Origin of the sequence: Microcoleus sp. PH2017_08_TRC_O_A, assembly GCF_020738665.1 — a bacterium.
Classification (GTDB): domain Bacteria; phylum Cyanobacteriota; class Cyanobacteriia; order Cyanobacteriales; family Microcoleaceae; genus Microcoleus.
Genome location: NZ_JAEQCE010000037.1, coordinates 1 through 54,728 on the forward strand (window position 1 = coordinate 1; position 54,728 = coordinate 54,728).

A 54,728-nucleotide genomic window follows, 5' to 3' on the forward strand; every position below is an offset into this window, starting at 1 on the left:
CACTACAAACAAATACCAAAGGTTCGTAGTGAGGACTTTAGTCCTTTAATTTCTGCGGACTGAAGTCCTCACTACAAACAAATACCAAAGGTTCGTAGTAAGGACTTTAGTCCTTGGATTGATGCGGACTGAAGTCCTCACTACTAACCAATCTGTGCGATCGCCCTACCGTTTCACCATATTGTGTTCCCACTTCCAAACACAGCTAGAAATCAAATTCGTGCAGACATGAGCTGTAATTGGTACTAACAAATTGCCAGTAGCTAAAACACTGTAACCCAGCAGGAAACCCACAGCCGTCGCCCAAACAGCATAAGGCCACTGATCCATTCCTCCCAAGTGCAGAATGCCGAAACAAAAACTCGATAAAACTAAACCGGTCACATTCAATCCCAAACCAGACAGCATCACGCCTCGAAATAGCAATTCTTCGCTAAGTCCGGGTAGCAGTCCCAGCCAAATTAAATCCGGCCAAAACAAAGGTTTGAGCACTACTTCCAAGTAAATGTCTGCACTCCGGCGATAACCGGGCCAGAGTTGATATACGATCGCACTACCGCCTGTAATTGCCAGTCCGATCGCCAATCCTTTGAACAAATCCATGACGATCAATTTGACGGGCAAAAGCGATACCGATCCAAATATCAACCACAATTTAGCTACCGCCAGCAACATAATTGCTGTCACGCCCATTGCTACTAAAACCTGAGTGCGCGTCAACGGTTCAATTTCGGGATTTTCGGGAAGTTTTTCTGGCACTTAATCAATTTTAGATTTTAGGTTTTAGATTTTAGATTTGTTGAGTTGAGTCAGACAAACACCGCAGGGAGGAGATGTCTGCACCCAAAGAAGCTGGACTAATGCCGGCTCGTAAAGCGACCAATACGCCGATCGCCTCTAAATATGAGTTTACCTGCAAAGCTTTGATTCCGAGTTTTTCTGGGGAAGCTTGCATCTGGGTTTTGTTGTCACCCACAGCAATAATTTGTACTGTCGATCGCCCGCTCAAACTCAGAATAGCACTACCGCCGCACGCTGTGGCCGGTATTACCACCGCATCGACTCGATCCGCCCACAAATCCTGGGATACCGAATCGAAATTTCGCCTGTTTGCATGGAAGTTCTCTCTTGTGGGGCGGGCATCTTGTCCGCCCAATACCTGTGGTAAGCAAGATGCCTGTCCCACACCAGGAGTGACAAATTGCGGTGCTTTGCTAAGCCCTGCAAGCACGCAAGGTAAGAAAGTATAACCGATTTCCTCCGCAGCCGATCGTGGCGAAAGATGTGGATCGAGGGGAAGTGGCGACAGGGCGGGGGCGTGGGCGCAGGGAATTTTAAATGTTCTGACAATGAGGTGACTGATGACTGCTTCCGCGCCTGCGAGGGGATCGACTCCTTTCCCGCGGCGGTAGTTTTCGAGGGCGACGCTACCTTCATCGTCGGGAAATCTGGCCACAACTGCGATCGCCTGGACTTTTGCTTGTGCGATCAATTTGTCGGCGGCGCGCAGTAAACTGTCGGGATTGCCGATCGTCCCCCAGGATGCCCCTGATTCTGAAATGCGTAATTCTACTTGCAGGGGGCGATCGGTCAAAATACAATCAGTTATGTTTAAACCCAATGTAGCTCTAGCAGCATCAACGGCTTGCAAGTGGCGCAATTGTAACTCAGGTTCGATCGCGCAGTCCATGATTAAGCCGATGCGATTTTGATGTACCGGTTGCAGGCCCCAGCATCCGGCTGCAAATTTGTCAAGGGCGTAACCTTCGACGTAAAGTGCATTAGGTATCGGCCAATAAAGTTGAGCACCGTTGAGGACGTTGGGGTGAGTAATTAGCGTATCAGAAATTTGGGCGATCGCCCTAGCAACGGGCAGCGCATCGCCTGCAAAGCCCCCAATCGAGGCTCCAACGCCTGTGGGGACTATCAAAACCACTGTTAAAGGGCGGGGCTTCACGCTGCTACGGGGGATGCTTCCACGAGCACGTAGCCTTCTACCAGAGCCTTTTGGCGATCGACATCCACGTCTGTAACGGCCCAGCGCAGGGGTTCGCCGTGTTTTTGCAGTTCAATTTCAATAGCTGAGTGCAGTTCTTCGGCCGTATCGCGGAGGTCTACTTCTGCGGAAATGAAATGGGTGGTCATGGGGCGATCCATAGTGGTTTTACCGCGATCGGTACTTGGGTACTTACGTAAATTTTAGCTTAGTCCTAGGATTTACCGAACTGGCGATCGTAAACAATGTCTTCTTTTTCAGTTTCTATCTTCAAGTGCGATCGGGGAAAAGAAACGCAAAGTAACACATAACCTTCAGCCTGAAGTTCCGGACTAACACCCATGCAATCAACCTGCTTAAGTTGACCCTCAACCACCTTAGCAGCGCAAGTAGTACAAACCCCCGAATTGCAAGAGTTGGGCAAATCAATCCCCGCGGCGATCGCAGTTTGCAGAATTGGTTGATCTTCCGGCACTTCTACGGTATAAGTGCTGCCTTGGTGGAGTAATTCAACAGTGTAAGTTTGAGACATATTTCAATTATTGGTTTTAATTCCCAATTGGAATCTACGGTAGATTTGCAAACAAAGCAGAAAACATTGTACCGCTGTTGGTGATTTGGTGCAAGTTGACAAAATTTATAGGAGTTACGCACGGGGGCCTAGAAACCGGGTTTTTTACAAAAATACTTGATTGCAGCCCTTAAATTCTGTAAAAACCCGGTTTCTTTGTAATGACACGCAATATATGTTCACTCACTTAATAACTAATTTCTGCCTTCAACCCAACAACTCATCAACCGCAACACTAAAACCCAGCAGCACTAACTGAGTGCTGATTACGTCACCGGAATTAAACGCTAACTTTTGAGTTTGAGTCATTATCAATATCCAGCAACTTTCTGGAAAAACAATCCAAACTTCCAGACAACCAGAATCCAAATACTCTTGTGCTTTCAAAAAAATCTCTTCCGCAATATCAGTAGGAGAAACAATTTCAGCAATTAACAGCGGACTTTGAGGAAAAGTAGGAACATCGCCATATTCAGCAACAAGTTCAGCAGTCAGATAAGCAACATCAGGGCGACGCACTCGCCTGTCAGTACGACAAGGAACTTCAGTATAAACTTCGCCCCCTTGTCCGCTAGATATCTTGTAACTTCTCCAAGAAAAATCTAGTCTAGATTGGATTCTACTGTGTTTTACTGTCATTCCATTTTTCTCCGATATTTGCCCGTCCACCCATTCCATATCGTCGGGGGGACTAGCGATGAAGTCTTCTAGAGAAACATTTTCTGATAAAACGGCTGTCATTACCATAGCCATTGACTCCCTTTTGCAGAATTCAATAATATTATAGCAATCTTTGGAAATGGGTAATGGGTAATGGGTAATTGGTAATGGGTAATTGGTAATTGGTAATTGGTAATTGGTAATTGGTAATTGGTAATTGAAACTCACCCAATGCCCAATGCCCCATGCCCAATGCCCCATGCCCAATTTAATCAATATTAATTTGATTAGGAGGTTTTGGTTGATTCCGATTATCATCCTTCAAAGTTTTGCGCCCCGACGACGCATAATCCTTGTACAAATCCACAAACATCTTAGTCAACTGCTGCAAAGAAAGTTGTTCCCCATTGATTTGAGATTTCATATAAGCTTTCAGCACTTCGATGTAAGCCAAACCAAGAGCCAGCGTCAGAGTAGCCGCCGTTGCACCGGAGATAGCACCACCGACAATTGTACCCGCACCCGGAATCATTTTAATCAAATTAGTCACAATACTTCTACCAACAGCAGTCACCCCACCAGCACCGCTAATAGCAGACAGCATCGCCGAGATAAATCCCTTATCAAAGGGCATTCCAAAAATCACAGTAATATTAGCAATCATTGCCGTTTGCATCGTCATCAAAATTGGCGCATCAGCAAACGGCACAGGAGTTGCACCGATAATCGCAGAACCGGCAACATAGGCACTTAAATACTTAAATGCCATATCAGATTTGAGTCCAATATTGGCAATTTGTTCTTTGACAAAGGCTTTTTTTGCTACTTCCGGCAGCAGTTGAAAAGTTGCATCAACCAACTTATCTAAACCGTGAGACTTTACTGTATAATCCTCATCAATCTCTTCTGGTTCAGCCATGACTGGGATAATTTGACTGACTGGCAAATTCATGTGTTCCAGTTGCTTGAAAAACTCGCTCGGTTTTTTCGATGTAGTTTGAGTGAGCACTAAAATAACTGGTACATCCATGATTTCCATTTCTCTTAGCCAGCCTTCTTCCACGGATTCTATGCGATTTGCGCCGTGATTGATGCAGTACCAAATGACGTGAATGTGTTCTTTGGGGTGCAGAAGTCTTTGGTCTTCAATGAGTTTAGCAACGTTTAATTGAATAATTTTAATTTGTTCGGCGTTGAGTTCAAGTCCAGGAGTGTCGTAAACTGCGATCGGGCAATTCGGTTTAGTATATTGGCGGATACCGTGAGTGACGGGGCGGCCGACTCCGGTTTCTGCTAAGCGCTGGCGAAAAACTGCATTAATCAGGGTACTTTTGCCGACTCCGGTTTTGCCGATGACTAAAACATTGCACTGTCCCACTTGGTTTTCTGCGTCTTTGAAGGCATCGTAACTGTTGATTAAAAGCTCGTCTAAGGAAAAGTCGTTTGACATGGCGTTTTCTAGAATGGTGGGATATCGAATCTGGATTAAATAAACACCACCGAATAGAATTCGGGGCTATACAAACGAAGTCCGCCTACGCGGACTGAGGAGTCTCAAATATATTGTAGCAATTTAGTTTGATGTTTAAGCTAGCAGGCGATCGACCTCAATGCTAAAACCGATCAGAATTTGTTGAGTGCTAGCGGTATCACCCGCTCGAAATGTTAATATTTGATTTTGAGTCATCACAAATATTAAATGACTTTCTGGAAAAACTAACCAGACTTCCTGACAGCTAGATTCTAAATATTCCTGTGCTTTGAGAAAGACATCCTCAGCGATATCGGTGGGTGAAACTATTTCGGCAATTAAAGGAAAACTTTGGGGTAAAGTGGCAAGATTACCAAATTGTGCGACTAATTCGGGTGTGAGATAAGCGACATCGGGACGGCGAATGTTTTGGTTAGTGTGGCAAGGTGGTGAAATATAAAAATCACCATTTTCTTTGCTTAAATTTCTGTAATTTGACCAAGAACAACCCAGCGTTGATTGAATTTTACCATGCTTGAGCGTGGCTCCATTTTTCTCTACGATTTTACCATCCACCCATTCCATGTGATCGAGGGGATTAGCCATGAACTCTTCTAGAGTAAAATGCTTTTGTGCGACAGTAGCAGCGACCATAGTTATTTCCTCGCTTTTGCATATTCACTGATCCTATTATGACCGATCAGTACAGAGAAGGATATCTGATTCAATTATTCAATATTTTCAGGATTTTCAGACATATCGCACTCAGGCGGTAAAAAATCAGGATTAAGAACTTCTTCTTCAGTAAAGGGAGACTCTGGGGGAAATATTTGAATAGATAAACCTGTTTCATCTGCGGCTAATTCCCTAGCATCTTGATAAGATTCATTAAAAATCTCTTCAAAAAAACGATACAAACTCGGACTGGTTTTGAAGGTATCTCCGATGCGTTTACGATGTTCACGAATGGTGTACACCCAACTATTGGTTCGTTTTTCTGGCTGATATTTATACTTAAGTAAGTGCATTAAAAGTACCCTCAAATTGCTTTTTAAAGCATTCTTGTCGCTTCTCCCCATGCTTTCGAGTTCCTCTAGTAAGTTCTCTAAATCTATTTCAGAAAACTTACCCTCTTTTAATAAGTTGATTGTTGTCTGTAACCACAGATAAAAATCCTGTTCATAAAGGGATGTTATTGCAGTTGTCATTGATTGGATAGTTGTCATTTTGTTTGACTCCCTTTCTCTTCTCTAGACATAAGTCTAACATATTCGATAATTTATCGCTATATGGGGTCAATTTCACTCGCTATATTTTCCTTGGTTTATGTCACATTATCTTACATTAATTGCAATATTCTTGCTTGATAAATCGTATAATTTCCTGTAAATCAATATAAATAAAATATAAAATAGGCGCGTTTCCTAGTCTCAATTCACCGTATTTGATACCCATTTCTTCTTGAAAGTTTGTTAAGTCTTGGTCAAAAGAAACAACATATCTGGGCTTAAAATTTATCGTGCCATCATCATTTCTACTTATTGTATTCATCACTTCTTTGTACACATAGGATTTTACATAGCTTTCTATGGTATTCTTTTTTGAAAACTCAATTTCAGTTTTAATCTTATCAGGATCTAACTCTTCATAAGAATCAATCCCTCCTTTATATTTAAAAAAATCCTCTAAAATTGGATAAATAAACTCTTCATTCACTCTCTGCCGAACTTGCGGATTTAGTGAAACAACTGGATTAAAAATACTAATAACACTACTCGCAGAATTATGTTTAATCATACCAATCGTTGCTTAATATAAAAATCTTGAAGTGTTTTGAAATTAATTTTAACCAGTTTAATCTGGCTTTTGTTAAAGTAAGGATTATTTACTGGATGTCTCTTTTCAAACTCTAACGGATCATTAGAGAAATAAGGTATCCAAAACTCACTTTCAGTTGTTACCTCCCAATTCTGCTGTACCGACCATTCATAGACTAACTGTTTCTGTATATCATCTTTTACTTTGTTCTCACCATTATTATCAATATAGTTTGGTGAGTACCTTTCATAATCCCAAATACGCATATACTTGTAGTCGATAATTTTAATAGAGGAGCCAACAGTTTGCTTTAAAAATTCTTTAAAAAATTCTAAATCTTCATTAAACATATATCTAGGTCGAATATTTACCGTACTTGGTTTATTTGGTTCACTCCGAGAAAGTTTCATATATTTATCGAAGATTTCTGGATAACTTATTTTTACTTGGGAAAGCTTTAGCAGCCTTACTCGAGAGGCTGGCTTGCCTTCTTGCAAATCTATTGAAGTGGTTTCATAAAACTTCTCTATTTGGTTTTCTTTCTCTTTCAATACTAAATCAGGACGCAAGTAACGTACTCTTTTAAACTTATTTAATTTCAATTCAAATGGATTAATGGGGTATTCATTTGGGAATTGTTCAAGATATCCTCCCCTATCTGCAAAGATTGCTCTTTCTTTATATTCAGGTGTATTCATTACATAAGTTTGGCACATATCCTCCCATATATCATAAAAGCTGCTAAAACCCCAGTAAATACCTTCATTATCTTTTTGTCGCTCTCCGTATAAAAATGACTCTACTGTTTCAAAAAAATGCCAATAATCATCATCTTTATAGGCTGTTTTAGTGTCAATATCTTCTAGTGTTTCCCTCAAAATCTCTACGGTTTCGGCAAATGTATCTTCGCCAAATAAACTACTGTTAGGTTGCAAATAGTTTTCTTTAAACTCCTCGGCAAGCTCGGCAGCCCTATCGGAAATATTTTCTAATTCTTCCAACTCTCTTTTGATTTCGGTGTAAATAAAACAAAAAAGTTGTAAAATTGGCGGACTTTCTTTGATTAAGATATTTTTAGCAATATTCATTTCGTCAATATAAATCACATCACCATCAAGATAGATAGCTTGGTGCATATAGCGATGAATCTTTGAGTAGTCAATTTCGGGGCTTCTCATTTGTTTTTTTTCTAAAGACGAAATTCGCAATTCATCATACCCCTCAATTATTTTATCTAACGAATTTAGTTTGCCATAAAAAACTACCTGTTCATTATTTTCATTAATAAAACTAAATCCGTTTTCATTTTCAACAATTCCGTCTCGATCAATGGTTATGTCTTTGCTCTCCATATCATTCTGTTTTCTTTGCAGATACGTTTTGAAGGTTCGGTACATCTTGAAGAAGAAACCTTTGACTAGGTTAAAATCTGTAGGATCAAAATCATCAAATCCTAACGGAAGCCAAAACTCTAAGCGATCAGTTTCCTTATTTCTCTGAATACCGACGAACGAATAGCTACTGTTGCCACGTTCTTGATCGGTTTTAATGATATCTATTTTACTGAGGTCAAACATTTACAAAATCAATTACTTTTTTAACAAATTTTTGAACAACATCTTTTTGGGTAAACTGTCCAAATGTAACTAAATCTCTTTCTCTTCCAGTCATTTCCAAAAGTTCAGTCAAAGGCTTACGATTGTTACTAAAAACACTATCCCAGATAAAGAACATCAATTTATTTTTGATGTGTTCTTCCGTTATAATTTCTTCATTAATAAAGAAGTAACCAATCTGTTTATCCTCAATTTTCCTGACTGTTTTGTAATGAATGCGGATGAATTCATTTAACTTATCAACAAAATCATTCCATGCACAAGTATCATTGTTGTAAAGTTTTACTCTTCGGTTAGATACTACCTTTCTTTGATCGTCATCGTCAATATTTATAAACTCCCAATCCCAACGACGTTTAAAGGCACTATCCATGAAATAAATTGAGTTGTCAGAAGTATTCATGGTAGCCAAGAATGATAGATTTGGGGGCAATTTAATTTTGCACTCTTGATCTCGAAGTGTAACCCTTTCTTCTTCGCTTAAATCGCTGAAAATATAGTCAAGGTATTTATCGTATTCACTTTTATCTTTACAAGAATTTCCATCATACTCAAATGAGTATCCCTTTTCTTTATGAAAATTTTTTTTTAAGCTTATTGCTTGCAACAATCCAGTTTTTTCTAAATCTGAAATTGTTATTGGATATTGTGACCAACCGTTTTTGTTTCTATCAAGGAGTTGAAATACAGTACCAAAAATTGCTGCTGAATTACCTCTATTAAGTTCATCAATTATCAAAACAACATTTTCAGGTTGTTTTATGATCTTAGTGTGCTTTTCTTTCAGAACAGACATTTCTTCGTTAGAGAAATCTTCTTTACGAGTTTTCCCGATTTCTTTCTTGTATTCTTCTGTTACTTCTTTTTTATCCTTTTCATATTTAATACAGCTTATTATTATATTTTTGTATGCTTTAGCTAGTGCTTTTAAAAAATGTCCTGAGTAGTATTTATACTCAATAGTGCCACTATCGTCAGTGAATGGCATCAGTTTACCCATGAAATCACCATAGGTGTATTCTGGGTGAAACACAGTTGGAATAATATTTGATTGGTCAGTTATATTCAACTCATCAGGAATTATTTTATTTTCAACTCTATAACTTTTTCCGGTTCCGGGGCTTCCGAAAAGAATTTTTTGAATTGGTTTATTGGACATAGCATCTAATCGTTTTTTGGGAAAAATACTTGTTTGAATGGGCATAATATCTAATCGTTTTTTGGGAAATTGATAATTATATTGGCGATAACAAGACAGTGAAAACATAACCATCTTAGTGAAAAAACATCTTCTTAAGAGGTTATAGTGGTTTTGGAGTCATAAGTAAAATGCAATTATTGAATTTGCCTTCTGACTTCTGTAATAAGTCCTAGAACAGCCTTCTTGCTATCCTTCACCAACGCGATCGCAAAATTTCTCTGCCAATTCAAAGAATAGCCGAACCTTCGCCTCCTCATTGCCTGCGTTTCTGAGTTGGGCTAAGAATTGGGCTAAGGGAGCGCGATCGCCTGGGATGTTTGAAAGGTTGCTCATGGGCTTAACGGGGATACAGGGGGAAGCGCATGGAGAAATTATAACTGTTGCTGTCGAGCTTGAACCAATTTTTTGAATATTTGTGGCAGATCCCTAGCCGGCGGGCACGGGGGTACCGCCCCTACAGCAGGGGACTGGAGTTTATGGGAGTTACGCACAGCAAAGAAACCGGGTTTTTCACTTAGTTAAAGGCTGGGTGTGCAGTATTTTCGTAAAAAAACCCGGTTTCTAATCACCCGTGTTTTAGTCATATTTTAGAAATGTTCCAGCAGAGATTTCTCTTGGGCGTAAACCTTTCGCAGCGACTCAAGCCCGATCGCCCCCAACATCCATTTAACCACCCCCACTAACTCTCCCCACTCCAACAATTCAACAACAGAAACCGCCTCCCGAAATTTATCCCCATAGAAATCCACCCAAAAATCCGGCGCGTATCTCTCCTTCAGACTCGCCATCCGGCGCTTCCAATAACCAAAATCTAAACCCGACGGCGATTCCACTCCCACCACCGGCGGAAAGTCGGCATAACTCACAAACCGACTCATCCCTTGGGCGTGCACGTAGAGGATGTGCGCCCAGCACTCGAAGCGATATATTTGTTCTACCTTGATTTTCAGCAGCCGCGCGATCGCCTCTTTGGTAACAAACCGGCTCAATCTGTGTCTGGGGGTTGATTTTGGTCGAAAGCTTGCTAACATAGTTGATACATCCCACTTAATGGGAATTGTAAATGGTTGATAAATCCCACTTGATGGGATTTGAACTTTGATAGGCGATCGTCTTTAAGTTTTGCAGACGTTGGGGCGATCGCTTTTTACGATATAATTATAATATACTAAATCTAGTGGTCTGTCAATGGGTTTAATTAGATTGCGGGTTAGAGAATTTGCTGGTGAGAAAGGCTGGACGATCAAAGAGGTTTCTGACCGATCGGGAGTCAACTACAGCACCCTCAGCACCTATTCGCGTTCTCCAGGAATGGCAATGGTTGATTTTACTTGTCTGCTCAAGTTGGCACGTACTTTTGACGTGATGGTGGAAGATTTGGTTGAGGTTGTCAAAGAGTAGGTCGATCGCCTTTTGTAGTATAGTTATGTGACTGATATTAGTCAGGTTTCAATAGCTTATGGGCTTAATTAGATTGCGGGTTAAAGAATTTGCTGCTGAGAAAGGCTGGACGATCAAAGAGGTTTCAGAGCGATCGGGCGTAGTCTACAGTACGCTGAGAACTTATGCCCGATCGCCCGGATTAGCAACAATTGATGTGACAGCCTTGGACAAATTGGCGAGGACTTTTGACGTGATGGTCGAAGATTTGTATGAGATTGTCCAAGATTAGCCGATCGCCTTTTGGAATAAAAATATCTTATGATGGTACACCATCATTTGTCAAGTATGGGTTTAGTCAGACTAAAAGTCAGAGAATTCGCTGCTGAGAAAGGTTGGACACTAAAAGAGGTTTCAGAGCGATCGGGAGTAATTTACAGTACCGTCAGACACTACGCGCGCTGTCCCGGAGTGTCAACTATTGACTTCATTTCCATACACAAATTGGCCCGCACATTTGATGTGATGATTGAAGAGTTGGTGGAAATTGTGCAGGAATAAAAGGCATATTTACATTCAAACAAAGCGTCTGAATTACTCCAGACGCGATCGGACTTTAATCAACTCAATATTGCTCGACAGTTGCCAACATCTGATTCACAGACTCACCTCGTTGCAGGGCTTCCCAATCAGAAGTAATCGGTTGGAAAGAACAGTAGCACAGCACAATTCGCAAGTCACTATCAAAGGAAGAAAACTGGTGAACGCTAGTAACTATCCAATCTCCATCTTTCCCGTGAGTTACTCCATTACCGGAGTCAGATAGATTGTCGTAGTCGCGGGTTCTGTCTCCAGGCTGGGGAAGAATTGGGTTTTCTTCCCAACTCCAGTTTTCCCACAGAATATCAGTTAAACCGCCCCTCGGCATAAGCTGGCGTTCTTCCCAACCGGGATCACTCATGGTTTCGGCTTTATAGACAATCCAGATTTTTTTTGCCATCTTTCCTCGCTTTGCTTTAATCTTGGTAATCTTGCCATGTATCCTGAAACGAGGTTTGTTCCCCATCAAACACGCAGGCCACATCAGGAGGGCTGTTGCGGCTGACTCGGATTTCTTTTAACCGCCAGTTGTATTTTTCGCCCATCTTTTCACAGAGTTCGGGGTTTGTGACATAGTGGACGTTTTCTGGTTTTGGGTTCGGTAGGCGATCGCTCCTCACTTCACAATTCCCTTACAGTTTAAAAACTACAATGTTTTGCCCTGTATGCGATCGCTCCACTTCTGCACGCAGCAGCTATGTGTTCTTTGGGTTTTGACTGGCTGTTATTTTGGGTTGCTCAGCTTGATTGACGTATTCCTCCATAAATTCAAGCAAAACATCCCTCATATTTTTACCTTCCCTAGCGACGGCTGACTTAAATCGGTTCCGCAGATCGGGTGGCATTTCTACTCTAATAGCCACAGTCTTGTTTTCATCCATACAGGCTCAAGGCTTCACAACATATATATTTTGACATTTTATGAAGTTTGTCCAAAAACCAGCGTTTTGCATACAAGCGCATTAAAGCAACTATATGCTATACTGCATACTAATGCAATAGTGCAAACAACCTGAGTTGCTCTGGTGTCGGCGCGAATCTCGCGCGCGCCAGAGGATCGCGCGCGCCATGTACAAACTATCGATCGCCTAAAATAGATTAATTCAGGCAAAGTCAATCATAGTGAGCGAGAAGCCAGGAGCGATCGCAATGACATTAAGTACCGCAAAATGGACAATAGACCACTACCATCGGATGATCGAAACAGGTATTTTGGACGATCGCCAAGTTGAATTACTAAATGGAGTAATAGTCGAAATGGTACCGGAAGGAACGGCGCATACTTATTTTAGCGATCGCTTTGCCAATCAATTGCGAGTCGCATTATCCACCAGAGCACAAATCCGCGAAGCCAGACCAATTACTCTGCCAAATAACTCGGAACCAGAACCAGATATTGCCGTTGTCCAACCCCTAAACGATGTCTACCTACAGCATCACCCCTATCCAGAGAATATTTTTTGGCTAATTGAATATTCTGATTCTAGTTTGACTAAAGACTTAGAGGAAAAAAGCAAGATTTACGCAGCAGCAGGCATTCCAGAATATTGGGTTGTTAACTTGCGCGATCGACTATTAATCGTGTTCCGCTTCCCGGAAGGCGACTTTTACCAGCAGCGAAATACTTTTCAATCGGGAACCATTGAACCCCTGGCTTTTCCCGATCTTACTATCCATGTTTCTCAACTAATGAACAGGTAAATTATTGCCAAATGTCGTAAAATAAGGTTTCACTACGGCAATTTCTCTGGTAACGAAAGCCAAGCTTTGAGTTCTTCATCCAAAACATATTTATCGCTATTCGCGAGTGCAGCGATAACTTTTAACCGATTTTTAAGCTGTCTTAACTCTCGAATTTCTTCAATAGCAAGCGTTTTCCAATTAGCAGCCTTTTGTTCCACATCTTCCCGCGATTCTTTGATGTTATCCCAAAACCATTGTAGAATTAAGTTAACATCCAGAACTGAATCGTTGGGAATTATTCCGTATTTGGCGATCGCCCCAGCCCGCAACATCATTGAAGAAATCTTCACAGACTCCCCACTACCCGGTTTTTTCTGTTCCGCCACTTCCGCTAGTCGATCGTAAATTGCGGTTGCTACTTCGGCCCAAGTGCGATCGAATAAACCCGCATTATTTTCACCTTTTCGAGCCTTCGCAGACGAAACATCGGCTAATAAAAGCCAGTTAAAGTCTTGCGGTGCGGTGGTTTGAGCCGAAAATGTATTTTTGACCCAAGCCAGTGCGGATTCAGGATTTTGTTCGAGGATGCGATCGATCGATATTTTCGGGGGAAATTGAGTCATAATCAAATGGGCGATCGGCATGAACTAGCAGTTTATATTTGCATTCACAATCTGACTGGCAATTTTTTTAGCAGTTCATTAACAATAATTTGAGCGATCGGACTGTTTTGAGAAAGAGTTTGCAAGCGTTTTAAAACATCAAGACTCAGATCTAAATTTTCTTTGGCTGCATCTATCGACCTTAAAGAATCTGCCGCCGTGAGAGTAAGCTCATCATCCGGTATCTCAAGCATTTCTAGCAACAACGGAATTGCTTGTTGAGAGTCAGCATCGGAAATAATTTCGGCACAGCGCAATTGCCATTCTTGGGAACGATTACACCAACAAGATTTCAGTTCTTCCCAATCAGCAGGTGTAAGTTTTTGCACTTGTTCAATAGCATATATAACAGCATGATCTGACCAATTATCCGGCGAAAATTCTTGATTTAAATATTCATCTAGCTGTGCGAAACTCATCTGAGTAATATTGTGGAAGCTGGCATCGGAATCATAATTTTTACCAGTGCAGTGCTGTCCCCGCTCGCGATCGTCGTCGTGACTTCCGGGAGATTATCCCGGTGCGTCGCTATTGAATCGTTGTCAATAGCCAAAATAGTCACAGCGACGCACCCTACTTTAATTATAAAGCATTATATTATAGAGGCTGTGTAAGTCCCGATCGTCCAATTTGTTCCTATATTTACTAAAAAAATAGCGCCTGAGTTCCCCCAGACGCATACCATAAAATCTACAAATTGTCAACCCTAACTTAACCGTTTAAGGCTTCAGCACCGCCGGAAACTTCCAGAATTTCCTGGGTAATTGCCGCTTGCCGCGCCTTGTTATAAGTCAACGTCAAACTACGGATCAAATCGCTAGCATTCTCACTAGCATTATTCATCGCCGTCATCCGTGCAGCCAACTCGCTAGCAGCAGATTCTTGCAAAGCCCGCAGCAATTGGTTGTTCAAATACAAAGGCAAAAGTGCCTCCAGAATTTGCGCCGGATCTTGCTCGAAAATCATGTCGCGTGGCAAACTCTTCATAGGTGTACCAATCTTCTCCCGCGATACTTGAAACTGTCCGCCTTGCGATGTCAAGCGGAAGATTTCATCATCTGGAGTTTCCAAACCTTGAGGATCGAGGGGTAACAAGGTTTGAATTACTGGACGCGAACTAATTAGTGACACAAACTTGGTGTAAATTAGCTCAACTCTGTCCACAGTTCCCGACAGGAACAAAGACAGCAATTCGTCAGCAATTAGCGCTGCTTCCGGTGCTGTTGGGATTTGTTCTAAGTTAGTGTAAGTAGCATCGATCGGCTGTTCGCGACGTTGGAAATACTGAGTAGCTTTGCGTCCTACTAACACGAATTTGTAGTTTAAGCCTTCAGCTTTGATTTCCTTGGCGCGATTTTCGGCGTATCTAATGATGTTACCGTTGTAGCCACCGCACAAACCCCGATCGCCCGAAACAACCAAAATTCCCACTGTTCTGACTTCGCGTTTTTTCAGCAGCGGTAAATCCTGGCTTTCAAACTTCAAGCGTTCTGCCAAACCGTATAATACTTCTGCCAAGCGATCGGCAAAAGGACGAGTAGCAGTCACCTGTTCTTGAGCGCGGCGCACCTTAGCAGCAGCCACCAAGCGCATTGCTTCTGTAATCTTTTTAGTGTTCTTGACCGACTTAATGCGATCGCGAATAGTTTTCAGATTTGCCATAACTTTCTCCTTTTTCCTTAGCTTTTATTTCTGAGTTCTTAGTTCCCAGCCATCAGTTTTTAAGTTTAGCTACGGTAGAGACACGGCATTTTCTATTGGTATCAATTTTCAGACTGAAACCAGATGTCTCTATCGTTTTTCTCAAAGTCTCGATCCCCCTAAATCCCCCTTAAGAAGGGGGACTTTGAACGATCTTGTCCCCCCCTTATTAAGGGGGGCTAGGGGGGATCTCCGGGTTTAAAACACGCCTAAGGGGGATCTGCGACTTAACTAATGACTAATCACTGATGACTAATGACTAATTACGCAGAAACCAAGAAAGTTTGCTTGTATTCTGTGATGCCTTCTTTCAGCAGCTTCTCAGCTTCATCAGTCAAAGCCTTACCGCCTTGAACGATTTCGCCGTACTTCGGCTTGCTAGTCCGCAAATAGTCGCGCAAACCAAGAGTAAACTTGGTTACTTTGTCTACATCGATGTCATCCATGTAGCCGTTAATACCGGCATAGATCACAGCAACTTGTTCGTTCATCGGCAGAGGAGAACTTTGCGCCTGTTTCAACAGTTCGCGCAAGCGTTGACCGCGGGCCAATTGATTTTGAGTAGCCTTATCCAAGTCAGAAGCAAACTGAGAAAATGCTGCCAGTTCTTCAAACTGCGCCAATTCCAATTTCACCTTACCGGCTACTTTTTTCATTGCCTTAGTTTGAGCCGCAGAACCTACCCGCGATACCGAAATACCGGGGTTTACTGCCGGACGCAAACCAGAGTTGAACAAGTCAGAAGAAAGGAAGATTTGACCGTCGGTAATCGAAATTACGTTGGTAGGAATGTAAGCAGAAACGTCGCCTGCTTGGGTTTCAATGATTGGCAAAGCTGTCATGCTGCCTTCGCCCAATTCATCGCTTAATTTAGCAGCGCGTTCTAGCAAGCGAGAGTGCAGATAGAAAACGTCTCCAGGATATGCTTCGCGACCGGGAGGACGGCGTAGCAACAAGGACATTTGGCGGTAGGCCTGTGCTTGCTTGGAAAGGTCATCATAAATGACCAAAGTGTGCTTGCCTTTGTACATGAAATACTCAGCTAAGCTGGCGCCTGTGTAAGGTGCCAAATATTGCAGGGTTGCGGGGTCGCTAGCGTTGGCTGCTACGACGATTGTGTAGGCCATCGCGCCCTTTTCTTGCAGGACGTTGACGATGTTAGCTACGGTAGAAGCTTTTTGACCGATCGCCACATACACGCAAATTACATCTTCCGATTTTTGGTTGATGATTGTGTCGATCGCGATCGCAGTTTTACCTGTTTGGCGGTCTCCAATAATCAATTCCCGCTGTCCTCTTCCCACGGGAATCATCGCATCAATAGCGGTAATCCCTGTTTGCATCGGTTCGTAAACAGAACGGCGAGAAACGATACCAGGTGCCGGAGATTCAATCAAGCGAGACTCAGTAGTTTTGATTTCGCCTTTACCGTCGATTGGACGGGCCAAAGCATCAACTACGCGGCCCAACATTGCTTCACCAACGGGGACTTCAGCAATTCTGCCAGTAGCAGTAACTGCCGAACCTTCTTGAATGCCTAGGCCTTGGCCCATCAACACTGCACCCACGTTATCTTGTTCGAGGTTCAGTGCAATACCCACAGTGCCGTCGGCAAATTCTAGCAATTCGCCGGACATAGCTTTATCCAAGCCATAAATCCGGGCAATGCCGTCGCCTACTTGCAAAACAGTACCGACGTTAGAGACTTTTACATCTTGGTCGTACTGTTCAATTTGCTGGCGAATAATGCTGCTAATTTCGTCAGGTCTGATTGCTGCCATGTTAGTTATTATGTGTCAGTTGTCAGTTGTCAGTCAGTCGATTTTAGATTTTAGATTTTAGATTTTAGATTTACTCGCAGCATTAAATCTGGGAGTTTTAACTTCGATCTAAAATTTTTATCTTTCCACTAACTTAAGTCGGATGCTGCCCTTTTTGGGATGGTCAATCTTTGCAGCCAGAAAGAATTTGGATTTGGCAATAAGCATTTAGGACTAACAATTAGAAAACAGAAATTTACTTATTTCTGTTTTCTCTTTGATTCTTCCTTCTTCCTTCTTCCTTCTTCCTTCTTCCTTCTTCCTTCGTTTAAGAACTCAAGCGAATTCCGAGACGGCGCAATTGTCCCCGCAGGCTAGCATCAATTACTTGAGAGCCTACTTTAATTACCACACCGCCGATTAAATCTGCGTCTATTTTTGTTTCAATTTCTACGCTACGAGCGCTGGTCATCGCCTGCACTTTCTCGCGAACAGTCTGCTGTTGAGCGTCTGAAAGTGGGACTGCCGATGTAACTTCAGCCAATACTGTTTGGTTGAGTTCTCGGAGCTTTGCCAAGTATTGTTGGCCAATCCCTTCTAAAAAAAGAATTCTTCCTTTGTCTACTAAAAGCTTCAGAAAGTTGTGCATCAAGGGGCTCATTTCTTCACCCGCTATTTGCTTAATTACAGCTTTTTTAGTATCCGCTTTGATCAGCGGATTGGCTAAAAATTGACGTAATTCTTCCGAACCTTCTAGCAGGCTAAGCAAAGAACGAATGTCTTCGCCGAACTTTTCTGAGAGATTGCTGGACTGAGCCAGTGACATCAAGGCAGATGAGTAAGGCTGTAAGACTGCTGTGCTAACGATACTCACTTTTTAGCCTCCCAGTAACGCAATGCTGCGATCGATTAAGTGGTTTTGGGCGTTGTCGTCCAAGCGAGTTTTCAACTCACCTTCCACTTTTGCTAATGCCAAAGATACAACCGTCGATCTCAGTTGGGCGATCGCTCTTTCCCGCTCCGCTTCCAACTCTTGACCTGCTGTTGCTTTCATGCGTTCAACTTCCTGCGCCGCTTGAGCTAGAATTGCTTCTTTTGCTACGATCGCATTTGCTTCAGCAGCGGAGCGAATTCGTTCCGCTTCTGCTTGAGCCTGAGTCAATTTTTGCTGTTGTTCTGCTAAAGCTGCCGCTGCATCTTTTTGGCGAGTTTCTGCATCTTTAATCGCCTCTTCAATGGCGGAGCGTCTTTCGCCTAGGATATTTCCTAAGAAGCCGCGCCCGAAGTAAAACAGCAATCCAATAACAATGCTCAGGTTAATCAGGTTGGTTTCTAAAATATCGAAATTTAAACCGAAACCACCTTCTGTGCTAGCTTCTGTGGCTAGCAATAAAACAGTCCCCATGATTCTCTTCCATAATTGCGCGTGCAGGTTGGATGAACCGATTTAAGATTTGAGAATTCACCCAAAATCTAAAACTGTTCGATCGAGCTATTTGGCCAGTGCTGTGCCCAATAGCTTTTCAAGAATTTGTCGGCTCAGAGTATCTACCTCTAGTTCTAGCGAGCGCATTGCCTCTTGTTTTTGCTGCTCAATTTCTTGGCCTGCCTTTTCTCGCGAAACTTGAGCTTCTTTTTGAGCCTCAGCTACTTTTGCCGACGCGATTTTTTTGGCATCCGCTTGAGCCGTAGCAATTACTGCCTGAGACTGTTTGCGAGTTTCTCCCAGTTTTTGGTCGTATTCCTGCGCTAATTTCTGGGCTTTTGCCAAGCGTTCCTGAGCTGACACTTGAGTGGTACGAATGTATTCGTCCCGATCGTCCAGAACCTTAGTCATGGGCTTATAGAAAACCGCATTGAGGACTACCGTCAAAACTAGGAACTGCAATGCCATAAATGGCAAAGTTGCATCAAAATCAAACACTTTTAGTTCCTCCTTGTTTTTGGGGCGGAAAGACATCCGCCCCTTTTTTGCAATCCTTCAATATTAAGCGAAGGGATTAGCAAACAGCAGCACCAATGCAATAACGAGACCGTAGATGGTCAAGGATTCCATGAATGCTAAGCTCAGCAGGAGAGTGCCGCGAATTTTGCCTTCTGCTTCCGGCTGACGCGCAATACCTTCTACTGCTTGACCTGCGGCATTACCTTGACCGATACCAGGTCCAATCGCGCCTAAACCAATAGCTAGACCGGCGGCGATAACAGAAGCAGCAGCAATTGTCGGATTCATGATAAATTTCCTTAATCTTTGTGTACAGAGTTCAAGAGAGATGTTGGGTAATTGGTCATTAGTCATTAGTCATTAGACCGCTGGCTTTTGACTGTTCGCTATTCGCCTTTACCCAATTTTAGAGAGTTAATCGTGATGTTCGTCGCCGTGTCCTTCCAATGCTTCGTGAATGTAAGCTCCTGCCAAGGTGGCAAATACCAAAGCTTGAATCGCACTGGTAAACAGACCCAACATCATTACGGGCAAAGGTACGAACAGGGGAACTAATAACACCAACACCGCCACCACTAATTCATCCGCTAAGATGTTACCAAATAAACGGAAGCTCAGGGAAAGAGGTTTGGTGAAATCTTCTAAAATCGCGATCGGTAACAAAATTGGGGTCGGTTCGATGTACTTACTAAAGTAACCCAAACCCCGCTTACTGAAACCTGCATAAAAATATGCCAAAGAAGTCAGCAATGCGAGTGCTACCGTCGTGTTGATGTCATTAGTCGGAGCAGCTAGTTCGCCCGCTGGCAACTTAATTAGCTTCCAAGGAACTAAAGCGCCCGACCAATTCGATACAAAAATAAACAGGAACAATGTGCCAATAAATGGCAGCCAAGGACGGTACTCTTTCTCGCCGAGTTGATTTCTAGCCAAGTCTCGAACGAATTCTAAGGCGTACTCCATGAAATTTTGCATTCCGCTCGGAATTCTCTGCACATTGCGAGTTGCCGCGAGGGAAGCTATCAGGAGGAGAGCAATCACAATCCAGGAGGTAATAAATACCTGTCCGTGAACTTTGAGACTGCCTATGTGCCAGTAGAAATGCTTTCCTACTTCCAACTCAGCGAGGGGAAAAGCATTAAAGGCATTTAAGACATTTAGCATTTCCATTCACAAGAAGTTCACACAGTGGAGGGTTCACCGACTGCCTGACCCATTGGCAGGGTCGGTAACAAACAGGCTTTGCAGCATATAAAAGACGATCGCGCCCTTATACGTCAGAAATCCCAAAAATATGGGCAAAATCTGTAGCTCTTTCAACTGAGTTGATACTACAATCAACCCAATAAATACAGCTAACCTATTTTTGCTCAGACTCGTTTTTTGCGGGCCGATGCGTTCAACGTCTTTAGCCAACATTCTCAAGTAAACCACACCGGCGATCGCCCCAAGCATATAATTTAGGGCAATGTTGAGTGAATAAAAAATCCACACCGAGATAAAAATTATTCCCGTGAAAGCGAGAGTGACCACAAACAACTGTTGTTGAAGTTTGTAGAAATCTTGCATAGTGTCGGTGGACTCCGGTTCGGACGAACCTGTCTGAGAGATGTCCCCCGTTTCAGCGATGGATGCGCGAGATTGATCTGACAAGGTTACTTGACTTTTAAAGCAGTCGGTGTTAGTTGACTCCCACTACAATTAATTCGGTTGAAACCGTCTTGTAGCGACAAGTGTGACAAAAGCTACAGCTCGTACACTTCAGATCGAATAATACCACGCGCAGGTAACATAACTTAAAAAAAAATGAATTTTTTGATTGGTTTCTGAGAAAAGTCTGGCTGAGTTACCGAACCCAGGTAAGCGTGCCGAACCTTTCCGAAACCAGAAGCTAGAAGGGTTTTATGCAGACAGCCGGAGATTCTCTGAATATTTATCATGTTGTCGTTGTCGAGCGACTCGGAAATCTTTTTGGTCGATCGACATAATTCTACATCTCCCACCGCCCGATCGCACCAACTCACACTTTATATCGCCTGAAGCGCACAAAATCTTTCTTACTTAGTATAAAAAAACGGGAGCTTTTTGGCGAATATAAAGATTTGTAACAAAGCCCAACATTTTGCATAAAAATCGAGTTTTGCACCAGATAGGTCAATAGAACAACAAATTTAACATCGATCTCGGTGCTTACTGTGAAAACTCAAAACCTAATTACATCAACGCTAACAGCCTTTGTGGCAGCAGCAGGTTTCAGTGGCAGCGCGATCGCCGGTACGATTCGGCACGATCGATCCGACGCCCAGTACACAAACTTCGCCAACCAAAACCAATTTGCCAGCGTCGGCCGCCTCGACATGAGATTTGCTAACAACACGTTCACCCTTTGTTCGGGAACCCTGATCAGTGCCAACTGGGTACTAACCGCAGCGCACTGTTTTGAAAACGGTCAACAAAGTCTTGCTGGTGCAGGTTTTTCAATTGGCGGGCGCAGCTATTCAATCAATTTGGGACTTCAGAACGGAGGATGGGCCAGTAGCAACCGGAACGCGAGTGCAGGCGCTGACATAGGCTTGTATCGGCTCAGCAGTTCAATCTCGAACATTAATCCGGCCACCCTGTACTCCGGTACTAACGAAGATTTGCAAGTCGGCAGCTACGTCGGGTTCGGAAATACAGGCAATGGCTTAAGTGGCGAAAATGTAGGAACATACAAAACAAAACGAGCTGGTCAGAATACGATCGGCCTGGGTAGTCGATTAGGTTATTCCAACGGAATACTCGTGTCAGATTTCGACGATCCTCGATCGGTCGATCCCTCACAGCCATTGACTCGCCCTCTCAACCTAGAATACCAATTAGCCCGGGGCGATAGCGGTGGAGCACTGTTCATCGGCGGACTCCTGGCCGGTGTCAACTCTTTTATTACCAGCCAGAACAACCAGAGGTTGGCTGACTACGGCGATATTTCTGCTACTACTCGCGTCTCGTCGCAATACAACTGGATTCGGAATGCCATCAGCGGATTAGCTGGAACAGGAGTGCTCAATAGCTTACCTAGAACTAGCTCAAACTTTGGCCCAACTACTCTCGCGGAGCTCGTAATCGATCAATCCGACAGTATCGGCGACTTGTCACAACCACTGGAAATAGTACAGGATACTTGGGACAACTCCGAAGCAGTACCGGAACCGACAACAGTAGTCGGCGGATTGCTTTCCTTGGGGGGTTTGATTTTAGCCCGCCGCCGCCAAAAGTTAGCTCAAAAACAAGCTTGAAGCTAGGAGTAGGTGGACGCAGTTAAACGTAAAATCCGCGGCTAGAACCTGCTAGAAGCCGGACTTATTCAATAATTCCGGCTTCTCATGCAACGAGGTGAAATTCTCGAACAGCGGGGAGAAAGTTTTTATTCTCGTGGCTCGATCGACTAAGTTTGATTAAAGCAAACCGCTGTAGCGGCTGCAAACCGCTCCACTGGGCATCGGTAACAGTCAATCCGAGCTCTTGCGCTTTTGCTGTGACGGATTCTGGTATGGTTGCAGCATCCATCCACGGGGGATTTTGGTCGATCGCCAAATCGGTTCCGCATTTTCCAGTATGTTGGATTAATATTTGGTTTAGCTGTTCTCGGTAATCTTGAATTTCTGCACTTGTCACACAAGGAAGCTCTACAAGTGTTTGGCGTTCTGCTTGAGTAAAATGATTCCAATCTTGCAACTTGAGTTTGATGCCGCAAGTATCTAACTTGAGGCGTACTTGCATTGGGATGCAGCGCAGGGCTTCTACAAAGTCAGCTTCAAATTTAAAAAATGTCATAGATATATGGATTTGCAAATTAGATTTTTTTTATTAACCGCAGAGGGCGCAGAGAGCGCAGAGTAAGAGATGAGGGAGAAATCGATGTCGTTTTTTTGCTTCTTGGGTGCATCTCATTTTTGCAAATATCTTCGTAGGGGCGAAGCATTCCGGCAGACGATTTATTAGCTATCGCCAGAGATTGACTACCGGAATGCTTCGCCCTTCCCAAATTGAGATGCACCCTTTTGCTTTCTATCAATAATTGCAGAAAATCGAGTCCGCATTTATAATTAAATAATATTACAAATCATTGACATGAATCCCGTAGACTACCTTCGGATTAGTTTGATAGACCGCTGCAATTTCCGCTGTCTCTATTGTATGCCGGAAGGTAGCGAGTTGGACTATGTGTTGCAGCAGCAGTTGCTAACTCACTCGGAATTGCTAACTTTGCTGCGGGAAGTTTTCATACCTGTGGGATTTACTAAGTTTCGGTTGACTGGTGGGGAACCGCTGCTGCGCCCTGGGGTGGTGGAGTTGGTTGGGTCGATCGCATCTTTGCCGGAAACGCGAGATTTGTCAATGACAACTAATGGCTTTTTGCTGGCGGGAATGGCCGAAAATCTCTACAATGCTGGTTTGCGCCGGATTAATATTAGTTTGGATTCGCTGGAACCGGAGACTTTTGATCAGATAATTGGTAGTCGGGGCCGATCGCGCTGGATGCAAGTTTGGGAAGGAATTCAAGCAGCTTATCAAGTTGGATTTGACCCGCTGAAGTTGAATGTGGTGGTGATTCCCGGTGTGAATGATGGGGAAATATTGGATTTAGCAGAATTAACTATTAACCGGAATTGGCACGTTCGTTTTATTGAGTTTATGCCGATCGGCAATGGCGATTTATTTGGCGATAAAGGTTGGGTAGCTTCGGCAGAATTGCGGCAACAAATTAGCGATAAATATGGTTTAGCCGAGTCGGGAGTGCGGGGAAATGGGCCGGCGGATGTGTTTCAAATTCCGGGGGCGAAGGGCACTTTGGGGTTTATTAGTCAGATGTCGGAGTGTTTTTGCGATCGGTGCAATCGGATGCGTTTGTCTGCTGACGGGTGGCTGCGGCCTTGTCTGCTGAACGAAACGGGGCAAATTGACTTGAAAACGGCTCTGCGGAATGGGGTGTCTACGGTTGAATTGCGCGATCGAGTGCAGCAGATATTAGAGATTAAACCGGAGATTAATTTCAAGCAGCGAGATTCGGGAACTACTCAAGGAAATTATAGCCGCACCATGTCTCAAATCGGCGGCTGAACTAACCGACATAGAGCGCTGAAGAAATAAAATACTTAAGGCAATACTTGAGTATAATTGTCACAGTATTCGATTCTCAACAAACTCGATGACCATCAAGCCGATTCGGTGGGTTGGCCCTGCCCGCGAAGAAATCCAATCTCTTCCTGAAGATGCCCGAAAAGAAGCCGGTTTTTCACTTTGGACTCTCCAGCAGGGCATACAACCACCAGACTTTAAACCGATGTCGATCGTAGGTAAAGGCGTTGAAGAAATTCGGATTCGGACAGAAAATGCCTATCGGGTTTTCTATATTGCTAGATTTGAAGAAGCTATTTATGTGCTCCATGCCTTCCAAAATAAAACTCAGAAAACAGCCAAGAAAAATATCGAAGTTGGGCAGAAACGCTACCAAGAGTTGTTACAAAATCGTTTAAACTCAAGAGAACCGGAACAATGAGCGAAAATACTATTACCCAAGCAGTCGATAATATCTTTCTAGACCTCGGATTCTCATCTGAAGAAGCTGATAACTTACTAATCCGATCGCAACTAATGCTTGCCCTGATCCATCAGATTAAAGAGCGCGGTTGGACTCTCGATCAAACGGCTCAACATCTCCAACAGTCCAACGATCGAATCAAAGCTCTAACTCAAGGTAAAATTGGGCAGTTTTCCGTTGACATTCTGATTGCAATGCTCAATAAAGTAGGTATGACTGTCAAAGTCGAAATTTGCCCGAAGGTAGCTTAGGTGAAAATTATGCAATTTGGCGCATTCTCCAACTAAAACTCCCCTCCCAAGACTTGTCGCGCCGTCAAATTCAACTGCGGAAACGTTGGAGAAACAAGTGCTTGTTCCCCTTGAAACATCCCAACTTCCACATACTCACCTGATTCTAACCTGAGTACCGCTACCATTTGCTCTTGAGGGTCAACAATCCAATACTCAGGGATGCCCCGCGCCGCATATTGGGCTCGTTTGCTAATGTAATCGCGATCGCGCCCAACTCTACCTGGACTAACAACCTCGACAACCAACTGAGGAGGTGGCATAGTTTGGGTGATGGTTAGCCTGGTTGCTGTCAGCAAGATGTGTTCGGGGCGCAAAACCACTAAATCTGGGTAGCGGTTAGCTGCGTCGCCCTCCCGCAGGATCGGAAGTTGGATTTCGCAGATATGTGTTCTGATCAGCCTCAGTGGGATGAACCCGCTACTAGCCAGAGTGAATAGTAGATAGTTAGCAATGAAATTGTTGGGGCCCGATTCTGGTGGCAATGTTACTAACTCTCCATCAATTAATTCGTAGCGGTTGTCGGTGTCGTCCTCATAGGTGAGGTACTCTTCAAAGGTAAGTTTCTGTTTGTGGGCTTGTGTCATCTTTTACCTTCCAGGATTGCTATTGTTATTAAAATATTTACACATCCGAGGGAAGCGGCGGCCGCAGTGATTCTAGTTGAATTAACAAGCTGGGTAGCACTGTCCGATCGACACGGGGCGATCGCCCCGACACCACAGGCAAGGCTACAAAATGCACCATCTGGCGGGGTCTAGCGGGTTGTGGCATGATTCCTGTGGCAGTGGTAAGGCTGGCAGAGTTGCATCACAGGCAAAGCTCGCGGGTCTAGCGCAGGTCTAACGTCTGGCCAGGTTGCCACGGTCGGAGCGATCGGATTGTAGCGGTGGCGGTCTAGCTTTTTTCCGTCACACTTGCACGTTGCAACCCACAGCTTTTTTGAAAACTGGGAGGGTGTGGGTGCGGTGGCACACAGAGAGCGGTGATAGCGCGGTGAGGGCGGTTCGATATGTGATATATTTGCAAGAACAAAGATTTTGAGTCACAAAAGGCAACACAATTATGTCTATTTTTCCTTCCGAACCGTCTTTAGAAACTTGTACAAAATGTAAAAAACAATTTCATTTAATCAGAAATGAGATGTCCTTTCCTGTCGGTAGAGAAAGAGAGACTTACAATTGTCCGTACTGTAACCACCAATATAGTGAAAGAATTAGAGGTTCTTTTTCAACTGAAAAAATAGATAGCGAGTAAGATTTGTGTTTCCATTTCATTTACATGAACTTACAATTTAAAGTTTAGGATTAGAAGGTTAAACAAAGTTTTACTTTCTATTTTTATTTTCAAATTCATCTATTGTATACCAATATTTTAATGTCCACCAAGTTTCATAGTGTACACTTTTCTGCTCTACCCCTATTTTTAGTTTTCTCCTTACTTGGTTTCTTGGTAAACCTTTTGCAAATATTTGGTATGGTTCTTTACCTTCCACATACATAATCCATCCTCCTTTAGGATGTTTTTCAAAACTTTTAAATGTGACTATACAGGCTTGTGTGGTGTCGCTGGTTTTACAATTCTCATCTGGTTTAGGAGCTGGTGGCTTCCATATATGGTTTATGTAAGGGTTGAAGAGTAAATTAGGTATTGCACCCATTGCTATCAAATATCCTAACGTTGCCCAACTGTCTTTAACTTTACTCATTTACAGTATCTTAAATGGCTGACATTCTATCTAACCATTTTTATATATAGATGTCAAATTTTAGGTGGATGTATACTCACAATTTGATTTATCTACAAGGGTTACAGGGCTTAGGCGGGGAATTGTGGCAACTGACGCACCCTACGGCTCAACTGAAACTTGTAGGGTGCGTCAGTTCGTAGATTGTCGATTTTTACCGAAAATAAGGACAACTGACGCACCCTACGACTGACAGGATAGATATACCCATTAATGTTAAGTTTTGTTACACCATTCAACATTTCTGGATTATGTTATATTACTATGTGCCTAAACAATGCTATTTGTAATTAAAGTCTATATGTTTTTTAAAAGAAGCCTTGCTTTTTCAATTTTAAGTTTGATCCTAGTTAGTGGCTGTTCAGCGCCATCAGTTCAGATATGTGGATTACGAATTGCTGAAGGCGAAAAATTACCTGTGCGTACTAACAACAGAGAATTGATTAATACTTTAGCAACTATCGATCAGGCAGACAAAGCAAGAAGAGAAGGCAAAGTATCTTCCTTTTCTATGAATGAGAGTAATGATGGGGCATTATTACTAGCTAGTAGTCTAAACTTAATAGGGATTGGCTCAGATGGTCAAAATTTAATTTTAAGACGAGCGAAAGATTGGGAGTCTAACGAAGCGCTTCGCGCTCAAATAGAACCTGCTCTTTGCCGAACTAAATGAAAGACTTACTTGTACTCTTCTTTTTAAGTAGGTAGGCAAAATTAATTGTATGTTTTTGTGTTGATTTTACTTAACCACCGATTTTGTAGGGACTTGGCATGCTAAGTCCCTACAACTAATAATAAAATATACAATTAATTTTGTGTAGGTACTTAACAGTTCGCTACACCAGGGATACGGCGATCACCCTCGCCACTCGCTGCGGATTAAAAAAAGACCTCCTGTTTTACTCCCCCCGTATTGCCCCTGTTTGACTTTCAGGCGATCGCCCCTTATCCTCAGCAGTTCCGTAATTTCAGACGATCGCGCTTCAAAACCGCCATCAAAAGCGCAGCGCTCTACGCTTTACCTGAACTATCCGCGATCTCTTGTTTCTGACTTAAACGAGTCGCACACTTAATACGGTGTTAGTGTTTGATTGATTTACTCCCGATCCTGGACCGGGAGTACCAGTTCAAGTAGGGTGCGTCAGTTCGTAGATTCTCGATTTTTAGCGAAAATAACGGCGACTGACGCACCCTACGACTCAACTCGGTGTGAGCAATATTAGCGCTAGAGTTATAATATGACAATCAATTTAATAAAGTGCGATCGACCCTGCTATCATCAGCCCAAAAACTTGCACTCAAGGATAATTATGCTGCACAATCTTCAGCAATCTCACCAACAAGAGATACAGGCGATTACTCAAGTTTTGGCAAAAATTACCAGCCGCACGGCGGATCAGATTAAACCATTACTAGATGCGATGCTCAAACAGCTAATTGAACCTCAACAACGTCCATTTTATGAAACAGCTACCCCAACAGAATGGTCAATAGCATTTCAAGAATGGGTTGACAGTCATCGTACCCTAAATTTCCCCACTCTTTCAGATGAAGCTATTAGCAGAGAGAGCATTTATGGAGACAGAGGTTAAATGCCGTTTCTCGTAGATACAAACATACTGCTGCGTAGTGTAGATCCAGCACACCCAATGAATCCTGATGCTGTCAATGCCGTGATTACTCTGCGCGATCGCGGGGAACAACTTTATATCGTACCCCAAAATTTGATCGAGTTTTGGAACGTTTGCACGCGCCCGATCCAGAGAAATGGATTAGGGCGTACTGCAACAGAAGCAGAGGCAGAAATTAATCGCTTAAAACAGCTTTTTCCTCTGTTATTGGATACCGAAGCAATTTATCAAGAATGGGAGCAACTGGTGATAACGTATAAGGTTATAGGTGTCAACGTTCATGATGCGCGTCTAGTTGCGGCTATGCTAGTTCATGGTTTAACCCATATCCTAACTTTTAACATTGCTGATTTCGCTCGTTATTCAGAAATTACGGCTGTTAATCCCCCAACTGTAAAGCCTTGATTAATTGGGGATTTAACAGAAATGGTAAGGTGCGTCAGTTCGAGATTATCCATTTTTAGTGCAAGTAACACTAACTGACGCACCCTACGACTCTTCTTGTAGGGTGCGTCAGTTCGTAGATTCTCGATTTTTAGCGAAAATAACGGCAACTGACGCACCCTACGGCTCAACTAGGTGTTAGCAAAATTAGCTGTTTTGATAAGATCGATCGCACTTCATCCAATCCCACCTCAACATCCGCCAAAATCTCTCCCACAGTTTTCTGTACCTCTTTCTCCCCCCCTTGGCAAGGGGGGGCTGGGGGGGGTAAACAACCTTGCAAAAACTCAAATTCAGCACTTGACAAATTGAGCAATTGGTAGTTGCAATCAAACACTTGTTGACTCGGCCAACCGTGCATACAAACGCTCAACTCTGGAATTGCCGCCAAAAGTGCTTTATCATCCGACCAATCAATTTTATTAACAGGCTTTTTGCCCAAGAAAAACTCGTAATGAGTGATTTCCGTATCCAACAATTCAATTAATCGATAAAGCTCCCGTTCCGTCAAACCCTGAGCTCTTTCTATCAATTCCGGTGCTTTGCCCAAAAGTCTTTCTAACTGCCAATATCCCGGATTTGAGAAACCGATAAATTCTAATCCAGAAGCGTCAATTAACTCGAACAAAGTCTCGATGTTGTAGTCAATTTCCTGCGGGTGAACGTACATATCGGCAAAACATTCGTCTCGCAGATTTTCTCCCGCCCAACGCTGTTTTTCGTACTTGACAAGGCGGTTGGTTTCTGGTAGCGAAGCAAAGATTTCACGGCCGACTTTCACACCATCGGGATAGTCGCCTTTTTGAGTTCCTTGGAGAAGTGCGATCGCCCTTTGCATCAATTGAATTTCCCAGCGGCCCAATTCAGCATACACAAAAATGTGCATCAAGCCACCAGGAGCTAACTTCGCCGCCAGTGCTTGAATGCCACGAATCGGATCGGGCAAATGATGCAACACGCCCACGCAATTGATCAAATCGAACTCGCCTTCGAGTCGATCGGCATCGTACAGGCTGAGGTGGCGAAAATCAGCTTCGCGCGCGCCCGATCGCCTACAACGTTCTTGTGCTACCTTCAAAGCACCGGAACTAAGGTCGATCGCTGTTACCGACGCTTCAGGATTCAAGTGAATCAGATAATCCGTACTCGAACCCGTGCCGCAGCCAGCATCCAAAATCCGAACATCCAGTTTTGGCGGCTTTTGGCCAGTGCAAAAATTGTAAGCATCCGGCCAACTCCAGCGCCAGTTGTATCCCGGTGGTGGTTCGTCCGACAAAGGATCGGGCGGGAAAGGAAAAGTATCGTAAAGCCGACGCACGGCAGCACTGATATCAGGCGAAGTTTCCATAGATTAGGGAAGAGTTTTAAGTGTTGAGTTGGGCTTCGGGATGGGATTGGACTGACGGCTGACAACTGCCTACTGACAACTGCCTACTGACAACTGCCTACTGACAGCGCTAGCGTAATAAAACTTATCATTTTTTCTCATATAAGCTCTCTTAAATCTATACAATAAATCTCGGCAGGCTTTTTAACAAACGAGGACTGTCCATCACCCAATGCTGAGCTTTCGGGTAAGGCAGCGGCGTCTTTCGGCAGAAAGTAAAAAGCCCAGAAAAAGGCAGAAGAAAATTTTGGATTTTCTTTTTCCTGAATTCACGGCTCTTGCTGCGATCGTCGCAGGAGTCAGCTATCCTGCCTTTGTATTTTTTCCAGGAATGTACGGGCGAAGCAAGGGCGGAGCGACTGCCGGCGCCTGTCTTCGGGTCGGACATTTCCCGGCAGGACGAAAGATGAAACCAAAACATTTTAATCTAAGAAAGTAAGCGCCCTAACCTCGTGATAGGTCAAGGCAAAAAGTAAACAAAGCAAAAATACCTAATTTTACCTGCATGAGAAGGCAAGGTTAGTCTGGGTAAATGCTGCAACGATTTAGATAGGGAGCGAAGGAGTCTAATGACTGTAAAAGCAAGTGGTGGAAGCTCAGTTGCCCGTCCGCAACTATATCAAACTGTACCAGTCGCAACGATTTCGCAAGCTGAACAGCAAGACCGCTTCCTACAGCGGGGCGAACTCAGCGAACTGGCAAGTTATTTCAGTTCCGGTGCTCTTCGGATCGCGATTTCTGAGACGCTAACCAGAAACTCGGAACTGATAGTATCCCGCGCAGCCAACCGGATTTTTGTCGGCGGTTCCCCGCTGGCATTTTTGGAAAGACCAGCAGAACCTGTGATGGCTATGGCTGGCGCAACTCGCGGCGGCTCGGTAGATGTCTCTGAAGGCATGAAACTAGGAACTGTTACTTACGTTGAAGGTCGCGCAGGTGGCGGCGGCGGTAACGGCAAAGGCTCAGGTGGCGGCGGATTCTTGGGCTTGGGAAATCTGTTTTCCACTAACGGCGGCGGTGGCGGCCCAATTCCAGCAGGATTCCAGCCGATTAATGTCTCGCGCTACGGCCCGAGCAACATGACCAAATCTCTGCGGGATTTGAGCTGGTTTTTGCGTTACATTACCTACGCGATCGTTGCTGGCGACCCGAACATTATTTCGGTAAACGTCCGCGGATTGCGGGAAATTATCGAAAATGCTTGCTCGTCGGCGGCGACAATTGTGGCAATGCAGGAAATGAAGGCTGCATCCTTGAACTATTTCAAGAATGATGAGGCAGCACGCACGATCGTCGCACAGTATTTTGACGTAGCAATTACCGAATTTAAAGCTCCTACACCTTCACCGAAGGTGCGTCAGCGCGAAACCAATGACCAGCAAGGGCTGCAACTTCCTCAAATCTACTTCAACGCAGCGGAAAATCGGGCGAAATTCGTCATGAAGACGGGTCTGTCGTCGGCTGAAAAGATTGAAGTAATCAAAGCAGCTTACCGCCAAGTTTTTGAGCGCGACATTACCCGCGCCTACAGCCAAAGCATTTCTGACCTGGAATCTAAGGTCAAAAACGGCGAAATCTCCATGAAAGAGTTTATTCGCCGCCTTGGTAAATCTCCTCTGTACCGCCAGCAATTCTACGAACCGTTTGTCAACAGTCGCGCTGTAGAACTGGCGGCCCGCCACTTCCTCGGCCGCGGTTTGAGCTCGCGGGAAGAATTTAGCAAGTATTTTGCGATCGTCACCAAAGGCGGCCTGGCAGCCCTCGTAGACGCGATGGTTTATTCTCAGGAATATTCCGACTACTTCGGCGAAGAAACAGTCCCTTACCTGCGCGGTTTGGGCCAGGAAGCTCAGGAATGTCGCAACTGGGGCCCGCAAATTGATTTGTTCAATTTCAGCGCTCCTTTCCGCAAGGTTCCTCAGTTCATCACCTTGTTCGCAGGCTACACTCAGCCTCTACCAGATCAGCACGTTTACGGTATTGGTAACGATCCGCTGGAAATTCAGTTCGGTGCGATTTTCCCGAAAGAAACTCGTAACCCTAAGAACCGTCCAGCTCCCTTTGGCAAAGACACTCGCCGGATCTTGATCCGTCAAGGTGCGGGGATTGACAATCAATTGAGCAACCCAGCGGCTCGCGGTGCGGCTCCTGGTTCTCTGGGCCCCAAGGTCTTTAAACTAGACCAGTTACCCAGCAACTATGTGGCTTCCAAGAAAACCGCTCGCGGTGCCTCCAGCAGCTACAGCAATGCTTCCAGTGTCAAATATACCGAAAGTTCGACTCAAGCGGTGATTCGGGCTGCTTACCTGCAAGTGTTTGGTCGCGATGTGTTCGACGGCCAGCGCCAAAAGGTGGCGGAAATTAAGCTGGAAAACGGCGACATCCCGATGCGCGAGTTTATTCGGATGTTGGCGAAATCCGATGTGTTCCGCAATATGTACTGGAGCAAGCTTTATGTTTGTAAGGCGATCGAGTACATCCACCGCCGACTCCTGGGACGCCCTACTTACGGCCGTCAGGAAATGAACGCTTACTTTGACATTTGTGCCAAGAAGGGTTTCTACGCGCTGGTCGATAGCATCATGGACAGCATGGAGTACAACGAAGCTTTCGGGGAAGATACAGTCCCCTACGAGCGCTATGTGACTCCGGCTGGTTTGTCGATGCGGACGATGCGATCGGGTTCCTTTGGTGAGAAAAAGGCCAACGTTGAGCCGACTCCTGAAACACCTCGGTTTATCGAATTGGGTACTGCGATCGATGGCGGAGATCTTCAGTTGCAAACTCGGATTGCTCAAGGTGTGAGCAAGCGCCGTGAACAAACTAAGGTGTTCAAGCTAACAACTACTTCGGATAAGGTAGCTTTGAAAACTTTAATTCAAGCTGTTTACCGTCAAATTTTTGAGCGTGACATCAACTCGTATGTTGTGAAGAATGAATTCACGGCGTTGGAAAGCAAACTTGGCAACAATGAAATCAATCTCAAGGAGTTCATTGAGTGTTTAGGTTGTTCGCCGCTGTACGTGAAACAGTTCTATGCACCTTATCCAAATACTAAGGTGATTGAGTTGGGTACGAAGCACTTCTTGGGCCGTGCTCCTCTCAATCAAGCGGAGATTCGGACTTATAACCAAATCTTGGCAAGTAAAGGGATTAAGGGCTTTATCAACGCGATGTTGCTGACTGTTGAATATGCTGAGGCTTTTGGTGAGGATACTGTTCCTTATCGTCGCTTCCCGACTTTACCGGCTGCTAATTTCCCGAATACTGAAAGGCTGTACAACCAGTTGACTAAGCAGAATTCTGATGTTGTGGTTCCGAGTTTTGAGCCTGCGACTGTTACTGACAGAAGTTAGATTAATTTGAGTTTTTGGATGTTAAATTACTGGTAATTTAACATCTAAAATTAGTTGAAGGGCTGGTAACTATACCAGCCCTTTTTTGGGATAATTTGGAGTTTTTTTACCGCAGAGCGCGCAGAGAGCGCAGAGTGAGGAAAGGAAGAGTGTGCTGCGAGTTGTTTGCTTCATCAAGTGTTCCTCGACGTGAAAGTGTCAATTATAATGGATAGAATAAATTGGTATAAAAATTGGGTTCTATAATATAAATTATGTGAATGCGCCCCGGTGAGTGAGGACACACTCAACCGAGACGACTTCTCCAAAGTCCGACTATCCGAACTAGGAGTAACTTAATTATGCCAAAACCCAGATACGACGAGGAAAAAGATGAAACCCGCCATGCGGCAGCGAATGAAGAATGCTGCGAGGATATGGCAGATAATTACGGGTGGACGCTGAAGCAAGCAGAGCTAGTCGCAACTGATGTTTTACCTGTTGATTGCGTTTTCGATGGCTACTGCGAGTTTCCACCCTCTCGCATGGATTTAACGCAAGGCGATTACTTCAAGGAGGACAAAGAAGATGCGTAAACTGATTCTGTTCAAAGCGGATAAAGGTGAAATTGAAAAGTATCGTCAGAAGACTGAGACACAAATCGGAAAGTCATTTTACCGCATTGCAAATGTGGATTCAGTACCCTCTTTAATCAACACTATTGCCGAACATTACGACTCTAGTGGCAAACCTGCTCCTGCGATCGGACACCGACTGACGGAAACAGTGCCAGAAAACCGGGACTCCTTTCGAGATAGTGGCTGGGAAGTTGTTCGGGTGGAAGAATACACCCCTGAAATCCCGCCTCCCTATGGTGCAGGATTTGATACAATTTGCATTTGCTACTGCGCCTATAAGCCTTTAGCACCTGAAAATGTCTGGATGAAAAAGGCTCATCGCTTTGCTCCATCCCTAGCTTCTTTTGGTGGTGATGAAAAGGCTTATCAGGAGTGGCTAGCTACTCAGTCGGAGGACGTGCAGGCTGAATCGAAATCGGCAATGGAGTGGCTCAAGACTCAAGAAAAACAGCATTAAAACCAAGCTCGCAGGTCGCGTATTGCCGCAATTTCATCTTCTTTTGCCTGTTCTAGAAAAGCAATTAGCCTTTCTTTCGGCACTTGAGGAAAGGTAGGACTCGATTCAACCTCCATATACTCGCCCTCGTGCAATTGATAAATTCGCCACACTTTGCCATTGAACCGCCAAAACTCCGGTACACCAATAGCAGCGTAGAATTTGTTTTTCTCAATATCAGTATGAGTAATATCTACTTCTACCACTAAATCAGGCGGAGGATCTTTGGTAAAATCAACATTTCGGCCTTTGACGAGGGGTTGATTTTGAATATAGTAGGCATTATCTGGTTCGGCTCCCTTTTTCAGAAAAGGATAGTTCATAGTTGTTGAACCCATCGTTTTCATCCGCATCCCCATGAGTTCAATCAGCGTCCGAATAAAACACTCGATTAATCGACTTGAAAATTCGTGTTCTTCTAAGGGCATGGTGATTTCTAGAATCCCGTTGTCATAGATCAAATGACAGCCTCGTGACTGGGGTAAGGCATTGAGAATTTGTAGATAACCGTCCCAAGATAACCCCCAAATTACGACGCGCTGTTCGCCAATAGGTTTTTGCAGTTCTGCTGTAGCTTCTGGTGCAGATGTTACCACAAGTGACCTCCAAGTGGAATTGATATTGATGGTTTACTCTAAGGCTAACTTAGTTTACATTGATTTGGCAAATTTCTAACATCCGTTTGACTTTTGGCAACTGTCTTTCCGATTTCCGAAAAGCCAGCCAAATCCGATTGGTAACAGCCTGTGTAGGTTTAAGCACAAGTGTCAAACGATTTTCTGTCACCCAATCTGCACACAAGTAATCGGGAAGCACGCTAAAGCCAAATCCGCATTCAACGGCTTGTCTAATTGCTCTTAAATCGGGAATAATTAGTTTGGGTTGAACATCGATTCTTTTGCCAAACACGACGCGCCAAAAGCGGCGGGCGATCGGTAATTCTTCGCTGTAAGCAATCCAAGGTTGAGTTAATAGCCATTGAGAAAGTGGGTTTAAATCTGCTTGACTGATTCCTTCAGCAATCGGAATCGCCATATTTGGCGGCCCGACTAGCCAGAAGTTTTCCTCGAATAGTAGTTCATATTCAATGTCAGACAAGGTAATTTTTTGGGTAGCAATTACGATGTCTAGTTTTCCGGCTTTGAGTTGTTGGATCAACTCCGATGTTAGTCCAAATTGGATTGTGTAAAAAGTGTGATCGTCTTGGGGTAATTGACTGAGGATGCGATCGGTAAAAAATTCTTGTGGTGTACCGATTCTGATGGTTTGTGGTGTTTCGGCGCTGGAGTTTTTGTGGGGAATTGATTCGAGTTTCTCGATCGCACTTGCAACTTGACTATACAGTCTTTTTCCCGCATCCGTCGGCACCATCCGTCTCGGAGTTCTTTGAAACAACGGATTTCCCAAAGCTGACTCTAGGGCTGCGACGTGTTGGCTGACAGCCGGTTGCGTCAGATGGAGAACTTGGGCCGCCCCGGATACGGTTCCGACGCGGTAAACCTCGATAAAGCTGCGATACCACTCAAAGCTAATCATAAATAAGGCAGTTCGGCAATGGATTTTAGGAACGGGCAAGATGCCCATTCCACAAGAAATGCACTTTTTGTGGAACAGGCCGGAAAGCCTGTTGCTAAGCCCCCACAAGAAATGCACTCTTTGTGGAACAGGCCGGAAAGCCTGTTGCTGACAATGGTGAAATATCTCAGATTTAACGGATGTTAGGAAGTTCGGCATTGGGATTTGGTATAACTAGATTTATAGTTACACGAAACTTTCATAATTTGTATTTTAGATGAATTCGACCTAGGATAAAAACAACGAGCACAAAGACACCCACAACAGGAATCGAATATGACTAGCCAAAAAGTTCTGATTGTTTTAACCAGCCACGATACTCTTGGTGACACTGGTAAAGAAACTGGTTTCTATCTCCCAGAAGTAACCCATCCCTTGGACGCATTTACTAAAGCCGGATTAATGGTAGATTTTGTCAGTCCAAAAGGCGGCAAAGCTCCAATGGTTGGGATTGATTTGGAAGACCCGCTAAATAAGGCTTTTTTAGACGATTCCGAGCAGGTTTTGCGAGTCGAAAATACTCTGAATCCTGCACAAATTAAACCCGCAGAATATGCTGCTATTTTCTATGCTGGCGGACATGGAACCATGTGGGATTTTGCTGATAACCAGGAACTCGCTGAGATTGCGGCTGCTATTTATGAAGCAGGCGGAATTGTCGGTGCTGTCTGTCACGGGCCTGCGGCGTTAGTCAATATTAAGCTGTCTGACGGTACATACCTGGTTGCTGACAAGACTGTGGCTGCTTTTACGAATGAAGAGGAAGCCGCTGTGGGATTGACTGATATCGTGCCGTTTTTGCTGGAGTCAACATTAATCGAACGCGGGGCGAAGTTTACCAAGGTTGCTAATTTTCAAGTCTGTGTGGTGGCGAGCGATCGACTCGTCACAGGGCAAAATCCCGCTTCCGCCGCAGGTGTAGGCAAACGAATGGTAGAATTAATTAATGCAACATAGCACTTTGAAATCTGGTGAATCGGTACACCCAACAGTTTCGGCAAATTAATCTGGCTCGGTGAGAAATCTGTTATGCGATTCGCTGATGCAATTAGATTTGAGGTTGGAGATTCCCGCCAATCTTAACTGGATAATCCATCGGGGCGAGTGCAAGTGCTCGCCCTTTCTGCATTCGGTTAACCCTACTCAAATACCCAATTTTACTGGAGAACATTACCGCCCACAGTTCGTCTTTGATTTTAGCAGACAAATTCGCGATCGCCTGTGTCAGATGCTGTTCGGCAAATTCTCCGCAATCAATCTGTTAGTTGTGATGACTTGAGTCCTCTGATTTTGGAGAGAACTCAAGTCCTCACGCTCGATCCAATCAAGTTATTACTGACTTTTGTTCATTCTGTGAATGCAAAAAATAAGTGGGATTTGTAATTGCGGATTCCGATATACATTTAGATATTGAAAGACCAATAAAACATCAAAACAACTAGCAATTTGTGCGGAGCGGTCAAATTGCTCAATGAAGAAGCTCTTAGGGCATAATATTATAAAACAGAGAACAGGGTATGGAACTAAATTTACAGAAATTTTATACGGCCTGCAATCCCAGCTACACCCTGGCAGTAGCAAATCAAGAAGACCGACAATACTATATCGATTTTTCGTCAGTGCGGGGCGGCACAATCGTAGAACAATTGGAGCGCACCATCAGCCGTCTCTCGCCCGATGTACCTACCTGTCAATTATTTACCGGTCACATCGGCTCGGGGAAATCCACAGAATTGCTGCGGCTGCAAGCTCAATTGCAGGAGCAAGGTTTTCATGTGGTTTATTTTGAGTCGAGTAAAGATTTAGACATGGCTGATGTCGATATCACTGACATTTTGTTGAGCGTGGCGCGTCAGGTGAGCGAAAGCATTGAGAAAATGAAAATCAAGCTGCAACCGACGGGTTTTAAAGCTTTGCTCAAGGGCGTTGCTGATGTTTTTCAAACTCAAATAGATCTGAAAGCGGGAGCTTCTGTCCCCGGTTTGGGTGAGGTAAATGCTAGCACGGATGGAGAGTTTTCTTTGTCTTTGGGTATTGGCAAAATTACTGCTAAGGCGAAGGATGCTCCGAATTTGCGATCGGAGTTGAGGCAATATTTGGAGCCGCGGACTAATGTAATTTTAGATGCGCTCAATAAGGAGTTGCTGGAACCGGCTAATCAAGAACTCAAGCGCCAAGGTAAACAGGGACTTGTGGTAATTATCGACAATCTCGATCGCATACACCTGTGCGCGAAACCAACGGGGCGGATGCAGCCGGAATATCTGTTTGTCGATCGCGGGGAGCAGTTGGCAAGACTGAACTGTCATGTCGTGTATACAATTCCTTTGGTGCTGATTTTCTCTAACGACTTGGGTCAGCTTAGCAATCGCTTCGGGGTAGATCCAAAGGTTTTGCCGATGGTGCCGGTGCAATTGAATGACGCTTCTGAGTGTGCAGAGGGTGTCGAATTGCTGCGACAGATGGTTCTGGCGCGCGCTTTTCCAACAGTGGAGGCGTCGCAGCGCTATGCTTTGGTTGGCAAAATTTTCGATTCTGCCGAAACTCTCGATCGCCTCTGTCGAGTTAGCGGGGGTCATGTTCGCAATTTGTTACAACTACTCTATAGCTGTCTGCAAAAACAAGACCCTCCTGTGTCGCGGGAAACTTTGGAAAATGTGATTGTCCAACGCCGTCACCAGCTTACTTTGGCGATCGAACCTGATGAGTGGCAATTACTCCGCCAAGTATCTGCTACCAAAACAGTGAATGGTGAAACTAAATACCAAATTTTGCTCCGCAGTCTTTGGGTATTTGAGTACCGTTACGGCGAGGATTACTGGTTTGATGTCAATCCGATTTTGGCTGACGCGAAGGAGTTTCGGGATACCGAAAATGCGGCCAAATAGCTTTGATTTGTAAAAGATTAAAGATGTATAGCCTTCTCAGAAAGATGAGGTACTCATGGGCATAGGGCATAGGGCATAGGGCATAGGGCATAGGACATACCTCACCCCGCTTGAGAACCGCTATAAATTACTTTCAAATTATCTGCGTCGATCTGCCTTAAATCTGCGGCTTCTGCATAAATCTTTGATTGATACAATAAGTTTCTTACTTCTTCCTGATGACAACTGACAACTGACAACTGACAACTGACAACTGACTTCAAACTATGATTAAAGGCACTACTAAACTGCTCGGAGTAATTGGTCATCCGATCGCACATTCTCTGTCCCCGGTGATGCACAATGCTGCCATTTCTCACTTGGGTGTCGATTTTGTTTACCTGCCGTTTCCGGTAAAACCAGAGGATTTAAAGGCTGCGCTGGCAGGATTTGCCGCGATCGACCTTCGGGGATTTAGCATCACGATTCCTCACAAACAGGCAATCTTACCGCTGCTGGCGGAGGTTTCTCCCATTGCTAGGGCGATCGGCGCAGTCAACACCGTCTACCGCACTGACAAAGGTTGGTGCGGCACAAATACCGACGTAGAAGGCTTTCTCGCGCCGTTGCTAACCCTTCCAACCCCCCCTTGCCAAGAGCCAAATTCACCCCCCCCAACCCCCCCTTGCCAAGGGGGGGAGCAAGAGGCAAGCTATACCTTAGAAATTAGCAATAGGGTTGTCGAATCCTGTCCGCCCCCTTACCAAGAGGGAGCTTTGGAATCCTGTCCCCCCCCTTACCAAGGGGGGGCTAGGGGGGGTTCCGATTGGAGTCAGAAAGTAGCGGTAATTTTGGGGAATGGCGGGGCGGCGAGGGCTGTTGTGGCTGGATGCGCTCAATTGGGATTTGCAGAGATTCACGTTGTCGGGCGCAGCGCCCCCAATTTAGCGGAATTTCAACAGAGTTGGGTTAATTCTCCGATGCCGATGCAGAATTTGCAGGTACATACTTGGGATAATTTGTCAATGTTGATTTCGCAGGCCGATTTGCTGGTGAATACAACTCCTGTGGGAATGCACCCGCACGGGGAAAAGTCGCCGGTTGCTGCTGCTGCGCTCGATCGAATTTCCGCAGGTGCGATCGTTTACGATCTGATTTACACCCCGAATCCTACTCAGTTGCTCAAAGATGCACAGCTTCGCGGTGCAATACCGATTGACGGACTAGAAATGCTAGTTCAACAAGGAGCAGCAGCCTTGAAAATTTGGCTGGACACAGAATATGTCCCTGTGGATGTAATGCGCCAAGCCTTGCGCCAGCATTTAGGTTTAGACTAATGCCGTTTCCCTACAGCAATGCAGTCTCCTCCTGGAGCCGGACACGGCAGTGCTGTTTCCCGGAGGAGGTTAAGAATTTGACCTTGAATTCGCGCTAAGCTGAGTAAAATATATTTACGCTGCAATTGTTATGAAATTTCGAGCTATCAGTCTTCTTTTTGCCACTTGGGCGATCGCAATTTTGAGTTTGGTATTCACTCCACCAGCTTGGGCTACCACACAGATTAAACTTTCCGATCTTTCCTATCACGAATGTCCCGCAGAAATGGCAGAAGGAACAGTCACCAGCGGCAGTTCTATGGAAGCTAATTGCTTTTTGATTACTGGGAAAGCTGAAAATACTAGCGGCAAACCTGTTTTTGATGCTGATATTTTCGGTCGTATTTATGATGCAGATGAAAATCCAGTGATGCAAAACCGGACTCGCTTAGGTTCTATCGAAGAAGTTCCTCCCGGAATTAGCGATTTTCAGCTCAGAATTTCGGTTGCAGCCAATCAACGAACACCTTTGCAGCTCAAGCAGTTTAAAGCTACAGGTTTTACTGGCGTGGTTCGCCGTTAGTGAAACTATAGCCTTTCGAGCGAAATATGAGGTGCTCATGGGCATAGGGCATAGGGCATAGGGCATAGGGCATACCTCACTTTTTCGAGAACGGCTATAAATGTAAATTCCCCCTATAAGGGGGAAGTTTTAAACCCTATTTTTCTGATAACTAAAAAGCGGTTTGCAAGCTGCCCAAAAGACCGATCAGAAATTGCGAGCCAAACTGAAGTACAAAAAACGCAATCATTGGAGAAAAGTCAATACCTCCCAAGGGGGGAATAATTGAGCGGAAGAGATTGAGGTAAGGATCTGTTAACTGACTCAAAATCGAAAACGGGGGGTCGTACCAATTGATGTTGGGGAACCAGCTTAACAGTACCCTAATAATCATCAGGACTAGATAGATTTGCAGAAATGTCGCTAGCGTGTTTGCCAAAAGGCCTATTGAATAACTCATAAATTTTGGTTGTCGTTTGAGTAAAGTTTACAGACACTTTAACTTTGAGTTTAGCATAGCTGCGGAAGAGGGAAGGCACTGAGGGTAGAGGCTGAGCAATTTTGTGGTTCCTTTTTACTTTTGCCTTGGTTTTTAATGGGAAAGTTGAACAGAGAAATGTGCGACAGTTGGTCGATCGCCCGCATTCTACTCCCCGACTGCTCTAAAATCTTCAATCTTATTCAGGAGTCAGGGGCGATCGAACCCTCGCTGTTGTGGGCTGGCGCGTTCCCGTTGACATCGCCGAGTTGCAGCCGCACGTCATCAATTGCCTGATTTAGCTGGGCAATTTTATCTTCCAAACTCAGCCTTGCTACTTCCATCCCTTCGGCTTCGAGTTGGCTGGCTTTCCTCTGGCGCATCTTTCTGATCTTGGCATCGGAAGGATCGCTCAGCAAAGCTTCAGCAGCGCGCCTCGACAGCACCGCACCCAAAACTGCCCCTACCAAGCCCCCAACTGCGGCTCCCGCAATAAATCCGCCTGTAAAACCCTCTCGATTGCTCATGGCTCAACTCAACTGCGCGATATTTCCTTGATTTGTCTATTTTTACACTCTCTGGAGCGATCGACCTGGAGAGGATTTTAGATTTTAGGTTTGAGATTTTAGGTTTGAGATTGAAATACGATCTCGAAAAATGCTTCGGAAGCACAAAGCCCACAGGGACATCAAGTCGGTTAATTGTCGGGTAAGGCGATCGTTCCAACTTCAGAGTTGAAGCGAATCATCTCCAAAGATCGATCGCCATACATATCTTCAATGTGCTCCAAACAGCAGTCGATCGCAAAATCGTTCAACTCAGCAGGCTCAATCCCGTACATATCCTGAAACACTTCCTCGTCTACCCGACAAAAGCGCGGGCGATCGGCATAAATTCCGCATTCCCTCGTTTCTTTGTCAAAGTTTATACACCAACCGTCATCTCCCACTAAGCTCAAGTAGAGCGCCAATTGCTCGGTAGATAAATACTCGTCCAGGTCAGGGCGCTCTGTTGGTTCTAGGTAACAACAAGCACCGCACTGCTTTACGCAACGCCAAGTAGCCATAATTTGATTTTAGATTTTAGATTTTAGATTTTAGATTTGGAGCATTATCTGGAAAATGCCCAACTTTAAGAGAGATTAAAGCCTTTCAAGTATACCAAGTGCCAGCGCCGCAGAAGGAGTTCGCGAAAAGACGGTTCGATTTTTGATTGCGAACACTCTCCGGTAAAGGCATCCAGCCCTGGTTCCTGTACGGATGACTGTTTTATGCTTGGGGCTGGCTCTTTTTTGGCTGTGAGCTTTATCAAAATCTACAAGTACATCACTTGTCAAGTATGATGTACCTGATGGTAAATTGAAGCCTCGGTAGACAGTCGCGGATAATGTTGATATGTATAGACAACCGCGCGATATGGCTACCAAGCGACCAAGAACTACCATCAGCTTTGACTTTGACGAGTACAAGGAGTTAAAAATTTGGGCTGATTCTGAATTTCGTTCCATTCCTCAACTGGTTCTTGTCTTGGTCAAGAAAGCCTTGATAGAGAGGAATAAACGATCGTCAGATCCAGCCAGCGCACCTCCGAGTGAACCTGATAGCTCCGGACTCACATAAACCAAACCCCCGCCAACTACCAAAGCTAAGCGGGGCAAGGAAAGTAAGGAAGCTGGCTAATATCTAGTATAAATCTAGCAAAGGAGGAACAACACCATGATCCAAGCCCAAACAATCCCCAAAACAGTCACTTTTGATGAGTTCGCAGCCTGGTATCCAGAGAACTCAGTTCACCGCTACGAACTACACAATGGAGTAATTGTCGAAATGCCTCTAGGAACTGGCCGCCATTCCGGTGTTACAGGTTTTATCAGCTTAAAAGTAGGAGTTGAAATTGACCGACGCGAATTACCTTACTGCATCCCTGGTGACTGCCTGCTTAAACCCACTCGCGATGAGGCTGGTTATCAGCCCGATGTAATTGTCCTAGATCAAGCATCTCTGGCAAAGGAACCGCGCTGGGAAAGGGAGTCCATCATCACGATGGGGTCTTCGATCCGACTGGCTGTAGAGGTCGTCAGCACGAACTGGCGAGATGATTACCATTTCAAATTTGCTGATTACGAAGAAATTGGCATCCCTGAATACTGGATTGTGGACTATTTGGGTTTAGGTGGCCGCAAGTTCATTGGGAATCCCAAACAACCCACCCTTTCAGTTTGCCAGTTAGTAGATGGGGAGTATCAGGTAAAGCAGTTTCGGGGCGATGACACTGTTGAATCGCTGGCTTTCCCAGAATTGAGGTTGACTGCCGAGTTGATTTTTCGGGCAGGTTTGCCTCCAAGCAGCCCCATGGATGAACCGGACTAATTACGATCGCCCAAACTCAGGGTTTTTTAGCCGAATTTGCGATCGCCCGCAGGTCGATCGTTCTTTACATTTTGTTGAATTTTGTAAACTTCCTTAAAAAAGAGGGCCGATCGCCCGGTAAAATCAGAAGCGGATTTTCTCATCAATCTAGACTTACTCACTACAGTCAGGAGGACACATGGACTTTATAACGGATCTTTTTAACGGCGGAGGCCCTGTAAACTTGCAACTTATTGTTCAGGTAGCTTTACTGGCAGCAGTCGTGCTTTCTGGCCCGATCGTGATTTTTCTGTTGGCAGCTAAAGGCGGCGACCTGTAATTATACCACGGCTGGCGATCGATAGTTGAGAGTTTTGCATAATTTAAAATTCAAAATTCCCAAAGCTCGATCGCCACTCAAGTCAATTTGAGATTTTAGATTGTAAATTAGACTTCTTGCAAAAATAGTTAGGACGGGCTAGAAGCCCATCCCACAAAAATCTTTTTTCTTGTGGGATGGGCTTCTAGCCCGTCCCAAAATTTGATTTGCGAGGTTGAATTTTGGTCTCAAATTGTCGATTCGATCCTAACCTTCGTGTTGGGGGCTTGTACCTGTTTTTGTGCGGGCGAATTTTCCCTAAATTTCACCCCGATGAATTAGGTTTACCAGAAAGAATTGGTTGAAAGCCGGAACACGAGTGAGGGAGAAATTAAAATAAGACTATTCATTGCTTCAATCCTCGGACTGACCGGAAGAGGTAGCTGTCAACTGTCAACTGTCAACTGTCAACTGAAGATCAAATACCGAGGGCGTGTTTAGCCGTTTGAATCAAATTCTCGAAAAAAGGTAGAGATACATCGACTTCCCTAGCATCCTGGCGGGAGTTACCCAACAAACCCATGCTTTGTCCAGGTTCAACAACCAAAACTTGCCCTTGAGAATTGCGAATTCTCAATTCCTCTTGAGAACCGGCGGGAGACAGACTACAAGAATAAGTGCGATCGCAATAATCAAACTCAACTTTTCCAAACACCGACGGCCTCGAACTAGCAGCACTGGCCACTAAGCGGACACCCAACAATTCCAACTCAACCGAAGTCTTGCCATTAAAACTATTTTCCCGCAAGCGGTACGCAATATCAACCCGCCGAGGCAACGGAAAATATTCACCCCAACGCCACGCAATCCCCTTCAAACTAGCCGAACCTTTTTCATCTTGAGTTGCAGTTAGTTTAACATGACCTCCCTTACCAACAATTTTTTGTTCAGTAATACAAACATTAGGCGTCCAAAATACAGGAGCCTTATTTTCAATCCCGCAAGGTTCTAGAGCATCAATTTGTCGGTAAAGGTCAAGATTAATCTCAGCCAAATCCGCTCGCACATCTACTGAAACCAACGGCTTGAGGTGTTCCGGCTGCAAACATTGATTCGCAAAAATTGACAGTTGCTTGCGGAATTGTTCGAGATTCTTGGCAGGCATCGAAAAACCGCCAGCCGCTTTATGTCCGCCAAATTTAGTTAATAAATCCGCGCAAAAATTCAGCCCATCAAATACATTAAATTCAGGAATTCCCCTCGCCGAACCCCGGATGATATTACCCGTTTCGCCACCCTCATCCTCAAAAGTACCGATAAAAACGGGTACGCCGTAACGTTCGAGCAACCGAGATGCTACAATCCCAATCACCCCGTGGTGCCAACCGGGCTGCACGACAACTAAAACTCGTTCCTGCTGTAAATTGAGCGCACTTTTCTCGCACCAAGCAATCGCTTCCTGCTCAATTTCCTGACACAACTCCTGACGGCGCTGATTTATTTGTTCGCACTGCATCGCGTTTTTGAGTGCCAATTCGCGATCGTCCGTTGTGAGCAACTCTATCACAATTTGAGGGTCAGCCAGCCGCCCCACAGCATTAATCCGCGGGCCCAGCCGAAAACCAATATCTTCAGGCTTTAAGGTATTGTTAGCTTGAGTTTTTGAATTAAAAAGAGGTAAATTTTCCGCACTTGCAGGCTGCACTCCCGCCACCTGAATCAAAGCTTGAACTCCGGCTAATTGCGAGTGAGGCAAAAGTCGCAAACCCCGCTTTACCCAGCGGCGGTTAACTCCTGTCAGAGGCGCCAAATCTGCAATAGTTCCCAAGGTAAATAATTCCAGCAGCGGATTCACCAACCCGCCAACTTTCTTCAAATCTTGAGCCAAAGTAATCGCCAAAACATAGGCAACGCCTACTCCAGCCAAACCGCGATAGGGCGAAGATTCCGCAATTAATTTTGGGTTGAGAATAGCATCAGCCGGGGGCAGTTTTGGCGGCAAATCGTGGTGGTCTGTAATAATAACTTTTACACCGAGTTCTCGCGCTCTGGCAACTGGGCCATAGGCTGCAATCCCGTTGTCTACCGTCAGAATCAGAGCCACACCTTCGGCATGAAATTCTTCTACAATGCGATCGTTAATCCCGTAACCTTCGTGCATCCGGCTGGGAATCGCATAATCAACATTCGCGCCCAAAGCCCTCAGAGCTCGCAGCAACAAAGCCGTGCTCGTCATCCCGTCAGCATCGTAGTCGCCACAAATCGCAATTTTCTGCCCTGTTGAAATCGCCTCCCGCAACAATTTGACACTCGCAGCCAAATCGGGAAATTCATCCAGTGGCGCCGGCAAAACCAGAGATTCCGGTTCGATAAACCCTTGCACTTCTTCGAGAGAATCGATACCGCGATTAATAAGTACCTGTGCTAGCAAGCATGACAAACCGATTTCATTGGCAAACTGTTCGGCTTGCTGTGGTTGAGGCGAATAAATTTGCCACCGTTGGTTCGGCAATCGGGGAGAATGCGGGGGTACAGATGTCGGTAGCTCTGGCACGGAAGCTGAGGTCTAAAGATACATAACCAATCTTACCTAATTAAGTGTCTAATGAAATCAATATTAGATTGGCGATCGATCGCAAAGATGAGTTTTTTCGGTAAAATCCGAAGGTTGTGCGGATAAAAGCAGCGTGGTGAACAGTTGACAGTTGACAGTTGACAGTTGACAGCGAAGTGATAATAACGGAGATTTAAACTCGGTTCTTATCACAATCTGCCGACCTGAGTAAGGGCTTCAAACCCTTGCTATTCGGTGAAAGTGCGATCGCATCTGAAAACAATGTCTAGCAGGCATTTGTCACGCCCATACAGTCCCCAGTGCTGGATTTTATTTTAACAGGAGATTGTGATGATTACAGAAAAGCGGCCCTGGTTTAAAGTTGCCTTCCAGTTTCAAGGGTCGATCATTTTTTTCATTTGGCGCCGCGTCATGCTGTGCGCTAGTTTTGGGTTGTTGATTTCGGTACTGTACTTTTTTAACTTCCCAGTATCCTTGCCCATCCTATCAAGCATTGTTCCCAGTATAGTCCTCGGCTTATTGTTAGTGTTTCGGACAAATACAGCTTACGATCGATTTTGGGAAGGCCGGAGGTGCTGGGGAACCTTAATTATTGCAGTCAGAAATTTGGCACGTCAAATCTGGGTATCTATTAGCGATCGAGAACCGGATGATTTAGCGAAAAAAAAGTCTACTTTGCGATTATTAGTGGCTTTTGCCATAGCAATGAAATTGCACTTGCGCCAAGAACCAATTAGCTCAGAAATAGAGCCTTACGTACTACCCCAACAGTATGAGAATCTCAAAAAGATGAACAATCCTCCCCTCGAAATTGCTTTTTGGATTGGGGATTATTTGACGATACAGTACGAGGCAAATAACCTCGATGTCTATCGGCTAACTGCGATGAATCAGTTAGTAAATAACATGATTGAGGCCTTGAGCGGTTGCGAGCGGATTTTGAGAACTCCGATGCCTCTTGCTTACGCGATTCATCTCAAACAGCTACTCTTGCTTTACTGCTTGGCACTGCCTTTTCAAATGGTGAAGGAGTTAACTTGGGGGACAGGCCCTGTGGTAGCTTTAATTAGTTTTGCTTTGTTCGGTATCGAAGAAATCGGCATTGAAATTGAAAATCCTTTTGGACACGATGCCAATGATTTGCCTTTGGATAATATTTGTGCTACTATGCAGCGCAATATCAACGATTTAATTACTTTATCTCCTAGCGTTCATGCTCGGGCAAAAGAGCATTAAAGTCATTAGTGATTAGTCATTGGTTATTGGTTATTGGTTATTAGTTATTGGTTATTGGTCATTGGTTGTCGAGCGTTAGTCATTGGTGATTGGTTACGCTTTTGTGCATTTAAATTGTATTTTTACGGCGGGCAGGATTCCCGCCCCACAAAAGTTTAACTTTATTCGGACGTGCAATTTAAATGCCTCGGAGCTTATTTGTCTTATGTTTCTTGTTCGTTCTAATAACCAATAACCAGTAACTCATGCCCTATGCCCTATGCCCATGAGTACCTCATATGGAGATCTAAATGCTATAGCTTCCGCCTAACGTTAATTTCTAGCAATTAACCACATTAACCCAGCTAAAACCAACAATAAAGGCGTCAGCCAATCTCCCCACCGCACGTACAAAGTCCGAGTTTGCCGCCGATAAATAGTAGCATCTCGGACTTCATAGGTATTAATTCCAGACTTCCAAATCGTCTCGCCGCGAGGATTTACAAAAGCAGAATAACCTGTATTAGTTGCGATCGCAGCCCATCTATCAGTTTCAATGGCCCGCATCACATCCAAAGCGTGATGCTGAGCCAGCATTGGCGGTTTGTAATGGGCATTGTTGGAAGCTGTGAGTATAAATTCACCTCCATTTGCCGCCTGATATCGGAAAACTTCAGCAAACGCTGAATCGTAACAAATTCCGACAATAGCGTGGCCAAACGGCGTATTAAACCATTGTTTTGAGTTCCCTGGTACTAAATGAGTATCTAAGGGAGACAGCCGATTAATAATGCCGCCTAAGATTTCGTAAAAAGGGATGTATTCGCCTAAGGGCACTAGCTTGAGTTTATCATACCGGCTGACAATTTCTCCTGTTTTGTCGATCGCCAATAAGCTATTAGTCATGCTATCTCCTTCCTGTCCGAATCCTCCAACCCAAGCCAGAACACCGCGTTGGAGAATCGCTTGGTAAAAAGAAAGAGTAGAACGTTGATACTCGTTTGTCCAGATAAAAGGCAAAGCCGTCTCTGGAAGCAACACAGCATCTACTCCTCTGTCAGCTAACTCCTTATATCCAGCCGTGTAACCTTCCAAAGCGCGCCGCCAACCACCTGAGTCAAACTTAATCTCGTTAGGAATATTGCCTTGAATAATCCCAATTTTTAATCCTGTTCCCGCCTCTTGAATTAACGGGCGATTGTACAAACTCCAGCCGACAATATGCAAAACTAAAAATAAACCCGCAGGCAAAATATAAGCAACCCACTTCTTCCATCTTCCTTCTCCCTTCTTCTTTCTTTTTACCTTGAGCGAAGCCGAAAAGCCCTCCTCCTTTTTCATCCCATCCGTTACATCCGTTACATCCGCTACACAATCCGTTGCCGAACTTCCCTCTTCCTTCTTCCTTTTTCCTGCGATAAAAGCTTCAGCAATTAAGCCATTTACTGCTACAATTGCCGCTGTTACTGCGCTGGGCCCGGAGAGTTGACCGAGGTGCAATATGGCTAAGTTGTGCGGGCTTTGGGTGTATGATAGTGATGTCCACCACAGCGAACCCATACTCCAAATACTTTCTAAGGCGCACCACAAAGCTGTACCAATTAACACGCGGGCCAACCCTGATAATTTAGATCTACCCCCCCCTGCCCCCCCTTGTAAAGGGGGGGAGTTAAGAATAAGAAGAGGATTTTTGCGTGGTAAAGTGAGGGAGTTGAGAATTATAAATAGCCACGCCCAAACAGTGACTAATCCGGCTCCCCAGAGGGTGATGAATGCCCAGCAAAAAAGTGCGATCGCCAAACTGGGCCACCAAGGAACTCCCAACCAAGTCATTGGGTGTATTCCCATAATCCAAGATATGGCTAATCCGTGATAGCCGATTCCCCAGAGAGCAGGAAGAAGGAAGAAGGAAGCAGGAAGAATGAATAGGAAAGAAGGAAGAACTTTTTGTTTTTTTTCTGTGATTATTGCTCGTTCATAACTGACAACCAAAACCCACAGGGGTGCTAATGCTACCCAAGCCAACGGCCAAGCATTGACTGGTGCTGTTGTCAATGCCATCAAAATGCCGCTGAAAAATGCGTTAGCGAAGCCCTCGAAGAGGATCGCCCCGCCGAATATTTGAGATTTCTCAACCGCGAGTTTTTCAAATTTAAGTCTTTTAAATATCGCCACTTTGATGATTACCAATTAAATATATAGCGGTTCTCAGAAAGATTCGCGGACGTTGTTGGGAAGAGAGCCCTCTTGGTTTCAGTGGTTATATAACCTGTCAGTCATACCTCACCTTTTTGAGAAAGGCTATAATAATTCTTAATCAATATATCATATCATAAAGGTTTGTAGTGAGGACTTTAGTCTGCATCCAAGAAAGGACTAAAGTCCTCACTACAAACCAATTTGATTCTGGTCAGTGTAGCGGAAACAATATCAAAAATAAATCTCTTAATTTATGCTTTCCAAAACAAAAAGCGCCCTCATTTGGAGAGAGCGCTTTTTATTAATCAACAGCTAAATTTAGCCGTTGATGGAAGGAGCAACCAATGCTACTGGGGTGACAGCACCGGCGGCCAAGTCGAGGGGGAAGTTGTGAGCGTTGCGCTCGTGCATAACTTCCATACCCAAGTTGGCGCGGTTGATGACATCAGCCCAAGTATTGATGACGCGACCTTGGGAGTCGATAATCGATTGATTGAAGTTGAAACCGTTGAGGTTAAACGCCATCGTGGAAATACCTAAAGCGGTAAACCAGATGCCGACAACTGGCCACGCACCTAATAAGAAGTGCAAGGAACGGCTGTTGTTAAAACTTGCATATTGGAAGATCAAACGACCGAAGTAGCCGTGGGCTGCAACGATGTTGTAGGTTTCTTCTTCTTGACCAAATTTGTAACCGTAGTTTAGCGATTCGCTTTCACTTGTCTCGCGAACCAAAGAAGATGTTACTAAAGAACCGTGCATGGCAGAAAACAAAGCACCGCCGAAGACACCAGCAACTCCCAACATATGGAAGGGGTGCATTAGGATGTTGTGCTCGGCTTGGAACACGATCATGAAGTTGAATGTGCCGCTGATACCCAGGGGCATTCCGTCAGAAAAGCTGCCTTGCCCGATCGGGTAAATCAAAAATACTGCGGTAGCAGATGCCACAGGTGCAGAGTAGGCTACGCAGATCCAAGGACGCATTCCTAAGCGATAGCTCAGTTCCCACTGGCGGCCCATGTAGCAAAAAATGCCGATGAGGAAGTGGAAAATGACGAGCTGGTAAGGGCCGCCGTTGTACAACCATTCGTCTAAAGAGGCTGCTTCCCAGATGGGATAGAAGTGAAGCCCGATCGCATTAGACGAAGGAACAACAGCACCACTGATCAGGTTATTGCCGAACATCAAGGAACCAGCAACTGGTTCGCGGATGCCGTCAATATCCACAGGAGGAGCTGCTACAAAGGCAATGATGTAGCAGGTGGTTGCGGTCAGCAGAGTTGGGATCATGATTGTCCCAAACCAACCAACATAAATCCGGTTATCGGTGCTAGTTACCCACTCGCAGAACCGTTCCCAAACGTTGCCGCTTTCGCGACGCTGTACGGTTGTTGTCATTTGTTTTATGATTGCTTAATTGAATTTTCAACGTTCTGTTGTGGAAATCTCCACGCTTATATTAGTAACACTATTCACAACAGTTTGCAAAGGGATTAGTGCTTATATTTGAATAAATTTATAATCCTTTACATAACTTGATTCTTGATGAATTTTTGTGGCTGTTTGCAAAGTAATATTACAGAATAAATACGGTTAAAATAAAGCGGGCAGAAGAGCTGAATCTTTATTCTGTAGGTTGGTTCAGCAGTTAAGTCAAATTATTTTTGTTGAGGTCAAACTTCTTTATAGTTAAACATATCTTAATTGGCGATTGAGCAGATGAATTTTAATATTTGTTTACATATCCTAGGTGGATTGACTGTTGACAGTTGACTGTTGACGGTTGACTGTTGACGGTTGTAGAACGAGAATCAAATCATTGATGCTTGAGGAGTATCGGCTCTATTCAAGAAGTTATTTATGTTCTCACGGATGTGGCGATCGCACTAAATTCTCCAGAATCCGCAATCAACCGGATTCATCAACTAAAAACCCGGTTCATAAGGCGCTTTGCAATTGCCATAAACCGGGTTTCTGAGGATGAGTTCGTAAATTGTGCCTAAAAATTAGCCTTTAGCCTGGGGGCCACTTCATGTGCCGTCCGCCGAGAATGTGAAGGTGCAGGTGATCTACGGTTTGGCCACCGTCATTGCCGGTATTAATCACGACGCGATAGCCGTTACTGAGTCCGAGTTGTTCGGCTACCCGTTTTACAGTCAGCAGCAGGTGTCCCATGAGGGCATGATCTCCCGATTCGGCATCGGCTAATTTGGGAATAGGTTTTTTGGGAATGACGAGGATGTGGACTGGCGCTTGCGGATTGATATCTCTGAAGGCGAGGGCTAAGTCGTCCTCATAAACGATGTCTGCGGGAATCTCTTTGCGGATGATTTTGCTGAAAAGCGTTTCTTGGGTTGTCATGGGTGTTAACGAAGTTCGGCAACGGGCAATGTACGGGATGTAACGGATAAATTTTCAGGGAAGGGGGAAGGCGGAGGGGACAAGGGGAGGGAGGAAGGGGGAAGAGGCAGGAGGAGAGAAGGAAGAGAAGAGGAGAAAAGGAAGAGGCAACGAAAAGTTTTTCTTGCCTCTTCTGATATTCATTAGTCATTGTTAATCATAATAGATGATGGATCGAAGACAGGCAAATTGAGGATAAAAAATAATGCTTGCGAGGGTTTGGAGTGCATCTATCGTAGGAATTGACGCGGTAAAGGTGGGTGTGGAGGCTGATGTATCGGGGGGACTGCCGAAAATTGTGGTTGTGGGGTTGCCGGATTCGGCGGTGCAAGAGGCTAAAGAAAGGGTTAAGGCTACGCTCAAAAATTCGGGATATGGTTTTCCGATGCGGAGTATTGTGATTAATTTGACTCCGGCGGATTTGCGTAAGGAAGGCCCGAGTTTTGATTTGCCGATCGCCATTGGCATTTTAGCAGCATCCGAACAGGTCAGCGCCGAGCTGTTGGGAGATTATTTGTTTTTGGGGGAACTCTCTTTGGACGGGAGTTTGCGGCCTGTGGCGGGGGTTTTGCCGATCGCCGCTGCTGCTGCCAAAATGGGTATTTCGGGGTTAATTGTACCAGCAGCCAATGCAAAGGAAGCGGCTTTAGTAAAAGGAATATCTGTTTACGGTTTTGAAAATATATTTGCAGTTACTGATTTTTTGAACAATCCTCAAGTTTATTCACCGATACAAGTAAACGGTAGAGAAGAGTTAGGAAAAACTAGGTTTCAGGGTCTAGATTTAAAAGACGTAAAGGGGCAAATTCACGCGCGGCGGGCTTTGGAAATTGCGGCTGCCGGTGGACACAATTTGATTTTTGTGGGGCCGCCAGGAAGCGGCAAGACGATGCTGGCGAGACGTTTGCCGGGTATTTTGCCACCGCTGACTTTTGATGAAGCTTTGGATGTGACTCAAATTCATTCGGTGGCTGGTTTGTTGAAGGATAAGGGTATGCTGGTGAGCGATCGACCTTTTCGCAGTCCTCACCATTCAGCATCCGGGCCTTCTCTCGTTGGCGGGGGCAGTTTTCCGCGTCCGGGTGAAATTTCCTTAGCACATCGCGGCATACTTTTTCTGGATGAATTAACTGAATTTAAAAGAGATGTTTTGGAGTTTTTGCGACAGCCTTTAGAAGACGGTTATGTGACGATTTCTAGAACCAGACAATCGGTGATGTTTCCGGCACAATTTACATTAGTTGCTAGTACGAATCCTTGCGCTTGCGGTTACTATGGCGACTCGATCCAACAGTGTACTTGTTCGCCCCAAAAGAGGGAACAATATTGGGCAAAACTTTCGGGGCCTTTGATGGATCGGATTGATTTGCAAGTGGCGGTTAATCGTTTGAAACCTGAGGAAATTACCAGACAGGCGACGGGGGAGGAGTCGGAACCGGTGCGGGTGAGGGTGCAGCGGGCGCGAGAGATGGCGACTCGCCGTTTTCAGTCAGAAGCTGGCTTGCGGTGTAACGCGCAGATGCTAAGCAGCCACATTAACCAATGGTGTCAGTTGGATGATGCTTCGCGGAATTTGTTGGAGATGGCGATTCGGAAATTGGGGCTTTCGGCGCGGGCTAGCGATCGCATTTTGAAGGTGGCGAGAACTATTGCGGATTTGTCGGGGGATGACAGCTTGAAAACTAATCATGTGGGGGAGGCGGTGCAGTATCGGACGATCGATCGGATGCAGTAGAATTATTTGCTATTTGCGATCGGGCGTAGGGAAAATGAGACATTAATTCATCTAAAATATCAGAATAAACGTTGATATAACCCTTCTCAGATAAGTGAGGTATGTTGTTGGGCTTCAGCCCTCTTATACTAATTGTATACTAAGGATCGCGAATTAAATAATTTACACATATTTGTGGGACGGGCGGGACGCCCATCCCACAAGAACAGTAAAAATTGTAAGTTATTTAATTGTCATTCCTAAGCGAGGTCGCATCAAAAAAAACATTGGGAGCATCTCATTTTTGTAAAAAGCATTTTTTATTATAGTGCTGTCCCCGCTCGCGTATCGTATAATACGCGAGCGGGGACGCTCGCACTATAGCAATCCTAATTGATTTTCTAGATATGGAAATCCTAAAATCCTTGCTATATAAGGAGTCTACTAAGACAATTGGGTCGTTATCTTGTGCCAATCAGATCGGACAGCACTATAAGAAAAAAATGCTTTTTACAAAAATGAGATCCACCCTGGATTTGGG

66 protein-coding genes are annotated in these 54,728 nt (G+C 44.6%); 26 read left to right on the plus strand and 40 right to left on the minus strand.

What is annotated here, in order from left to right; genetic code table 11:
- Positions 1-165: 165 nt before the first annotated feature.
- From JGK22_RS14920 to JGK22_RS14980, 13 genes are all read right to left on the minus strand, one after another.
- Complete coding sequence (locus tag JGK22_RS14920) at positions 166-759, minus strand: CPBP family intramembrane glutamic endopeptidase (protein ID WP_293180330.1); 594 nt, start codon at positions 757-759, stop codon at positions 166-168.
- 31 nt (positions 760-790) lie between these two features.
- Positions 791-1,957 carry a DUF3326 domain-containing protein gene (locus JGK22_RS14925; protein ID WP_293180333.1) on the minus strand — a complete coding sequence of 389 codons (1,167 nt, stop codon included), beginning with the start codon at positions 1,955-1,957 and terminating at the stop codon, positions 791-793.
- The gene (locus JGK22_RS14930; RefSeq protein ID WP_293180527.1) at positions 1,954-2,145 is read right to left on the minus strand and encodes a hypothetical protein; all 192 of its coding nucleotides are present in this window, start codon (positions 2,143-2,145) and stop codon (positions 1,954-1,956) included. Before JGK22_RS14930 ends, JGK22_RS14925 begins: the two co-directional genes overlap by 4 nt.
- A 65-nt stretch (positions 2,146-2,210) precedes the next feature.
- A complete protein-coding gene (locus JGK22_RS14935; RefSeq protein WP_293180336.1) occupies positions 2,211-2,528 on the minus strand; it encodes a 2Fe-2S iron-sulfur cluster-binding protein in 318 nt (105 codons plus the stop codon).
- Positions 2,529-2,774: 246 nt separating this feature from the next.
- A complete protein-coding gene (locus tag JGK22_RS14940; protein ID WP_293154866.1) occupies positions 2,775-3,320 on the minus strand; it encodes a Uma2 family endonuclease in 546 nt (181 codons plus the stop codon).
- A 175-nt stretch (positions 3,321-3,495) separates the two neighbouring features.
- Positions 3,496-4,677 (minus strand): GTPase, encoded by a 1,182-nt coding sequence (locus tag JGK22_RS14945; RefSeq protein ID WP_293190985.1) that lies wholly within the window; start codon positions 4,675-4,677, stop codon positions 3,496-3,498.
- Between the two features lie 135 nt (positions 4,678-4,812).
- A complete protein-coding gene (locus JGK22_RS14950) occupies positions 4,813-5,352 on the minus strand; it encodes a Uma2 family endonuclease (protein ID WP_293180345.1) in 540 nt (179 codons plus the stop codon).
- A gap of 74 nt (positions 5,353-5,426) precedes the next feature.
- The gene (locus tag JGK22_RS14955; RefSeq protein WP_293180348.1) at positions 5,427-5,924 is read right to left on the minus strand and encodes a DUF29 domain-containing protein; all 498 of its coding nucleotides are present in this window, start codon (positions 5,922-5,924) and stop codon (positions 5,427-5,429) included.
- A 118-nt stretch (positions 5,925-6,042) separates the two neighbouring features.
- Positions 6,043-6,495 (minus strand): hypothetical protein, encoded by a 453-nt coding sequence (locus JGK22_RS14960; protein WP_293206233.1) that lies wholly within the window; start codon positions 6,493-6,495, stop codon positions 6,043-6,045.
- On the minus strand, positions 6,492-8,093 hold the full coding sequence (locus JGK22_RS14965) for a hypothetical protein (RefSeq protein ID WP_293206231.1): 1,602 nt from the start codon (positions 8,091-8,093) through the stop codon (positions 6,492-6,494). The genes JGK22_RS14960 and JGK22_RS14965 overlap by 4 nt, the downstream gene beginning before the upstream one ends.
- The gene (locus tag JGK22_RS14970) at positions 8,086-9,336 is read right to left on the minus strand and encodes a restriction endonuclease (RefSeq protein ID WP_293206229.1); all 1,251 of its coding nucleotides are present in this window, start codon (positions 9,334-9,336) and stop codon (positions 8,086-8,088) included. The genes JGK22_RS14965 and JGK22_RS14970 overlap by 8 nt, the downstream gene beginning before the upstream one ends.
- 183 nt (positions 9,337-9,519) lie before the next feature.
- Positions 9,520-9,666, minus strand: coding sequence for a hypothetical protein (locus JGK22_RS14975; protein WP_293206227.1), 147 nt, complete (start codon positions 9,664-9,666; stop codon positions 9,520-9,522).
- A 254-nt stretch (positions 9,667-9,920) separates the two neighbouring features.
- Positions 9,921-10,364 (minus strand): hypothetical protein, encoded by a 444-nt coding sequence (locus JGK22_RS14980; RefSeq protein ID WP_293206225.1) that lies wholly within the window; start codon positions 10,362-10,364, stop codon positions 9,921-9,923.
- A 157-nt stretch (positions 10,365-10,521) separates the two neighbouring features.
- Between JGK22_RS14980 and JGK22_RS14985 the strand changes: the two genes are divergently transcribed.
- The 3 genes from JGK22_RS14985 to JGK22_RS14995 are packed head-to-tail and all read left to right on the plus strand — an operon-like array spanning position 10,522 to position 11,274.
- Positions 10,522-10,734 (plus strand): helix-turn-helix transcriptional regulator, encoded by a 213-nt coding sequence (locus tag JGK22_RS14985; RefSeq protein ID WP_106149040.1) that lies wholly within the window; start codon positions 10,522-10,524, stop codon positions 10,732-10,734.
- Positions 10,735-10,792: 58 nt separating this feature from the next.
- A complete protein-coding gene (locus JGK22_RS14990) occupies positions 10,793-11,005 on the plus strand; it encodes a helix-turn-helix transcriptional regulator (protein WP_293154889.1) in 213 nt (70 codons plus the stop codon).
- A gap of 56 nt (positions 11,006-11,061) precedes the next feature.
- Complete coding sequence (locus tag JGK22_RS14995) at positions 11,062-11,274, plus strand: helix-turn-helix transcriptional regulator (protein WP_293180530.1); 213 nt, start codon at positions 11,062-11,064, stop codon at positions 11,272-11,274.
- Positions 11,275-11,338: 64 nt separating this feature from the next.
- Here JGK22_RS14995 and JGK22_RS15000 read toward each other — a convergent pair whose 3' ends face one another.
- The 3 genes from JGK22_RS15000 to JGK22_RS15010 all read right to left on the minus strand — a co-directional run bounded on the left by JGK22_RS15000 (position 11,339) and on the right by JGK22_RS15010 (position 12,194).
- Positions 11,339-11,713, minus strand: coding sequence for a hypothetical protein (locus JGK22_RS15000; RefSeq protein ID WP_293313107.1), 375 nt, complete (start codon positions 11,711-11,713; stop codon positions 11,339-11,341).
- Positions 11,714-11,729: 16 nt separating this feature from the next.
- Positions 11,730-11,933, minus strand: a complete 204-nt coding sequence (locus tag JGK22_RS15005) for a hypothetical protein (RefSeq protein ID WP_293180368.1) — start codon at positions 11,931-11,933, stop codon at positions 11,730-11,732.
- A gap of 75 nt (positions 11,934-12,008) precedes the next feature.
- Positions 12,009-12,194 (minus strand): hypothetical protein, encoded by a 186-nt coding sequence (locus JGK22_RS15010; RefSeq protein ID WP_293180371.1) that lies wholly within the window; start codon positions 12,192-12,194, stop codon positions 12,009-12,011.
- A gap of 241 nt (positions 12,195-12,435) precedes the next feature.
- Here JGK22_RS15010 and JGK22_RS15015 point away from each other — a divergent pair, with 241 nt between their 5' ends.
- The gene (locus tag JGK22_RS15015) at positions 12,436-13,014 is read left to right on the plus strand and encodes a Uma2 family endonuclease (protein WP_363319143.1); all 579 of its coding nucleotides are present in this window, start codon (positions 12,436-12,438) and stop codon (positions 13,012-13,014) included.
- A 32-nt stretch (positions 13,015-13,046) separates the two neighbouring features.
- On the opposite strand, the gene JGK22_RS15020 is transcribed toward JGK22_RS15015, so the two are convergent.
- The 10 genes from JGK22_RS15020 to JGK22_RS15065 all read right to left on the minus strand — a co-directional run bounded on the left by JGK22_RS15020 (position 13,047) and on the right by JGK22_RS15065 (position 20,633).
- The gene (locus JGK22_RS15020) at positions 13,047-13,619 is read right to left on the minus strand and encodes a hypothetical protein (protein ID WP_293313108.1); all 573 of its coding nucleotides are present in this window, start codon (positions 13,617-13,619) and stop codon (positions 13,047-13,049) included.
- Between the two features lie 44 nt (positions 13,620-13,663).
- A complete protein-coding gene (locus tag JGK22_RS15025) occupies positions 13,664-14,077 on the minus strand; it encodes a hypothetical protein (RefSeq protein ID WP_293197042.1) in 414 nt (137 codons plus the stop codon).
- Between the two features lie 292 nt (positions 14,078-14,369).
- The gene (locus JGK22_RS15030; RefSeq protein WP_293190981.1) at positions 14,370-15,320 is read right to left on the minus strand and encodes a F0F1 ATP synthase subunit gamma; all 951 of its coding nucleotides are present in this window, start codon (positions 15,318-15,320) and stop codon (positions 14,370-14,372) included.
- Between the two features lie 302 nt (positions 15,321-15,622).
- Entirely contained in the window at positions 15,623-17,140 is a 1,518-nt protein-coding gene (gene atpA, locus JGK22_RS15035; RefSeq protein WP_293180383.1) for a F0F1 ATP synthase subunit alpha, read from the minus strand.
- A 307-nt stretch (positions 17,141-17,447) separates the two neighbouring features.
- Positions 17,448-17,993, minus strand: coding sequence for an ATP synthase F1 subunit delta (gene atpH, locus JGK22_RS15040; protein ID WP_293180386.1), 546 nt, complete (start codon positions 17,991-17,993; stop codon positions 17,448-17,450).
- Positions 17,994-17,996: 3 nt separating this feature from the next.
- Positions 17,997-18,524, minus strand: a complete 528-nt coding sequence (locus JGK22_RS15045) for a F0F1 ATP synthase subunit B (RefSeq protein ID WP_293180389.1) — start codon at positions 18,522-18,524, stop codon at positions 17,997-17,999.
- A gap of 87 nt (positions 18,525-18,611) precedes the next feature.
- The gene (locus tag JGK22_RS15050) at positions 18,612-19,079 is read right to left on the minus strand and encodes a F0F1 ATP synthase subunit B' (RefSeq protein WP_293180392.1); all 468 of its coding nucleotides are present in this window, start codon (positions 19,077-19,079) and stop codon (positions 18,612-18,614) included.
- 27 nt (positions 19,080-19,106) lie between these two features.
- Positions 19,107-19,352: an ATP synthase F0 subunit C gene (gene atpE, locus JGK22_RS15055; protein WP_193972048.1), complete on the minus strand. Its 246-nt coding sequence runs from the start codon at positions 19,350-19,352 to the stop codon at positions 19,107-19,109.
- 126 nt (positions 19,353-19,478) lie between these two features.
- Positions 19,479-20,234 carry a F0F1 ATP synthase subunit A gene (gene atpB / locus JGK22_RS15060; protein ID WP_293154916.1) on the minus strand — a complete coding sequence of 252 codons (756 nt, stop codon included), beginning with the start codon at positions 20,232-20,234 and terminating at the stop codon, positions 19,479-19,481.
- A gap of 27 nt (positions 20,235-20,261) precedes the next feature.
- Positions 20,262-20,633: an ATP synthase subunit I gene (locus JGK22_RS15065; protein WP_293180536.1), complete on the minus strand. Its 372-nt coding sequence runs from the start codon at positions 20,631-20,633 to the stop codon at positions 20,262-20,264.
- Between the two features lie 626 nt (positions 20,634-21,259).
- Between JGK22_RS15065 and JGK22_RS15070 the strand changes: the two genes are divergently transcribed.
- Positions 21,260-22,342: a trypsin-like serine protease gene (locus tag JGK22_RS15070; protein WP_293274693.1), complete on the plus strand. Its 1,083-nt coding sequence runs from the start codon at positions 21,260-21,262 to the stop codon at positions 22,340-22,342.
- A gap of 85 nt (positions 22,343-22,427) precedes the next feature.
- On the opposite strand, the gene JGK22_RS15075 is transcribed toward JGK22_RS15070, so the two are convergent.
- Positions 22,428-22,880: a nitrate reductase associated protein gene (locus JGK22_RS15075; protein WP_293180399.1), complete on the minus strand. Its 453-nt coding sequence runs from the start codon at positions 22,878-22,880 to the stop codon at positions 22,428-22,430.
- A 297-nt stretch (positions 22,881-23,177) separates the two neighbouring features.
- Between JGK22_RS15075 and moaA the strand changes: the two genes are divergently transcribed.
- The 3 genes from moaA (at position 23,178) to JGK22_RS15090 (ending at position 24,899) form a co-directional block, all read left to right on the plus strand.
- The gene (gene moaA, locus JGK22_RS15080; protein ID WP_293231700.1) at positions 23,178-24,167 is read left to right on the plus strand and encodes a GTP 3',8-cyclase MoaA; all 990 of its coding nucleotides are present in this window, start codon (positions 23,178-23,180) and stop codon (positions 24,165-24,167) included.
- An 88-nt stretch (positions 24,168-24,255) separates the two neighbouring features.
- The gene (locus tag JGK22_RS15085; protein ID WP_293313110.1) at positions 24,256-24,606 is read left to right on the plus strand and encodes a type II toxin-antitoxin system RelE/ParE family toxin; all 351 of its coding nucleotides are present in this window, start codon (positions 24,256-24,258) and stop codon (positions 24,604-24,606) included.
- Positions 24,603-24,899 carry an XRE family transcriptional regulator gene (locus JGK22_RS15090; protein ID WP_293313112.1) on the plus strand — a complete coding sequence of 99 codons (297 nt, stop codon included), beginning with the start codon at positions 24,603-24,605 and terminating at the stop codon, positions 24,897-24,899. Before JGK22_RS15085 ends, JGK22_RS15090 begins: the two co-directional genes overlap by 4 nt.
- A gap of 32 nt (positions 24,900-24,931) precedes the next feature.
- Here JGK22_RS15090 and JGK22_RS15095 read toward each other — a convergent pair whose 3' ends face one another.
- The 3 genes from JGK22_RS15095 to JGK22_RS15105 all read right to left on the minus strand — a co-directional run bounded on the left by JGK22_RS15095 (position 24,932) and on the right by JGK22_RS15105 (position 26,646).
- Positions 24,932-25,525, minus strand: a complete 594-nt coding sequence (locus JGK22_RS15095; RefSeq protein ID WP_293313114.1) for a Uma2 family endonuclease — start codon at positions 25,523-25,525, stop codon at positions 24,932-24,934.
- 37 nt (positions 25,526-25,562) lie between these two features.
- Positions 25,563-25,712 (minus strand): hypothetical protein, encoded by a 150-nt coding sequence (locus tag JGK22_RS15100; protein ID WP_293206215.1) that lies wholly within the window; start codon positions 25,710-25,712, stop codon positions 25,563-25,565.
- 553 nt (positions 25,713-26,265) lie between these two features.
- The gene (locus JGK22_RS15105; protein WP_293206212.1) at positions 26,266-26,646 is read right to left on the minus strand and encodes a hypothetical protein; all 381 of its coding nucleotides are present in this window, start codon (positions 26,644-26,646) and stop codon (positions 26,266-26,268) included.
- Positions 26,647-26,962: 316 nt separating this feature from the next.
- Between JGK22_RS15105 and JGK22_RS15110 the strand changes: the two genes are divergently transcribed.
- The 3 genes from JGK22_RS15110 (at position 26,963) to JGK22_RS15120 (ending at position 28,721) form a co-directional block, all read left to right on the plus strand.
- Positions 26,963-27,358 carry a hypothetical protein gene (locus JGK22_RS15110; RefSeq protein WP_293206210.1) on the plus strand — a complete coding sequence of 132 codons (396 nt, stop codon included), beginning with the start codon at positions 26,963-26,965 and terminating at the stop codon, positions 27,356-27,358.
- A 565-nt stretch (positions 27,359-27,923) separates the two neighbouring features.
- Complete coding sequence (locus tag JGK22_RS15115; RefSeq protein WP_293206207.1) at positions 27,924-28,277, plus strand: hypothetical protein; 354 nt, start codon at positions 27,924-27,926, stop codon at positions 28,275-28,277.
- Complete coding sequence (locus JGK22_RS15120; RefSeq protein ID WP_293206204.1) at positions 28,278-28,721, plus strand: PIN domain-containing protein; 444 nt, start codon at positions 28,278-28,280, stop codon at positions 28,719-28,721.
- A 166-nt stretch (positions 28,722-28,887) separates the two neighbouring features.
- Here the strand turns inward: JGK22_RS15120 and JGK22_RS15125 are convergent, their stop codons facing one another.
- The gene (locus JGK22_RS15125) at positions 28,888-30,108 is read right to left on the minus strand and encodes a class I SAM-dependent methyltransferase (RefSeq protein ID WP_293206201.1); all 1,221 of its coding nucleotides are present in this window, start codon (positions 30,106-30,108) and stop codon (positions 28,888-28,890) included.
- A gap of 211 nt (positions 30,109-30,319) precedes the next feature.
- On the opposite strand from JGK22_RS15125, the gene JGK22_RS15130 reads away from it, so the two are divergent.
- From JGK22_RS15130 to JGK22_RS15145, 4 genes are all read left to right on the plus strand, one after another.
- The gene (locus JGK22_RS15130) at positions 30,320-30,586 is read left to right on the plus strand and encodes a hypothetical protein (protein ID WP_293313116.1); all 267 of its coding nucleotides are present in this window, start codon (positions 30,320-30,322) and stop codon (positions 30,584-30,586) included.
- A 130-nt stretch (positions 30,587-30,716) separates the two neighbouring features.
- Positions 30,717-33,503 (plus strand): phycobilisome rod-core linker polypeptide, encoded by a 2,787-nt coding sequence (locus JGK22_RS15135; protein ID WP_293313118.1) that lies wholly within the window; start codon positions 30,717-30,719, stop codon positions 33,501-33,503.
- Between the two features lie 341 nt (positions 33,504-33,844).
- Entirely contained in the window at positions 33,845-34,078 is a 234-nt protein-coding gene (locus JGK22_RS15140; protein WP_293206199.1) for a hypothetical protein, read from the plus strand.
- The gene (locus tag JGK22_RS15145) at positions 34,071-34,577 is read left to right on the plus strand and encodes a hypothetical protein (protein WP_293313120.1); all 507 of its coding nucleotides are present in this window, start codon (positions 34,071-34,073) and stop codon (positions 34,575-34,577) included. The genes JGK22_RS15140 and JGK22_RS15145 overlap by 8 nt, the downstream gene beginning before the upstream one ends.
- On the opposite strand, the gene JGK22_RS15150 is transcribed toward JGK22_RS15145, so the two are convergent.
- Together JGK22_RS15150 and JGK22_RS15155 are read right to left on the minus strand one after the other, a co-directional pair.
- Positions 34,574-35,212 carry a Uma2 family endonuclease gene (locus JGK22_RS15150; protein ID WP_293180438.1) on the minus strand — a complete coding sequence of 213 codons (639 nt, stop codon included), beginning with the start codon at positions 35,210-35,212 and terminating at the stop codon, positions 34,574-34,576. The genes JGK22_RS15145 and JGK22_RS15150 overlap by 4 nt on opposite strands.
- A 49-nt stretch (positions 35,213-35,261) precedes the next feature.
- Positions 35,262-36,152, minus strand: coding sequence for a LysR family transcriptional regulator (locus JGK22_RS15155; RefSeq protein WP_293180441.1), 891 nt, complete (start codon positions 36,150-36,152; stop codon positions 35,262-35,264).
- Positions 36,153-36,170: 18 nt separating this feature from the next.
- Here JGK22_RS15155 and JGK22_RS15160 point away from each other — a divergent pair, with 18 nt between their 5' ends.
- From JGK22_RS15160 to JGK22_RS15185, 6 genes are all read left to right on the plus strand, one after another.
- On the plus strand, positions 36,171-36,338 hold the full coding sequence (locus tag JGK22_RS15160) for a hypothetical protein (RefSeq protein ID WP_293180444.1): 168 nt from the start codon (positions 36,171-36,173) through the stop codon (positions 36,336-36,338).
- 129 nt (positions 36,339-36,467) lie between these two features.
- Complete coding sequence (locus tag JGK22_RS15165) at positions 36,468-37,148, plus strand: type 1 glutamine amidotransferase domain-containing protein (RefSeq protein WP_293212740.1); 681 nt, start codon at positions 36,468-36,470, stop codon at positions 37,146-37,148.
- 85 nt (positions 37,149-37,233) lie between these two features.
- Positions 37,234-37,470: a hypothetical protein gene (locus JGK22_RS15170; RefSeq protein ID WP_293180450.1), complete on the plus strand. Its 237-nt coding sequence runs from the start codon at positions 37,234-37,236 to the stop codon at positions 37,468-37,470.
- Positions 37,471-37,708: 238 nt separating this feature from the next.
- Entirely contained in the window at positions 37,709-39,079 is a 1,371-nt protein-coding gene (locus JGK22_RS15175; RefSeq protein ID WP_293180453.1) for a P-loop NTPase fold protein, read from the plus strand.
- Positions 39,080-39,345: 266 nt separating this feature from the next.
- Positions 39,346-40,395 (plus strand): shikimate dehydrogenase, encoded by a 1,050-nt coding sequence (locus tag JGK22_RS15180; RefSeq protein ID WP_293206189.1) that lies wholly within the window; start codon positions 39,346-39,348, stop codon positions 40,393-40,395.
- A 130-nt stretch (positions 40,396-40,525) separates the two neighbouring features.
- Entirely contained in the window at positions 40,526-40,957 is a 432-nt protein-coding gene (locus JGK22_RS15185; protein WP_293180459.1) for a hypothetical protein, read from the plus strand.
- Positions 40,958-41,108: 151 nt separating this feature from the next.
- Here the strand turns inward: JGK22_RS15185 and JGK22_RS15190 are convergent, their stop codons facing one another.
- From JGK22_RS15190 to JGK22_RS15200, 3 genes are all read right to left on the minus strand, one after another.
- Positions 41,109-41,396 (minus strand): YggT family protein, encoded by a 288-nt coding sequence (locus tag JGK22_RS15190; RefSeq protein ID WP_293180462.1) that lies wholly within the window; start codon positions 41,394-41,396, stop codon positions 41,109-41,111.
- A gap of 221 nt (positions 41,397-41,617) precedes the next feature.
- Entirely contained in the window at positions 41,618-41,941 is a 324-nt protein-coding gene (locus tag JGK22_RS15195; protein WP_293180465.1) for a hypothetical protein, read from the minus strand.
- Positions 41,942-42,111: 170 nt separating this feature from the next.
- The gene (locus tag JGK22_RS15200; protein WP_293180468.1) at positions 42,112-42,480 is read right to left on the minus strand and encodes a YkgJ family cysteine cluster protein; all 369 of its coding nucleotides are present in this window, start codon (positions 42,478-42,480) and stop codon (positions 42,112-42,114) included.
- A gap of 349 nt (positions 42,481-42,829) precedes the next feature.
- On the opposite strand from JGK22_RS15200, the gene JGK22_RS15205 reads away from it, so the two are divergent.
- The 3 genes from JGK22_RS15205 to JGK22_RS15215 all read left to right on the plus strand — a co-directional run bounded on the left by JGK22_RS15205 (position 42,830) and on the right by JGK22_RS15215 (position 44,102).
- Complete coding sequence (locus JGK22_RS15205) at positions 42,830-43,033, plus strand: hypothetical protein (protein WP_293180539.1); 204 nt, start codon at positions 42,830-42,832, stop codon at positions 43,031-43,033.
- A 96-nt stretch (positions 43,034-43,129) separates the two neighbouring features.
- Complete coding sequence (locus tag JGK22_RS15210; protein ID WP_293180471.1) at positions 43,130-43,783, plus strand: Uma2 family endonuclease; 654 nt, start codon at positions 43,130-43,132, stop codon at positions 43,781-43,783.
- A gap of 178 nt (positions 43,784-43,961) precedes the next feature.
- Positions 43,962-44,102 carry a photosystem II reaction center protein Ycf12 gene (locus JGK22_RS15215; protein WP_293180474.1) on the plus strand — a complete coding sequence of 47 codons (141 nt, stop codon included), beginning with the start codon at positions 43,962-43,964 and terminating at the stop codon, positions 44,100-44,102.
- Positions 44,103-44,559: 457 nt separating this feature from the next.
- Here the strand turns inward: JGK22_RS15215 and recJ are convergent, their stop codons facing one another.
- Complete coding sequence (recJ, locus tag JGK22_RS15220; protein ID WP_293180477.1) at positions 44,560-46,635, minus strand: single-stranded-DNA-specific exonuclease RecJ; 2,076 nt, start codon at positions 46,633-46,635, stop codon at positions 44,560-44,562.
- Between the two features lie 351 nt (positions 46,636-46,986).
- Here recJ and JGK22_RS15225 point away from each other — a divergent pair, with 351 nt between their 5' ends.
- Complete coding sequence (locus tag JGK22_RS15225; RefSeq protein WP_293197036.1) at positions 46,987-47,892, plus strand: bestrophin family ion channel; 906 nt, start codon at positions 46,987-46,989, stop codon at positions 47,890-47,892.
- A gap of 312 nt (positions 47,893-48,204) precedes the next feature.
- Here JGK22_RS15225 and lnt read toward each other — a convergent pair whose 3' ends face one another.
- From lnt to JGK22_RS15240, 3 genes are all read right to left on the minus strand, one after another.
- Positions 48,205-50,046: an apolipoprotein N-acyltransferase gene (lnt, locus tag JGK22_RS15230; RefSeq protein WP_293313123.1), complete on the minus strand. Its 1,842-nt coding sequence runs from the start codon at positions 50,044-50,046 to the stop codon at positions 48,205-48,207.
- A 342-nt stretch (positions 50,047-50,388) separates the two neighbouring features.
- Positions 50,389-51,471, minus strand: a complete 1,083-nt coding sequence (gene psbA, locus JGK22_RS15235; RefSeq protein WP_293180485.1) for a photosystem II q(b) protein — start codon at positions 51,469-51,471, stop codon at positions 50,389-50,391.
- Between the two features lie 615 nt (positions 51,472-52,086).
- Entirely contained in the window at positions 52,087-52,434 is a 348-nt protein-coding gene (locus JGK22_RS15240) for a histidine triad nucleotide-binding protein (RefSeq protein ID WP_293180488.1), read from the minus strand.
- Positions 52,435-52,678: 244 nt separating this feature from the next.
- Here JGK22_RS15240 and JGK22_RS15245 point away from each other — a divergent pair, with 244 nt between their 5' ends.
- Entirely contained in the window at positions 52,679-54,208 is a 1,530-nt protein-coding gene (locus tag JGK22_RS15245) for a YifB family Mg chelatase-like AAA ATPase (RefSeq protein ID WP_293190961.1), read from the plus strand.
- The last annotated feature ends 520 nt before the right edge of the window (positions 54,209-54,728 follow it).

Excerpts from the sequence above, each read along its gene's own strand:
- JGK22_RS14930 (WP_293180527.1), bottom strand. The coding sequence starts at position 2,145 with ATGACCACCCATTTCATTTCCGCAGAAGTAGACCTCCGCGATACGGCC.
- JGK22_RS14935 (WP_293180336.1), bottom strand. The coding sequence starts at position 2,528 with ATGTCTCAAACTTACACTGTTGAATTACTCCACCAAGGCAGCACTTAT.
- JGK22_RS14940 (WP_293154866.1), bottom strand. The coding sequence starts at position 3,320 with ATGGCTATGGTAATGACAGCCGTTTTATCAGAAAATGTTTCTCTAGAA.
- JGK22_RS14945 (WP_293190985.1), bottom strand. The coding sequence starts at position 4,677 with ATGTCAAACGACTTTTCCTTAGACGAGCTTTTAATCAACAGTTACGAT.
- JGK22_RS14950 (WP_293180345.1), bottom strand. The coding sequence starts at position 5,352 with ATGGTCGCTGCTACTGTCGCACAAAAGCATTTTACTCTAGAAGAGTTC.
- JGK22_RS14955 (WP_293180348.1), bottom strand. The coding sequence starts at position 5,924 with ATGACAACTATCCAATCAATGACAACTGCAATAACATCCCTTTATGAA.
- JGK22_RS14960 (WP_293206233.1), bottom strand. The coding sequence starts at position 6,495 with ATGATTAAACATAATTCTGCGAGTAGTGTTATTAGTATTTTTAATCCA.
- JGK22_RS14965 (WP_293206231.1), bottom strand. The coding sequence starts at position 8,093 with ATGTTTGACCTCAGTAAAATAGATATCATTAAAACCGATCAAGAACGT.
- JGK22_RS14970 (WP_293206229.1), bottom strand. The coding sequence starts at position 9,336 with ATGCCCATTCAAACAAGTATTTTTCCCAAAAAACGATTAGATGCTATG.
- JGK22_RS14975 (WP_293206227.1), bottom strand. The coding sequence starts at position 9,666 with ATGAGCAACCTTTCAAACATCCCAGGCGATCGCGCTCCCTTAGCCCAA.
- JGK22_RS14980 (WP_293206225.1), bottom strand. The coding sequence starts at position 10,364 with ATGTTAGCAAGCTTTCGACCAAAATCAACCCCCAGACACAGATTGAGC.
- JGK22_RS14985 (WP_106149040.1), top strand. The coding sequence starts at position 10,522 with ATGGGTTTAATTAGATTGCGGGTTAGAGAATTTGCTGGTGAGAAAGGC.
- JGK22_RS14990 (WP_293154889.1), top strand. The coding sequence starts at position 10,793 with ATGGGCTTAATTAGATTGCGGGTTAAAGAATTTGCTGCTGAGAAAGGC.
- JGK22_RS14995 (WP_293180530.1), top strand. The coding sequence starts at position 11,062 with ATGGGTTTAGTCAGACTAAAAGTCAGAGAATTCGCTGCTGAGAAAGGT.
- JGK22_RS15000 (WP_293313107.1), bottom strand. The coding sequence starts at position 11,713 with ATGGCAAAAAAAATCTGGATTGTCTATAAAGCCGAAACCATGAGTGAT.
- JGK22_RS15010 (WP_293180371.1), bottom strand. The coding sequence starts at position 12,194 with ATGGATGAAAACAAGACTGTGGCTATTAGAGTAGAAATGCCACCCGAT.
- JGK22_RS15020 (WP_293313108.1), bottom strand. The coding sequence starts at position 13,619 with ATGACTCAATTTCCCCCGAAAATATCGATCGATCGCATCCTCGAACAA.
- JGK22_RS15025 (WP_293197042.1), bottom strand. The coding sequence starts at position 14,077 with ATGAGTTTCGCACAGCTAGATGAATATTTAAATCAAGAATTTTCGCCG.
- JGK22_RS15030 (WP_293190981.1), bottom strand. The coding sequence starts at position 15,320 with ATGGCAAATCTGAAAACTATTCGCGATCGCATTAAGTCGGTCAAGAAC.
- atpA (WP_293180383.1), bottom strand. The coding sequence starts at position 17,140 with ATGGCAGCAATCAGACCTGACGAAATTAGCAGCATTATTCGCCAGCAA.
- JGK22_RS15045 (WP_293180389.1), bottom strand. The coding sequence starts at position 18,524 with ATGGGGACTGTTTTATTGCTAGCCACAGAAGCTAGCACAGAAGGTGGT.
- JGK22_RS15050 (WP_293180392.1), bottom strand. The coding sequence starts at position 19,079 with ATGTCTTTCCGCCCCAAAAACAAGGAGGAACTAAAAGTGTTTGATTTT.
- atpE (WP_193972048.1), bottom strand. The coding sequence starts at position 19,352 with ATGAATCCGACAATTGCTGCTGCTTCTGTTATCGCCGCCGGTCTAGCT.
- atpB (WP_293154916.1), bottom strand. The coding sequence starts at position 20,234 with ATGGAAATGCTAAATGTCTTAAATGCCTTTAATGCTTTTCCCCTCGCT.
- JGK22_RS15065 (WP_293180536.1), bottom strand. The coding sequence starts at position 20,633 with ATGCAAGATTTCTACAAACTTCAACAACAGTTGTTTGTGGTCACTCTC.
- JGK22_RS15075 (WP_293180399.1), bottom strand. The coding sequence starts at position 22,880 with ATGACATTTTTTAAATTTGAAGCTGACTTTGTAGAAGCCCTGCGCTGC.
- moaA (WP_293231700.1), top strand. The coding sequence starts at position 23,178 with ATGAATCCCGTAGACTACCTTCGGATTAGTTTGATAGACCGCTGCAAT.
- JGK22_RS15085 (WP_293313110.1), top strand. The coding sequence starts at position 24,256 with ATGACCATCAAGCCGATTCGGTGGGTTGGCCCTGCCCGCGAAGAAATC.
- JGK22_RS15090 (WP_293313112.1), top strand. The coding sequence starts at position 24,603 with ATGAGCGAAAATACTATTACCCAAGCAGTCGATAATATCTTTCTAGAC.
- JGK22_RS15095 (WP_293313114.1), bottom strand. The coding sequence starts at position 25,525 with ATGACACAAGCCCACAAACAGAAACTTACCTTTGAAGAGTACCTCACC.
- JGK22_RS15100 (WP_293206215.1), bottom strand. The coding sequence starts at position 25,712 with ATGCCACAACCCGCTAGACCCCGCCAGATGGTGCATTTTGTAGCCTTG.
- JGK22_RS15105 (WP_293206212.1), bottom strand. The coding sequence starts at position 26,646 with ATGAGTAAAGTTAAAGACAGTTGGGCAACGTTAGGATATTTGATAGCA.
- JGK22_RS15110 (WP_293206210.1), top strand. The coding sequence starts at position 26,963 with ATGCTATTTGTAATTAAAGTCTATATGTTTTTTAAAAGAAGCCTTGCT.
- JGK22_RS15115 (WP_293206207.1), top strand. The coding sequence starts at position 27,924 with ATGACAATCAATTTAATAAAGTGCGATCGACCCTGCTATCATCAGCCC.
- JGK22_RS15120 (WP_293206204.1), top strand. The coding sequence starts at position 28,278 with ATGCCGTTTCTCGTAGATACAAACATACTGCTGCGTAGTGTAGATCCA.
- JGK22_RS15125 (WP_293206201.1), bottom strand. The coding sequence starts at position 30,108 with ATGGAAACTTCGCCTGATATCAGTGCTGCCGTGCGTCGGCTTTACGAT.
- JGK22_RS15130 (WP_293313116.1), top strand. The coding sequence starts at position 30,320 with ATGCTGAGCTTTCGGGTAAGGCAGCGGCGTCTTTCGGCAGAAAGTAAA.
- JGK22_RS15135 (WP_293313118.1), top strand. The coding sequence starts at position 30,717 with ATGACTGTAAAAGCAAGTGGTGGAAGCTCAGTTGCCCGTCCGCAACTA.
- JGK22_RS15140 (WP_293206199.1), top strand. The coding sequence starts at position 33,845 with ATGCCAAAACCCAGATACGACGAGGAAAAAGATGAAACCCGCCATGCG.
- JGK22_RS15145 (WP_293313120.1), top strand. The coding sequence starts at position 34,071 with ATGCGTAAACTGATTCTGTTCAAAGCGGATAAAGGTGAAATTGAAAAG.
- JGK22_RS15155 (WP_293180441.1), bottom strand. The coding sequence starts at position 36,152 with ATGATTAGCTTTGAGTGGTATCGCAGCTTTATCGAGGTTTACCGCGTC.
- JGK22_RS15160 (WP_293180444.1), top strand. The coding sequence starts at position 36,171 with ATGGATTTTAGGAACGGGCAAGATGCCCATTCCACAAGAAATGCACTT.
- JGK22_RS15165 (WP_293212740.1), top strand. The coding sequence starts at position 36,468 with ATGACTAGCCAAAAAGTTCTGATTGTTTTAACCAGCCACGATACTCTT.
- JGK22_RS15170 (WP_293180450.1), top strand. The coding sequence starts at position 37,234 with ATGCAATTAGATTTGAGGTTGGAGATTCCCGCCAATCTTAACTGGATA.
- JGK22_RS15175 (WP_293180453.1), top strand. The coding sequence starts at position 37,709 with ATGGAACTAAATTTACAGAAATTTTATACGGCCTGCAATCCCAGCTAC.
- JGK22_RS15180 (WP_293206189.1), top strand. The coding sequence starts at position 39,346 with ATGATTAAAGGCACTACTAAACTGCTCGGAGTAATTGGTCATCCGATC.
- JGK22_RS15185 (WP_293180459.1), top strand. The coding sequence starts at position 40,526 with ATGAAATTTCGAGCTATCAGTCTTCTTTTTGCCACTTGGGCGATCGCA.
- JGK22_RS15190 (WP_293180462.1), bottom strand. The coding sequence starts at position 41,396 with ATGAGTTATTCAATAGGCCTTTTGGCAAACACGCTAGCGACATTTCTG.
- JGK22_RS15195 (WP_293180465.1), bottom strand. The coding sequence starts at position 41,941 with ATGAGCAATCGAGAGGGTTTTACAGGCGGATTTATTGCGGGAGCCGCA.
- JGK22_RS15200 (WP_293180468.1), bottom strand. The coding sequence starts at position 42,480 with ATGGCTACTTGGCGTTGCGTAAAGCAGTGCGGTGCTTGTTGTTACCTA.
- JGK22_RS15205 (WP_293180539.1), top strand. The coding sequence starts at position 42,830 with ATGGCTACCAAGCGACCAAGAACTACCATCAGCTTTGACTTTGACGAG.
- JGK22_RS15210 (WP_293180471.1), top strand. The coding sequence starts at position 43,130 with ATGATCCAAGCCCAAACAATCCCCAAAACAGTCACTTTTGATGAGTTC.
- JGK22_RS15215 (WP_293180474.1), top strand. The coding sequence starts at position 43,962 with ATGGACTTTATAACGGATCTTTTTAACGGCGGAGGCCCTGTAAACTTG.
- JGK22_RS15225 (WP_293197036.1), top strand. The coding sequence starts at position 46,987 with ATGATTACAGAAAAGCGGCCCTGGTTTAAAGTTGCCTTCCAGTTTCAA.
- psbA (WP_293180485.1), bottom strand. The coding sequence starts at position 51,471 with ATGACAACAACCGTACAGCGTCGCGAAAGCGGCAACGTTTGGGAACGG.
- JGK22_RS15240 (WP_293180488.1), bottom strand. The coding sequence starts at position 52,434 with ATGACAACCCAAGAAACGCTTTTCAGCAAAATCATCCGCAAAGAGATT.
- JGK22_RS15245 (WP_293190961.1), top strand. The coding sequence starts at position 52,679 with ATGCTTGCGAGGGTTTGGAGTGCATCTATCGTAGGAATTGACGCGGTA.